This is a genomic window from Azoarcus sp. TTM-91, assembly GCF_012911025.1.
In the GTDB taxonomy this organism is placed as follows: Bacteria; Pseudomonadota; Gammaproteobacteria; order Burkholderiales; family Rhodocyclaceae; genus Azoarcus.
In genome coordinates this window covers 1-49,876 of sequence record NZ_WUEI01000029.1, presented here as the reverse complement: position 1 = coordinate 49,876, position 49,876 = coordinate 1, and the positions used below count along the sequence as shown (strand labels likewise).

The window sequence follows — 49,876 nt, the reverse complement described above, 5'->3', positions numbered from 1 at the left end:
CCCTTGGCCCTGTGGTACGCCAGCGCTACCTTCAGCGCCGTATCAACCGCCTCTGACCCCGAGTTGGTGAAGAAGACCCGGTCCAGATCGCCCGGAGCCAGAACGCTCAATTGCTCCGCCAGGGCAACCGCCTTGTCGTTGGTAGCTTGGAAACCCAGCGCATAATCCAGCGTAGCCACCTGAGATTGAACCGCAGCAACGATGCGCGGATGACAGTGCCCCAGACCAGAAGTCCACAGCCCAGAGAAACCATCCAGCAATTCATCACCCGCACTGGTTTGGTAGTAGTGACCGCTAGCTGCTCGAATAACCCTGGGCGACTTCCAGAACGCCCTGTTGGCGGTATAGGGAAGCCAGAAAGCATGCGCCGGATTCATAGCCGCAGTCTCAGTTCCAGAAATAGATGACTGGATGCTAGCTGCGGAAATGAAGGCGCGAAACCACACAGAGGGAAACGGTCCGAAGCATCCGGCTTCGGCATCTGTCCAAAGGGAGAGCAGCTGACTCGATCTACCGCAATCGGCAGAATATGCTTGAGGGCCCCAAGAAGGAAACCCAACAGACAGATAGCAAAAAGCCAGCCCCGCTGAAAACGAGACTGGCTTTTTTAAACTTCACAGCCATAGTAAAGCGTGAAGTTTTATTTGGGGCGACATACCGGAATCGAACCGGTGACACCTGGAGCCACAATCCAGTGCTCTACCAACTGAGCTAATGCCGCCACTACTCATTTGATTCGACTTTTTGAGTCGAACCCGAAACCTATCTGGCCTGCCCGGCAGGACTCGAACCTGCAACCCCCGGCTTAGAAGGCCGGTGCTCTATCCGGTTGAGCTACGGGCAGATTCCCGCGGGCAATCGGAGTGAGCTGGTCGGGGTGGAGGGATTCGAACCCCCGACATCTTGCTCCCAAAGCAAGCGCGCTACCGGACTGCGCTACACCCCGAGAGACGCGGACTATACAGAGTCTCCACAGGCGCGTCAAATCTTGTTCGTACTATTTTCACTATTTTCATCGTCGTACACCCACACTGCCATCGGCATACTGCTTGCGACGTTGAAGCGTTTTCTGCTATTAAATTGCATCGCACAATGCACCCCACGGAAGGCTACGCCATGCCCGATGACGCCCTTCACAGGCAATTCCCCGTCTATATCCCTTCCCCGGGCGAGGAATACATGAGTGCAAAGCAGATCTCGCATTTCCGCGATGCACTCACTAACCTCAAGAACGAGTTGTCTGCCGACATAGAGCGGACGGTACAAACTCTGCAAGCCGAACCAGCCACCTTTGCCGACCCCAACGACAGAGCCACCCAGGAATCGGAGTTGGCACTCGAATTGCGCAATCGGGACCGGGAACGTCGCCTCATCAAGAAGATAGACGAGGCTCTCGCCCGCATCGAGGCGGGAGAGTACGGTTACTGTGACAGCTGCGGCGTGGAAATCGGCCTGAAGCGGCTGGAAGCCCGCCCTACCGCCACGCTCTGTATCGACTGCAAGACCTTGGAAGAGATGCGGGAGCGCCAGCTCGGAAAATAGGCAGGAGCCAAGATCAGGGAATCTGGAGCAATAAAAAAGGACGCCCTTGAGCGTCCCTTTTCTGTACAGCTAAGGCAATCAGCCAGCGTTCTCACTCAGCAGCGCCTTCATGCTCAGACGAATCTTGCCGCGCTCGTCCGTCTCCAGCACCTTCACACGCACGCTCTGGCCTTCCTTCACGTAGTCAGAGACGTTATTGACGCGTTCATTGGCGATCTGGGAAACATGCAGCAGGCCATCGCGACCAGGCAGGATGTTGACGATGGCGCCGAAGTCCAGCAGGCGCACAACCGTCCCTTCATATACCTTGCCAACTTCGACCTCCGCCGTGATCTGCTCGATACGTTCCTTGGCCTTCTGGGCACCTTCGGCGGACACCGACGAGATCGTGATGTTACCGTCGTCCTCAATCTCGATGATGGTGCCAGTCTCTTCCTGAAGACCGCGGATCACGGCGCCGCCCTTGCCGATCACGTCACGGATCTTCTCCGGATTGATCTTCATGTTGAGCATGCGGGGCGCGTACTCGGAAACCTCGACGCGGGCACCACCTTGCGCCTGCTTCATCAAACCGAGGATGTGCATGCGGCCCTCCTGAGCCTGGCTCAGCGCAACCTGCATGATCTCCTTGGTGATGCCCTGGATCTTGATGTCCATCTGCAGCGCGGTGACGCCGTTTTCGGTGCCCGCCACCTTGAAGTCCATATCGCCGAGATGGTCCTCGTCACCAAGAATGTCGGTCAGAACCGCGAACCGGTTGCCGTCCTTGATCAAGCCCATCGCAATGCCCGCAACGTGGTTCTTCATCGGCACGCCGGCATCCATGAGCGCCAGCGAACCGCCGCAGACGGACGCCATGGAGCTGGATCCATTGGACTCGGTAATCTCCGACACCACGCGGATGGTGTAGCCGAAGTCCTCGTCCTTAGGCAGCATCGCGACCAGAGCGCGCTTCGCGAGGCGGCCGTGACCGATCTCGCGGCGCTTGGTTACACCGAAACGCCCCGTCTCACCGGTGGAGTACGGCGGAAAGTTGTAGTGCAACATGAAGCGCTCTTTGTACTCGCCAGCGATAGCATCGATGATCTGCTCGTCGCGGCCAGTCCCCAGGGTCGCTACCACCAGGGCCTGGGTCTCCCCACGGGTAAACAGCGCTGAGCCATGGGTACGCGGCAGCACGCCGACGCGGATCTCGATCGGCCGTACGGTGCGGGTGTCACGGCCGTCGATACGCGGTTCGCCGTTCAGGATGCGGCTGCGGACGATTTCGGACTCGAGGTTGAAGAAGATGTCCTTCACTTCGTTATCGGACGGCGGCACATCCAGCCCTTGCGCCAGCGCAGCCGTCAGTTCCTTGCGGATCTCGCCCAGACGTTCGGTACGGGCTTGCTTGCTGGTAATGCGGAAAGCTTCCTCAACTTTGGCTCGCGCCAGTTCGGAAACACGGCTGATCAGCGCCTCGTTGCGCGGCGCGGGCTGCCAGTTCCATTCGGGCTTGCCGGCCACTTCCACCAGTTCGTTGATGGCCTGGATCGCGGCCTGCATCTGCTCATGGCCGAAAACCACGGCGCCTAGCATGACTTGCTCGGGCAACTCATCCGCTTCGGACTCAACCATCAGCACCGCCGCCTCAGTACCCGCGACGACCAGGTTCAACTGGCTGGCCTTGGTCTGACTGGTCGTCGGGTTAAGCAGGTACTGGCCGTCGGCGTAACCAACACGGGCTGCACCGATCGGACCGTCGAACGGAATACCGGAAATCGCCAGTGCAGCCGACGCCGCCAGCATTGCCGGAATGTCACCATCCACTTCTGGATTCAGCGACAGGACGGTGACGATGACCTGGACTTCGTTATAAAAACCTTCGGGAAACAGCGGACGGATCGGCCGGTCGATCAGTCGCGAGGTCAGGGTTTCCTTCTCGGTGGGCCGGCCTTCACGCTTGAAGAAGCCGCCCGGGATACGGCCCGCGGCATAGAACTTCTCGACGTAATCGACCGTCAGGGGGAAAAAGTCCTGACCCGGCTTGGCATCCTTGGCGGCAACGACCGTGGCCAGAACCACGGTCTCGTCCATGTTGACGATGACAGCACCACCTGCCTGACGGGCAACCTCACCCGTCTCCAGGGTGACCGTATGAGCGCCGTAGGTAAAAGTTTTCTTGATCGCGGTAGGCAAGGGGATTTCCTTTTATTCAGTGAGAGCAGCGAACAACAACTGCGAACATGTGCGCAACCAGACGCCAGAAACGACAAAGCCGGCGCGGCCCTTGTTGGGCTCGCCCGGCTTTGCTGGCTTAAGCCGCCGTTTCAGGCGCTGACGGTCGCGTCACGGCCGGCTTTGCTTACTTGCGCAGCCCCAGGCGCTCGATCAGGGCGCGATAGGAGTCGGCGTTGGTGCGCTTCAGGTAGTCCAGCAGCTTGCGGCGCTGGCTGACCATCTTCAGCAGACCACGACGGGAGTGGTGGTCCTTGCCATGCTCCTTGAAGTGGCCGGTCAGACCATTGATGCGGGTGGTCAGCAGGGCAACCTGAACTTCCGGCGAGCCGGTGTCGCCAGGGGCGCGCTGGTAATCGGAAACGACTTGCGCCTTGGTAGCGGTATCGAGAGCCATGTGCGTATTTACTCTTTTCGTTCTGCCAATCAGAAGCGGCGGATTATACCTAACGCCGCGCGGGAAACTCAATCAATATCACGTACTTTGAGTAGATGTCGCTGTGGCAATGAGGCGTTTAGGCCACAATTTTCCATCCACTTTCCATTCAGCTAGCCCGAGGAAGTCCGAGGGGCCATAGAGTCGGCAACAAGTCCCCACCTCCCCGGCCAGCGCGAGCGGCCTTCCCTGCAAGACGGCGGCCGCCTGCTCAGCAGTCAGGAACATCGCCGGGAAGTGCTGCACCAGCTTGTCCGCCGCCTGAAGATGAAGGTCGCGCATCTCCGGCGCATCACCCTGCTCCAGACAATGCAGCGTAACGGCATCCTCGACCGAGAATGCGCCGATGCGGCTCCTGCGCAGTGCGGACAAATGCGCCCCACATCCCAGCACGACCCCGATGTCCATCGCCAGGCTGCGGATGTATGTACCCTTGCTGCAGTCGACCTCGATCGTGAATTCGGCAGCCGAAAACGACTTCAGCTCAAGCCTGTGGATATGCACCACCCTGGCTTCGCGCTCCAGTTCGACTCCGGCACGAGCGTACTCGTAGAGCGGCTTGCCATCACGCTTCAAGGCAGAATACATGGGCGGGATCTGCCGGATCTCGCCCCTGAACCCCGCCAGCGCCTGCAGCAGGCGAGCCTCTGAAACATCCACCGGATGGGTACGCACAACCTTACCGTCTGCGTCACCAGTATCAGTCTCCACACCAAGGACTACCGTTGCCAGATACGTCTTATCCGCATCCAGCAGCATCTGCGAGAACTTGGTCGCTTCACCGAAGGTCAGCGGCAACAAGCCCGTCGCCATTGGATCCAGGGTTCCGGTATGACCGGCCTTGGCTGCGTTGAGCAGCCGCCGCGCGGTCTGCAGCGCGGCATTGGAGGTCAGGCCCTTGGGCTTGTCGAGCAGGAGCACACCGTCAACGGCGCGCCTTACGATCTTGCGCTGCACAGCCATTTCCATCGAACGCCCGACCAGTTCAGGCGTCGTCCTCATCGCGGTGACGCGCTTCGTCATCCTTCACCGTCTCGTCGATGAGACGGGAGAGGCGGGTCCCCTCCTCCACCGAACGGTCGTAGTGAAAGTGCAGCTCGGGGATGGTGTGAATGCGGATCCTCCGCCCCAGCTCCCGCCGCAGGAAGCCGCTGGCACGCCGCAGCCCCTGCAGGATTTCGGGCACGCTTTCCTCACCCGTCATCGAGGTGAAAAACACCTTCGCGTGAGCGTAATCCGGTGTGATTTCGACATCGGTGAGGGTGATGAACCCGACACGCGGGTCCTTCACCTCCAGCCGGATCAGCTCGGCCAGCTCGCGGCGGATCTGCTCCACCACGCGCTGGCTGCGGGAGTATTCCTTAGGCATCGATCAGAGCGTCCGTGCGACTTCCTTGATCTCGAAGACCTCAAGCTGGTCGCCTTCCTGGATGTCGTTGTAGTTCTTGAGCTGGAGACCGCATTCGTAACCGAACTTGACCTCCTTGACGTCATCCTTGAAGCGCTTGAGCGAATCCAGCTCGCCACTCCACACCACCACGTTGTTGCGCAACAGGCGGGCAGAAGAGTTGCGCTTGACCACGCCTTCAAGCACATAGCAACCCGCCACCGAACCCACCTTGGAGATGGTGAAGACCTGGCGGATCTCGACCAGACCGATGACCTCTTCGCGCTTCTCTGGCGCCAGCATGCCGGACAACGCCGCCTTTACCTCATCCACCGCGTCGTAGATGATGTTGTAGTAGCGGATATCCACGCCGAAGGTCTCGGCCAGCTTGCGGGCACCGGCATCGGCGCGGGTGTTGAAGCCGACGATGACCGCTCCGGACGCTTGCGCGAGGTTCACATCCGACTCGGAAATTGCCCCCACCGCACCGTGGATGACGTTGACTCGCACCTCGTCGGTGGAGAGCTTGTTGAGCGCGTGGACCAGCGCCTCCTGCGAGCCCTGCACGTCCGCCTTGACGATGAGCGCCAGGCTCTTGACCTCGCCCTCCGCCATCTGCTCGAACATGCTTTCGAGCTTCGCCGCCTGCTGGCGGGCCAGCTTGACGTCGCGGAACTTGCCCTGGCGGAACAGCGCGATTTCGCGAGCCTTCTTCTCGTCGGCCAGCGCAATCGCCTCATCACCCGCAGCCGGCACATCCGACAGGCCAAGGATCTCGACCGGAATGGACGGCCCCGCCTCGTCGATCGGCTTGCCATTTTCGTCCAGCATCGCGCGGATGCGGCCGAAAGTCGCACCGACCAGCAGCACGTCCCCCTTGCGCAGGGTGCCGGATTGCACCAGCAACGAGGCCACCGGGCCGCGGCCCTTGTCCAGACGGGCCTCCACGATCAAGCCCTTGGCTGGGGTATCGACCGGAGCGGTCAACTCCAGCACTTCAGCCTGCAACAACACGCTTTCCAGCAGCTGGTCGATACCGGCGCCGGTCTTGGCAGACACCGGGATGAACATCACGTCGCCACCGTACTCTTCCGGCACCACGCTTTCCGCCACCAGTTCCTGCTTCACGCGGTCGGGACTGGCGTCGGGCTTGTCGATCTTGTTGATCGCCACCACCAGGGGCACGCCGGCCGCCTTGGCGTGGTGAATGGCCTCGCGCGTCTGCGGCATCACGCCGTCGTCGGCAGCCACGACCAGGATCACGATGTCGGTCGCCTTCGCACCACGGGCACGCATGGCGGTGAACGCCTCGTGGCCCGGCGTATCCAGGAAGGTGATCACGCCACGCGGCGTTTCCACGTGGTAGGCACCGATGTGCTGGGTAATGCCGCCAGCCTCGCCCGCCGCCACCTTGGCGCGACGGATGTAATCCAGAAGCGAGGTCTTGCCGTGGTCGACGTGGCCCATCACGGTAACCACCGGCGCGCGCGGCAACACCTCCGCGTTCTTGTGCTCGTCGTGCTCCTCCAGGAAGGCATCCGGATCATCCAGCTTGGCAGCCAGCGCCTTGTGGCCCAGTTCCTCGACGACGATCATCGCGGTTTCCTGGTCCAGCACCTGGTTGATGGTGACCATGGAGCCCATCTTCATCAGCACCTTGATGAGTTCGGTCGCCTTCACCGCCATCTTGTGGGCCAAGTCGGCCACGGTGATGGTCTCGGGCACATGGACTTCACGCACGATAGGTTCGCTGGGCGCCTGGAAGCTCTGGCGATCATCCTGGCCGCGACCATGGCGGCCCCCGCCCTTGGCGCCACGCCAGGCATTGCCGGCGCTCGCGCCGCCCACTTCGCCACGGGTCTTCAGGCCGCGGCGCTTGGCGCTTTCATTCTCCCGCGTGCCGCGCTTGACGTCCTTCGCGCCCTTGTCATCGGCCTTGGCCGGGCGATGCAAGGTACCCGTCGTCGGCTTGGCTGCAGTTGCAGCCGGCTTCGCAGCCTCTTCCTTGCGCTGGGCTTCGGCACGCACGCGAGCCTCTTCCTCCGCACGGCGCGCTTCGGCGGCAGCCTTGGCGGCAGCGTCGCGTTGCTGGCGGGCCCGCAGGTCTGCTGCCTGGCGCTCCTGCAACTGACGATGGCGATTGGCCTCGCGCTCGCGTGCAGCGATTTCCTCTTCGCTCAGCAACTCGGTAATGGAAACCGGCTTGCGAGATGCAACCGGCTCGGCAGTGGTGGCAGCTTCCTTCATCTCTTCCTCAGCCGGCTGCTCGATCTTCTCGACCTCGACCGCCTCAACTACGGGAGCAGGCTCCGGCTCGGCGGGCGCGGCTTCCACCACCGGCTCGGGCTCAGGTTCCGGCTGCGCCTCTACCACCGGCACCTCCTCGATCACGGCCACCGGCTCCGGCAACTGCTCCTCCGCGACCACAGGCTCAAGGTTGCCGAGTTCCTCTTCGAGCACCGGAACGGCCTCGCCGCCCCCTGCATCGGCAAGCAGCTCATCGCGCTTGACGAAGGTGCGCTTCTTGCGGACCTCGACCTGCACCGTGCGCGCGCGCCCGGTCGAATCGGTGGCCCGGATCTCACTGGTCTGTTTGCGGGTCAGGGTAATCTTGCCCTTGGACTCGGTATCCCCATGCGCACGCCGGAGATATTCCAGCAGCCGAGCCTTGTCCTGTTCGGTCAGCAGGTCATTCGCACCCGCTTTCTCGACGCCGGCACGCTTCAACTGCTCGAGCAGCACCGCCGCCGGCATCTTCAGCTCGCCGGCAAACTGCGTCACGCTCATCTGTTCCATCAATGCCCTCCCGTCATTCCTCGAACCAGTGAGCGCGTGCTACGGAAATCAGCGCCTTGGCTCGTTCTTCGTCCATACCGGACATCTCGATCAGTTCATCGACCGCAAGGTCGGCGAGATCGTCGCGGGTTCGGATCCCCTTCTGCGCAAGCGCAGCTGCCAGCGACTTGTCCATCCCTTCGAGGCCGAGCAGATCGTCGGCAACGTTTTCCAGCTGTTCCTCGGTCACGATCGCTTCGGTCAGCAGCACATTGCGTGCGCGGTTGCGCAGTTCGTTGACCGTATCCTCGTCGAAGGCTTCGATCTCCAGCATTTCGGCCAGCGGCACATAGGCCACTTCCTCCAGCGAGGAGAAACCTTCATCGATCAGGATGTCGGCCAGTTCTTCGTCCACATCCAGCTTGGCAATGAAGAGGCTACGCAGCGCGGAACGTTCGTGCTCCGACTTCTCCGCCGACTCCTGCTCGCTCATCAGGTTGATCGTCCAGCCGGTGAGTTCGGACGCCAGCTTGACGTTCTGCCCGTTGCGGCCGATGGCGATGGCGAGGTTGTTCTCGTCCACCACCACATCCATCGCATGGGCCTCCTCATCCACCACGATCGAGACCACCTCGGCGGGCTGCAGCGCCGCGATCACGAACTGCGCCGGGTCCTGCGCCCAGACGATGATGTCGATCTGCTCGCCGCCGATCTCGTTGCGCACCGCCGTAACGCGCGAGCCACGCAGGCCGACGCAGGTGCCGATCGGGTCGATGCGCTGGTCGTTCGACTTGACGCCGATCTTGGCGCGCAGACCGGGATCACGGGCGCAAGCCTTGATCTCCAGCAGCCCATCTTCAATCTCGGGCACTTCGAGTTCGAACAGCTTCATGAGGAATTCGGGCGCGGTACGCGACAGGATCAGCTGCGGGCCACGGGCACCGCGGTCGATCTTCAGCAGATAGGCCTTGACCCGGTCGCCCACCCGCAGGTTCTCGCGCGGGATCTGCTGATCGCGCGGCAGCACTGCTTCCATGCGCCCCACTTCGATGATCGCGCTGCCACGCTCCATCCGCTTGATGGAGCCGGAGACGAGGAATTCCTTACGCTCCAGGAAGTCGTTCAGCACCTGCTCGCGCTCGGCATCGCGGATGCGCTGCAGGATCACCTGCTTGGCAGCCTGGGCGCCGATGCGGCCGAAATCGATCGGCTCTAGCGGCTCCTCGATGTAGTCGCCCAACTGGATGTCGGCACGGATTTCCCGGGCATCGATGATGCCCATCTCCGCCTCGTCGTTGGTGACTTCCTCGTCGGGCATCACCACCCAGCGGCGGAAGGATTCGTAGTCGCCGCTGTCGCGGTCGATGGTGACGCGGACGTCCGCGTCGTCATGAATACGTTTCTTGGTCGCGGAGGCGAGCGCCGACTCCAGGGCGGCGAACACGATGTCTTTGGCAACGTTCTTCTCGCGTGCCAGCGCATCCACAAGCAGCAAAATCTCGCGGCTCATTTCAGGAAAACCTCCACATCCACGGTCTCAAAATTTGGGAACAAGGCGTGCTTTCTCGATTTCGTCGAAGGGAATGAGGACCTCGCCCTTGTCGGTGGTGAGCACAACTGCGCCATCGCGCAGCCCGTTCAGCACGCCGGCAAAATTCCTCTGGTTGTTGATCGGCAGGGAGGCGCGCAACTGGATTTCCTGGCCGGCGAAACGCTCGAAATCAGCCTTCTTCTTCAGCGGCCGATCCAACCCAGGAGAAGAAACCTCCAGGCGGTCGTAGTCGACATTCTCGACCTCGAACACGCGGGTCAGTTGATTGCTCACCGTGGCACAGTCATCAACCGTGATGCCACGCTCTATGTCGATGAACACCCGCAGCAGCCGGCCTTTCGGAGAAAGCTCGAAATCCACCAGCTCGAACCCGAGTCCGCTGACAACTTGTTCGATGAGACTGACGATATCTACCCGCATGTCCAATCCACGCCACAAATAAAAAATGGGCGAAACGCCCATTCCTGTCGTTACAACCGGAGTGACGGAAAGCGCCAGAAAGCCAGCTTTCCAAACTGCTCCCGTCAAAGCCTTTGGATTATAGCGCTGAATCCAGCTCTCCAGCAAACCTGGCCAATGCGCACGGCGTGCGGCCCGGCAGAACGCTCGCTGGAATCAGCGGGGCTTCTGCACGGTTCGATGCAGCTTCGGCGGTTTCTTGTCCCGCTTCTGCTGCTGATTCTGGGCAGGAGGCGGCAGCCCCGCCAAGGCACAGGCATCCGCCTCGGCCATCTCCATCCACATGCCGCGCTTCAGGCGCGCCGGCAGTTCGACCGGACCGTAGCGCACCCGCATCAGCCGGCTCACAGTCAGGCCGACCGCTTCGAACATGCGCCGCACCTCGCGATTGCGACCTTCGGAGATCGTCACCCGGTACCAATGGTTCGCGCCCTCGCCGCCCGCATCCTGCAGCGAATTGAAGCGTGCCGGGCCATCGTCGAGCTGGACGCCGTCGATCAGGCCCTGGGCCTGTTCCTCATCCAATTGGCCAAGCAGACGGACCGCGTACTCGCGATCCAGCTCGTATCGCGGATGCATCAGCTTGTTCGCCAGATCGCCATCATTGGTGAATAGCAACAGGCCCGACGTGTTGAAGTCCAGCCGCCCCACCGCCAGCCAGCGCCCTTTGCGCAACAAGGGCAGCCGCTCGAACACCGTGGGCCGGCCTTCCGGGTCGTCGCGGGAAACGATTTCGCCTTCAGGCTTGTGATAGATAAGCACCCGCGGCGTGCGTTGGGTAAAGCGCAAGGGAATCAGCTTGCCGTTGAGCTTCACCCGGTCGCCCGGGCCGATCTTCTGGCCAAGGGCCGCCGGCAGGCCATTCACCGAGATCCGGCCGGCCATCACCAGTTCCTCGATTTCGCGACGAGAGGCTACACCCGCCTGGGCCAGCACCTTCTGCAGGCGCTCCGGTTCAGAGAAGGTCGGCGCCACCGTCGGCCCGCCCTGACGACGCGGCTGGGGCCTTCTGGGCGATGCGCCATCCGGGCGCCCCAGCGCGGACTGGTGGGCATCCGGGCGCAGCCTGCTGGTGTCATCCTCCCCCACTTCCTCGCGGCGCGAAGCCGGGGCAGCCTGGGGCTTATTCTTCTGGGGTGGCCGCAGCGGCCGCTTCGATTTGCGTGGTGTCGACAAGATCCATGATCCTTTCGATTTCGGTCAGGGCCGGCAACTCGGTCAAGCTGCGCAGCCCCATGTCGTCCAGGAAACGGCGGGTGGTGGCGAAGAGCTCGGGACGCCCGGGGGTGTCCCGGTGTCCGACCACATCGATCCAGCCACGCGATTCCAGGGTTTTCAATATGTTCGATGAAACGGCGACACCGCGGGTGTCCTCGATGTCGCCCCGCGTCACCGGCTGCCGGTAGGCGATGATCGCCAGTGTTTCCATCACCGCCCGGGAATAGCGCGGCGGTTTTTCTTCTTTCAGCCTGTCCAGGTAGACCTGGTACTCAGGGCGGGTCTGGAAGCGCCAGCCGCCAGCCAGTTGCACCAGTTCAACGCCGCGCTCCGCAGCAGCCCACTCGGCGCGCAATTCATCCAGCAGCCTGCGCACCAGGTCTGCCCCCGGATCCTCGCTGAACAGGCGACGCAGTTCGCCCACCGGCAGCGGCGCCGGCGCGGCGAGCAAGGCGGCTTCAATCACCCGCTTGTACTGCTCAGGCGTCGTCTCGAGATCCATCGGCCAGCTTTACGTAGATAGGTGCAAACGCCTCGTTCTGCGTCACATGCACGAGCTTTTCCTTCACCAGCTCCAGCACCGCCAGGAAACTGACGACCAGGCCGGCGGGCCCCAGCGCATGATCGAACAGGGTGTCGAACACCACGAAGGCGCCGTCCCCCAGTTTTCTCAGGATCGCAGTCATGTGCTCACGCACCGAAAGCTGCTCGCGGCCCACACGGTGATGCTGGGTCAGGCGGGCCTTCTTCATGATGCGCAGCCAGGCCACCTGCAGATCGTGCAGGCTGACCTCGGGCAGACGCTCCACCACTTTCTCGGCAACGAAAACGCTGATCCACTCGAAATCGCGTTCCGCCCGCGGCAGGGTATCCAGCCGCGCCGCTGCCATCTTCATCTGCTCGTATTCCAGCAGGCGCCGTACCAGTTCCGCGCGCGGATCAAGCTCTTCTTCGGCTTCCCGTGCGGGCCGCGGCAGCAGCATGCGCGATTTGATCTCCAGCAACATCGCCGCCATCAGCAGGTATTCGGCGGCCAGCTCCAGATTGGTCGCCCGCATCACCTCCACATACTCCAGGTACTGGCCGGTCAGCGGCGCCATCTGGATGTCGAGGATGTTCAGGTTGGCCTTGCGGATCAGGTAGAGCAACAGATCCAGCGGCCCCTCGAAGGCTTCGAGGAACACCTCCAGCGCATCCGGCGGAATATACAGATCTTTGGGCAGTTCGAGCAGGGGCTCGCCGTACAGGCGCGCGACCGCCTCCTTCTCCTCCGGGCTCTCGACCGGCGCCAGCTCCAGCGGAAGGTTCATCCGTGGCCTGCCCTCAGATGCCGAGCACGCTGGCGAGGAACATCCGGCTCAGCGCGACGATGGGCCACAGAATGGTCCACAGCACGCCGGTGAACAGCAGCACCAGCAGTATCGGAAAGCCATAAGGTTCCACCCGCGCGTAACGCCAGGCCAGCTTGTTCGGCAGCAGGCTGACGGCGATCCGCCCGCCGTCCAGCGGCGGGAGCGGCAGCAGGTTCAGCGCCATCAGCACCAGGTTGATCTGCATGCCCGCATCCGCCATCTTCATCATGGGAACGGTATAGCTGCTCTGCGGGAGGCTCACCGCAAACTTGAACAGCAAGCCCCAGCCGACGGCCATCAGCAGATTCACGAAGGGCCCGGCGGCGGCCACCCACAGCATGTCGGCCTTGGGTTTGCGCAGGCGACCGAAATTCACCGGCACCGGCTTCGCCCAGCCGAACAGCATGCCGCCACCGCCGAACAGCGTGGTCACCGCCAGGATGGCGACCGGCACCACCACGGTCCCTAGGGGGTCGATGTGCTGCAGGGGGTTGAGGGTGATGCGCCCGGCGAGCTCCGCGGTGGGGTCTCCGAAATAGCGTGCCACGTAACCGTGAGCCGCCTCGTGCAGCGTGATCGCGAGCACCACGGGCAACGCCCAGATGGCCAGCATGGAGATCAGCTCATTCATGGCATGCCTGGCGGGAAAGGGCGCGGATTCTAGCAGAGCGCCCCATCAATCCGCCTCCAGGCCAAAGGGCGCCAGGTCCCCCTGGCCCGCGCGGACCAGTTCGGGGACGCCCGAGGTGAGATCGATCACCGACGTCGCCCCCGGGCCACAGGGGCCAGCCTCTATGACCAGATCCACCTGCTTCTCCAATCGCTCGCGGATTTCCTCCGGATCGGTGAGCGGCAGGGTTTCACCCGGCAGCAGCAGCGTGGAGGTCAGCAGCGGCTCGTCCAGTTCTTCCAGCAAGGCGGCTACCACCACATGCTCCGGCACCCGCAGGCCCAGAGTCTTGCGTTTGGGATGCAAGACCCGCCGCGGCAGCTCCTTTGTGCCTTCGAGGATGAAGGTATACGGACCAGGCGTGACAGCCTTCAGCAGGCGGTACTGGCTGTTGTCCACCCTTGCGTACTTCGCGATCTCAGACAGATCGCGGCACATCAGGGTGAATTGATGGCGTTCGTCGACGCCACGGATGCGCCGGATGCGTTCCAGCAGCGCCGCGTCTCCGGTATGGCCGCCGAGTGCGTAGGCGGAATCGGTAGGGAAAGCCACCAGGCCGCCGCTGCGCATGATCTCCGCCGCCTGGCGAATGAGCCTGGGCTGAGGTTGTTCCGGGTGCAGGGTGAAGAACTGAGCCATTGTTGTCCTGAATTTGTAGCGGTCAGAGCAGCCGGGACCATACCGGGAGAAGGTCCGGGGGCAAGGGGTTGCAGCGCCCGACATCCACCGGGCTTTCCTTCTCGCCGTGGAAATCGGAGGCACGGGAGGCAAGCAGATTGCGTCGGCGCGCAAGGCTGGCGAAGCGCAGCATCTCCTCCTCCGTGTGCGCGCCTGACACCACTTCCACCGCCTCCCCGCCCGCGGCGGCGAAACTGTCGAACAAGGCGTCCATGTCGGCGCCGGACAACCGGTAGCGCGCCGGATGGGCTACAACGGCAATGCCGCCCGCCTGGCAGATCCAGCCCACGGCCTCCTGCAGGCTTGCCCATTCGTGCTCAACGAAACCCGGCTTGCCGCGCACCAGGTAGTGATCGAACACCGTCTTCACGTCCGGCATCACGCCACTGGCCACCAGGAAGCGGGCGAAATGCGCCCGGCTGACGAGATCCGGGTTGCGCGCAAACCGCCTGGCGCCTGCGAGGGCATCACTGATGCCCGCCGCGGCGAGTGCCTCGCCCATGCTGCGGGCCCGCTGATCGCGCCCCGACCGGACCTGGCGGAGACCATTGCGCAAGGCCGGCGCCTCCGGATCGATGCCCAGGCCGACGATATGTATGGTCTCCGCCTTAAAGCTCACAGAGATCTCGACACCGGGCACGAAGCGGATGCCGGCTTCCCGCGCGGCCTCGGCCGCCTCGGCGAGGCCGCCAAGTTCGTCGTGGTCGGTCAGCGCCAGCAGCTCGACGCCATTGGCCGCGGCCCGGCGCACTACCGCAGCCGGCTCCAGCCAGCCATCCGAACGGGTCGAATGGCAATGCAGATCAGCATTCATTGTTTTCACAGGATCCGTTTTGCAGCTAAATGCCATTACGACAGCAAAAAGGCTTCGGCGATCCTTGCGACAGTCTCGGCCTGGTGATGATGCAGGTTGTGGCCAGCATCCGGGATGCGCTCCAGCCGCAGGTCGCGAAAGCACCTCAGGGCAGCCAGGTGCTGCTCGTCATCCACGCCGATGCGGCGCCGCAACTCGGGCTCCAGCGGCTCCACCATCAGCACCGGCGCACTACATCGCCGCCAGCAAGCTTCAGCCTCGGCACGGCGATATAGCACCGGATTCACCCGGCGATGCACCGGATCCCCCGCCATGCGGAATCCGCCTTCGCCATCCTCCACCCCGACATGCTCCGCCAGCCAGGCGGCGCGCTGTGGAGACAAACGGGAATCGTTGTACAACAGGCGTTCCGCCAGCGCGCCCCGGTCCGGGTAGGAGCGGAAGGAAACCGGCGCCCCCAACTCGGCCAGCCATTTCTCGTAGCGGCCGGGCGCTTCCTCGGCCGGCCTGTCGACCAAACCGAAGGCATCCAGTGCCACTATCCGCTCGACCCGCCCGGGGCGGATGCCCGCATACATCAGCGCCACGTTGCCGCCCATGCTGTGACCAAGCAGGCGTACCCGGCCGTCGGGCTGGAAGTGGTGCAGAAGCACGTCCAGGTCGGCGAAATAGTCGGGGAACCAGTAAACATCGCCACCGCCCCAGCCGCTGGCGCCGAAGCCCCGCCAGTCGGGGGCAATCACGTGCCAGTCCGAGACCAGGGCATCCACGATGAACTGGAAGGACGCGGAGGCGTCCATCCAGCCATGCAACATGAAGAGCTTGGGCGCGCCCTCCTCGCCCCACTCGCGGACGTGATAGCGCAGGCCGCGCACAGCAAGGAATTGACTGCGTGAAGGTTTCATCCGTGGAATGATAACAAAGCCTGGCAAGAGGCCCGGCGGCGCCCCAAACGCATGGTTGCCGCCCTTGGCGGAGCAATGCTATCGTCCGCCCGTCGCGCGGGAGAGAGCCCTTTCCCGAGAGCCGCCGAAGGCGTAACCCCCCGGGAACCGCTCAGGCAAAAGGACCGCGCGGGCAGCACAACTCTGGAGAGCGGTGCGGGCATTGAAGCATGCCGGCGCACCCACCGAAGGGGCACCCGCGGGGTAGCGGCGAACGCCGGCCGGCTGCGGAATCTCTCAGGTACAAGGACAGATGGGGGCGAAACCGGCGACCAGCCGGGCCGCCCCCTTTTTTCGTTTACATCGTGCCTGTCGGAGACTCGTCCATGAATGCCCCTGCCAGACTCACGCCCCTGCACGATCAACACCTCGCCGCCGGTGCCCGCATGGTGAATTTCGCTGGCTGGGACATGCCGGTGAACTACGGCTCCCAGATCGCCGAGCACCATGCGGTGCGCCGCAGGGCCGGCATGTTCGACGTCTCCCACATGCTGGCGCTGGACCTCACCGGCACCGACGCCACTCCCTTCCTGCGCCAGCTGCTCGCCAACGACGTGGCACGCCTGCGGCAACCGGGCAAGGCCCTCTACAGCTGCATGCTGAACAAGAACGGGGGCGTCATCGACGACCTCATCGTCTATCGCCTGGCCGATGACGACTACCGCCTGGTCGTCAACGCCGGCACCGCCGACAAAGACCTCGCGTGGATGCGCAGCCGCATCGCCGCGGCCGGCGCCAACGTCACCCTCCAGGGCCGGCGGGACCTGGCGATGATCGCGGTCCAGGGGCCGCAGGCCCGCGAACTGTTCGGCACCGCCCTGCCCCAGCTCCGCGAGGCCACCATGGTCCTCGCCCCTTTCGTCGGCACCCGGGTTGGCGAGGCCTTCATCGGCCGCACCGGCTACACCGGCGAAGACGGCCTGGAACTCGCCCTGCCTGCCGCCGAGGCAGCCACCGCCTGGCAGGCACTGGCCGCCGCCGGCATCGCCCCCTGCGGCCTGGGTGCCCGCGACACCCTGCGTCTCGAAGCCGGCATGAACCTCTACGGCCAGGACATGGACGAGAGCGTCAGCCCGCTGGATGCCGGCCTGGCCTGGACGGTGGACCTGCGCGACGAGAGCCGCGACTTCGTCGGCCGCGAGGCCCTCGCGCGCAATCCCGCAACCAAACGCCTGCTTGGCCTGGTACTCGAAGCACCCGGCGTGCTGCGTGCCCACATGCCGGTTCATACCGACGCCGGAGCCGGTGAAACCAGCAGCGGCAGCTTTTCGCCCACGCTGGAGAAGGCCATTGCCTTCGCCCGCCTGCCGCTGGATGTCGAGCCCGGCGACCGGGTCAGCGTGGATGTGCGCGGCAAGCTGCTGCCGGCCCGGGTGGTGAAACTGCCCTTCGTACGCAATGGCGAGGCGCTTATCTGAGCGACGCGCGATCGAAGCATCCCGTATCAACCCTTGCCTCTATTGGAGTTCCCATGAGCAACCTGCCCGATAACCTGAAGTATGCCGCCAGCCACGAATGGGTCCGCAGCGAAACGGACGGCACCCTCACCGTCGGCATCACCGACCATGCCCAGGAAGCGCTTGGCGACGTCGTCTTCCTGGAACTGCCGGAAGTCGGCCGCAAGGTCGCAGCCGGCGAAAGCTGCGCGGTCATCGAATCGGTGAAGGCGGCGTCCGACATCTACGCGCCGGTAAGCGGCGAGGTCGTCGCCAACAACAGCGCCGCGGTCGATGCGCCGGAGAGCGTGAACGCCGACGCCTACGCCACCTGGCTGTTCAAGCTCCGGCCGGACGCCCCCGCCCAGCTCGACGCCCTGCTGGACGCCGCAGGCTACAGCGCCTCCATCGCCGAGTAAGCCCTCCCCACGCCGGCCCGGCCGTGGCAGCGCGGCGGACCGGACGCCGCCGCGCAGTCAAACGTATATCGGATACGTCCCCATGGCCCACCCGCTCGCCGCCCAGTTCGACACCCCCCTAGCCCACTTGGGGCAGGAAGACGTCTTCGCCCGTCGCCACATCGGCCCGGACGCTGCCGAAATCGCCCGCATGTGCGCCGAGCTCGGCGTCGCCGACTTGGACGAGCTGATCGCCCAGACGGTGCCCGCCGACATCCGCCTGCAAGCGCCGCTGGATCTGCCCGCGGCGCTCACCGAACACCAGGCGCTGGAACGCCTGCGCGAGATCGCCAGCCGCAACCGGCCGAAGAAACCGCTGATCGGCCTGGGCTACTACGGCACGCTGACGCCGCCTGTCATCCAGCGCAACGTCTTCGAGAACCCCGGCTGGTACACCGCCTACACCCCTTACCAGGCGGAAATTGCCCAGGGACGGCTGGAGGCGCTGCTGAATTTCCAGCAGATGGTGAGTGATCTCACCGGCCTGGACCTCGCCAACGCCTCGCTGCTGGACGAGGCCACCGCCGCTGCCGAGGCGATGGCGATGGCCAGGCGCCTGTCCAAGGCCGACTCCTGCGCCTTCTTCGTAGACGAAAACTGCTTTCCGCAGACCGTGGACGTACTGCGCACCCGCGCCCAGGGTTTCGGCTTCGAGCTGATCGTCGGGCCGGCAAGCGAAGCCGCCCGCCATGCGGTATTCGGCGCCCTGTTCCAATACCCGGGCGTGGACGGCGGCATCCCTGAGCTGAGCCCCAGCCTCTCCGCACTGAAGGCAAACGGCGCCATCACTGCGGTCGCCAGCGACCTGATGGCGCTGGTGCTGCTGCAGCCGCCAGGCGCACTCGGCGCAGACATCGCCCTCGGATCGGCGCAGCGCTTCGGCGTGCCCATGGGCTACGGTGGACCGCATGCCGCCTTCTTCGCCACCCGTCAGGCCTACGTGCGCGCCATGCCGGGACGCATCATCGGCGTCTCCCGCGACAGCCGTGGCAAGCAGGCGCTGCGGATGACGCTGCAGACCCGGGAGCAGCACATCCGCCGGGAGAAGGCCAACTCCAACATCTGCACCTCGCAGGTGCTGCTGGCCAATATGGCTGCCTTCTACGCCATCTATCACGGCCCGGCCGGGCTGCAAGCCATTGCCGGCCGCATCCACCGCCTTGCCGGAATACTCGCCCTCGGCCTGCAGCAAGCAGGCTTCGAGTTGGGCTCGACCCACTTCTTCGACACCCTGGTGATCCGCAGTGGGACCCGCAGCAACGCGCTGCTCACCGCCTGCGAACAGGCCGGCTACACCCTGCGCCGGGTGTCGGACGAGGCCCTTGCCATCGCAGTCGATGAAACCGTCACCCTGGCCGACGTCGCTGCGCTGCTGAAGGTCTTCGGCGCTACTGCCGATGTCGCCACGCTGGACGCGCAGCGCAACGAAGACCGTTTCCTCCCCGCCGCCCTGTTGCGCACCGACGCCCCGCTTTCCCACCCGGTGTTCAACAGCCACCACGCCGAACACCAAATGCTGCGCTACCTCAAGCGCCTGCAAAACCGCGATCTGGCGCTGGACCACTCGATGATTCCGCTGGGCTCCTGCACCATGAAGCTGAACGCCGCCAGCGAGATGATGCCGGTGAGCTGGCCGGCCTTCGCCGCGCTCCATCCCTTCGCCCCGGCCGAACAGGCTGCCGGCTACCGTGACCTGATCGCCAGCCTGTCCGCCGCCCTGCGCGCGATCACCGGCTTCGACGCCATCAGCATGCAGCCCAACTCCGGCGCACAGGGCGAGTACGCTGGCCTCGTCGCCATCCGACGCTACCAGGCCAGCCGCGGCGAGACCCGGCGCGACGTCTGCCTGATCCCGCGCTCCGCTCACGGCACCAACCCGGCCACCGCGCAGATGTGCGGTATGCAAGTGGTGGTGGTCGATTGCGACCCGCAGGGCAACGTGGACCTGGCCGATCTGCGCGCCAAGCTCGCTCAGCACGCGGAGCGGCTCTCGGCGCTGATGATCACCTACCCCTCCACCCACGGCGTGTTCGAGGAGTCCATCCGCGAAATCTGCGAGTTGGTGCATGCCCACGGCGGCCAGGTCTACATGGACGGAGCCAACCTGAACGCCCAGGTGGGCCTGAGCGCCCCGGCGGCCATCGGCGCCGACGTCTCCCACATGAACCTGCACAAGACCTTCTGCATCCCCCACGGCGGCGGCGGGCCGGGCATGGGTCCCATCGGTGTCAAGGCTCACCTCGCGCCCTTCCTGCCCGACCATGTGCTGGCCGCCACCGGCGATGCCGCGCGTGCCAATCGCGGCCAGGGAGCCGTATCGGCTGCGCCTTTCGGCTCCGCCAGCATCCTGCCCATCTCCTGGATGTACATCGCCATGATGGGTGCAGACGGCCTGCGCCAGGCGAGCGCGGTCGCCATCCTCAACGCCAATTACATCGCCCATCGGCTGGCGCCGCACTACCCGGTGCTCTACACCGGCAGCCAGGGCCGCGTTGCCCACGAGTGCATTCTGGACATCCGGCCGCTGAAGGCGGCTTCCGGCATCAGCGAGGTGGACATCGCCAAGCGGCTGATGGACTACGGCTTCCATGCGCCGACCATGTCCTTCCCGGTTCCTGGCACCATCATGGTCGAGCCGACCGAGTCGGAGAGTCTGGGCGAGCTGGAACGCTTCATCGAGGCCATGATCTCCATCCGCCATGAGATCCGCGAAATCGAGAGCGGCGCCTGGCCAGCGGACGACAACCCTCTGCGCAACGCCCCGCACACCCAGGCAGACCTCGCCGACGACAGCTGGGCTCATCCCTACAGTCGCCGCGTTGCCGCTTTCCCCCTGCCCTGGATAGCCGACAACAAGTTCTGGCCGACTGTGAACCGGATCGACGACGTTTATGGCGATCGCAACCTGCAATGCAGTTGCCCGTCGCCGTCAGCCTACGGGGGCTGAGGCCGACTGCCTCCCGCCGCTGAAAACCGCATCGCTGCTCACTCCGGTTAGAATGCGCCGTCCTGCAATCAAGCCACGCCGAGGGCGTGGCTTTTTCATGCGCAGGGACGACGCAATTCCCCCAAGAGCCTACGCACAACACCCATGACTCAAGCACGTCCGTCCAACCGCAAGCTCTGGTACGCGCTCCTTTCCATTCATCTGCTCGTCCTCGCCGGACTGCTCGCCTGGGTCTTCCTGCAGACCCGCCCTGTCGCCATGCACGACCTGCATCTGGCCGAGGGGGAAAAGCTCAAGTGCGTTTCCTACGCGCCCTACCACCGGCCCGGGCAGACGCCCTTCGACCTAAAACTGGTCATCCCCAGGGAGCAGATCGCCGCCGACCTCGCCGCGCTGGCCAAGGTCACCGATTGCGTGCGGCTCTATGCCATCAACCAGGGGCTGGACGCGGTACCGGAGATTGCGCGGGAAGTCGGGCTGAAGGTATTGCTGGGCACCTGGATCGGCTTCGAGAAGGAAAAGAACGCGGTCGAACTCGACAGGGCGATCGAACTGGCCAACGCCAATGCCGACGTCGTCCGCGCGCTGATCGTAGGCAACGAGGTGCTGCTGCGACGGGAACGCACCGAGGACGAGATGCGGGCACTGATCGCCCACGCCAAGGCGCACGCCAAGGTGCCGGTCACCTATGCGGACGTCTGGGAGTTCTGGGTGCGGCACGACAGCTTGGCCAAGGAAGTGGACTTCGTCACGGTGCACATCCTGCCGTTCTGGGAGGACGAGCCCGTCGATATCGAACACGCCCTGGCCCACGTCGCCGATATCCGCCAACAGGTAGGTAAGCACTTCGCCGGCAAGCCCATCCTGATCGGCGAAACCGGCTGGCCCAGCGCCGGCCGGCAGCGCGAGGAATCGCTACCGTCGGCGGTCAATCAGGCGCGCTACATCCGCGAGTTCGTCCACCAGGCCCACGACCAGGGGTGGGACTACAACCTCATCGAAGCCATAGACCAGCCCTGGAAGCGGGCGCTCGAAGGCACTGTGGGTGGGTACTGGGGCATGCTGGATGCGACCCATCTACAGCCAAAATTCCCGCTTGCCGGACCGGTGCAGGAGCGCAGCAGCCTGCTGCCGCCGTTGGCGGGCGCGCTCATCGGTGCGACGCTCTGCCTGTTACTCGCCCTGCGCCATCGGGATGAGGACGCCGGGGTCCGGCTGGCGGCGCTCGCCGCCATCGGCGCGGTCGCTGGGCTTGTCGCGGTGCTTCATGCGGAGCACGCACTGCTCGCTTATCGCAATCCGCTCGAATGGGGCTTGCTCGGCGGTATCGCCGCGCTGGGCAGCCTGAGCGTGCTGCTGCTCACCCAATGGCGCGGGCAGCCCCTGCCCTCCGCCGCCCAGGCCTGGCGTATGCAGCGGGAGACCCCGCGGGCGATGGACTGCGCGGCCCGGTTGGGGTTGCTGCGCGGCGTATTGCTGTTTGCCGCCGCCATCGCCGCAACGCTGCTGTTCGCCGATCCGCGCTACCGCGACTTCCCGAGCCTGCTCTACCTCGTGCCCGCCTTGATGTTCGGCGCACTCAGCCTGCGTCAGGCTCAAGCCGCGAGGGCAGAACGCATATGCGCCGCCCTCGTCGCCGTCTGCGTGGTGCTGCGCTGGTCAAGCGAGCCTGCCAACCTCCAGGCGATCTGCTGGCTGATCACCGGCCTTGTCTTCGCCTTGCCGGTGCTGTTCAACGCCGCGGGCAAGGACCAGAAGGGATAACAAGGCACCGACTGCCGCATAGTCATAGCTGTAGAGCACCAGCCCTGCCAGGCCGATCAGCCAGCCTCCCCACGCCGCACGCCGGCATGAGAAGACAAAAGCCATTACGCCCAGAGCCAGACTCGTCCACCCCATGCGCTGTTGCAGAAAGGACTGCACCAGTGCCCACTTGAAGCCGCAGGCACTCCAGATGCTCTCGCCGTACGTGGCGCCACACTCATGCGGCAGCACGCCATTCTCGAGCAGGCCATACCGTGTTCCAAGCGCAGCGGCGAGAACCAGCAGCCCCAGCATCAGTACCGAACCCGGCACATATTTCAACAAACAATTACGGAGCACGTATCTTTTCCCTTACAAATCAGTTGCTCTAGACCGGCCACATGTCCTGTTGCAAATCGCGTTGCAACATTTTCCATAACAGCTTGAAATAACGAATAAAATGCGCCGCACATGGCTCATATGGCGAGCGTGAATTCTGTCACACCGGCAACGGTGAGTGGATTTCCGCGAGCGGGTGCGCATTCTGTCGCCAGCACGCTGCAATCGATGAACCATACTTGCAATCTCGGGCCAACGGCCCATTGATCGGACTAGAAGCGCCACATGAAAAACGCCGCCTCGCTTACCTATCGCCTGGCCATTGCGTTCGCCCTCGCCACCCTGGTCGCTTTCGCCCAGTACTGGATCTGGGAGCATTTCAACCGGGGTTCCGAGTTCATCGGCACCAACCAGAGCATCAAGGGTTATGCCTACAACGGTTTCCAGCGCGACCAGAGCCCGCTGCGTGGAACCTACCCCACCGCCGAACAGTTGGGTTCCGACCTGGACCTGCTGGGCAAATCCTCCTACGGCCTGCGGACCTACGGCATGCTCGACACGCCGGAACTGCTGGACCTCGCCGGCGACCGCGACCTGCTGGTCACCGCCGGCGCCTGGCTGGACCGGGACAAGGAGAAAAACGAGCGCGAGATCGCCGCGCTGATCGAGGCGGCGAAGAAGATGCGCCACGTCGAGCGCGTCATGGTCGGCAACGAGTCGGTGTTGCGAGGCGACGTCAGCATCCCCGAACTCATCGGCTATCTGGATCGCGTGCGCAAGGCGCTGCGCAAGCCGGTTTCCTCGGCCGAACCCTGGCACGTCTGGCTGCGTAATCCAGAACTGGTCAAGCATGTCGACTACATCACCGTGCATCTGCTGCCTTACCACGAGGGCGTACCGGTGGAAGCAGCCGTGGAATATGCCTTCCAGCGCTACGACGAACTGGTGAAGGCCTTCCCGAAGAAGAAGATCGTCATCGGTGAAATCGGCTGGCCCAGCCGTGGCCCGGTCATCGGCGCCGCAGTCCCCTCACTGGACAACGAAGCGCGTTTCATCCGCGAATTCCTGGCCGACCCGCGTACTCCGCGGCTGGACTACTTCATCATGGAAGCCATCGACCAGCCGTGGAAGGTGGATGTGGAAGGCTGGGCGGGCGCTTACTGGGGCATGTTCAATGCCGACCGGGAGCCCAAGTTCGCCCTCGAAGGCCTGGTGGAGCGCGATCCGCACTGGGCGAAGAAAGCAAGCAACGCCGGCGTGTTGGCCTTCTTGCCGATGTTCCTGGTCATTTTCTTTCTCAGCGACTGGAGCGTCTTCGGCCGGGTATTCCTCGCCGCACTGATCCAGGCCTGCGTTTCCACCCTCATCGTCGGCCTCAACGTTCCCGTCGATTACTACCTGACACAGCGCGATCTCGTCGGCCTGGCCTTGCTGATAGGCGCGACCGGCATGACGGCAGCGGTACTCCTGTCCCACGGCTTCGAGTTCGGCGAGATGCTGTTCAAGCAGAAATGGCAGCGCCGGTTCATGCCGCTGCCACCGCATGCATCCGACCAGCAGCCTTTCGTCTCCATCCACCTGGCCTGCTACAACGAACCGCCGGAGATGGTGATCGCCACCATCGATAGCCTGGCCAAGCTGGACTACAACAATTTTGAAGTCCTGATCCTGGACAACAACACCACCGACGAGGCGCTGTGGCGCCCGCTGGAGAAGCGTTGTGCCGAACTCGGCCCGCGCTTCCGCTTCTTCCACCTGGAGAACTGGCCGGGCTTCAAGGCTGGCGCGCTGAATTACGGCCTGAAGATGACCGATCCGCGAGCCGAGGTCGTGGGCGTGGTAGATGCCGACTACGTGGTCGATCCGGAGTGGCTGGCCGCGCTGATTCCGCACTTCGACAAGGCGGACGTCGCCGTCGTCCAAGCGCCGCAAGCCCACCGCGACTGGGAGAACCAACCCTTCCGCCGCATGTGCAACTGGGAGTTCGACGGCTTCTTCCGCATCGGCATGCACCATCGCAACGAGCGCAACGCCCTGATCCAGCACGGCACCATGACCTTGGTTCGCCGGCTGGCACTGGAAGAGGTAGGTGGCTGGTCCGAATGGTGCATCTGCGAGGACACTGAACTGGGCCTGCGCCTGATCGAGAAGGGCTACGACACCCGCTATGTGGACCACATCATGGGCCGGGGGCTGACGCCGTCCGACTTCGCCGCGATCAAGAGCCAGCGCTTCCGCTGGGCTTTCGGCGCGATGCAGATCCTGAAGGCTCACCTGCCGCAAATGCTGGGCCGCAGCAACCTCAACCTGGCGCAGCGCTACCACTTTCTCACCGGCTGGTTCGCCTGGTTCGGCGACGCGCTGCAACTCGTCTTCGCCTTCGGCAGCCTGGCGTGGACGTTGGGCATCCTAGCCTTCCCCAAATCCTTCGGTCTGCCGGTTACGGCGCTGGCCATGCCTATCCTCGGCTTCATGGCCTTCAAGGCGGCGTTGGGGCCCATCCTCTACCGCCGCACCATGGACTGCCCGTGGAAGGACATCCTCGGCGCCTCGGTGCTGTCGGTGGGACTCGCCCATGCCATTGCCCGCGGCGTATTTACCGGCCTGGTGAAGAAGAAGGGCGTGTTTGTGCGCACGCCCAAGGGCTGGCGTGCCCAAGGAGCCCTCGCCTTCTTCGGCCCCATCCGGGAGGAGATCGGCATGCTGGTCGCCCTGCTACTGGCCGCCTTCTCTCTGGTCGCCCTGCGCGGAGCCAACGACCTGGAAACCCAGTTGTGGGTGGGCATCCTCTGCCTGCAGTGCATTCCCTACGTCGCCGCCATCGCGTGCCAGATCGCGGCCTACATGCCCGAAAAGCCAATGCCTGCCCAAGCCCCGGGCGGCATCGTCGGCAAGCTGGAAACCGGCAAGAGCTGAGGTGCCCCTGTGCTGAAAGGGAAAGGGCCATGCCCTCGCGGGCATGGCCCTTTTGCATGCGGGCTGATTCCCGGCATCAAGGCACGAAGGGTAGCCGGATCTCATGGCTGCGATGCGCTCCGGCAGTCATCGCCCTGCACTCCTCCAGAAAGGTACGTATAGCCGCGGTGTGGTACTTGCCCTTGTGCCAGGCGAACTGGAAACAACGTTCGAGGTCCAGCTCCGGGGTCTCCAGCGGCACCAAGCTGCCGCGGCGGAACGCGTCCCGCAGCGCGAGCCGAGAGATGCAACCTATGCCCAACCCGCTTTCCACTGCTCTTTTAACCGCCTCGGTATGCTCCAGTTCCAGCCTGACAGTCATGCCATGTTTGGCGCGACGTAGTGCCTGCTCGAGGGTTTCCCGGGTGCCCGACCCGCGCTCGCGCAGAATCCAGTGCTCGTCCGCCAGTTCGGCCAGGCTCGCGGTCTTGTGCTTGGCAAGCGGATGGGACGGCGCGCAGAAGACCACGAGTTCGTCCTCCACCCACGGCGCGACTTCAACCTCCGGATCGCTGACTGCGCCTTCGACCAGTCCGATGTCGATCTCGTAACGGGCGACCAGGCCGACAATGGTAGCCGTGTTATGCACCTGAAGCTGAACGCGGCTTTCAGGGTGACGCTGCAGGAAATTGGCCGCGATCAGGGGAACAAGGTAGTTGCCAACCGTCAGCGTCGCCCCCACCTTCAGACTGCCTAGGCCGCGCTCGCCGCTCAAAAGTGCTTCGATCTCCTGCGCGCGGTCCAGCAACTCCACCGCCCGCGGCAGCAGCAGCCGGCCCTGTTCGTTCAGCTTCAGGCGGCGGCCATGGCGGTCAAAAAGCCGCTGATCGAACTGATTCTCCAGTTCCGCCAAGGCATTGCTAGTCGCCGACTGGGAAAGGCTGAGGGCCTCCGCAGCGCGGGAAACGTTCTCGTTGCGGGCAATGGCCACGAAGGCCTCGAGTTGGCGCAGGGTGTATCGCATATTCACCGAACTTATTAGCTTTATAGAAATTATCCAACTAATCGCTAAAGCTTCGCATTTAAAATCCCTACTAACCGAATTCCGTCCGCTACTTCATAGGTCCATCATGAGCAACCTGCTCCAGGAACGTGTTCTCAGCGTCCATCACTGGAACGACTCCCTTTTCAGCTTCCGCACCACCCGCGATCCCGGCCTGCGCTTCGAAAACGGTCAGTTCGTGATGATCGGCCTGGAAGTCGACGGCCGCCCGCTCACCCGCGCCTACAGTATCGCCAGCCCCAACTACGAAGAGCACCTGGAGTTTTTCAGCATCAAGGTGCCCAACGGTCCGCTGACCTCCCGCCTCCAGCACTTGCGCGAAGGCGATGCCATCGTCGTGAGCAAGAAGCCTACCGGCACGCTGGTGCTGCACGATCTGAACCCGGGCAAGAACCTGTACCTGCTTTCCACCGGCACCGGCTTGGCGCCCTTCATGAGCGTGATCCAGGATCCGGAAACCTACGAACGCTTCGAGAAAGTGGTGCTGATCCACGGCGTGCGCTATGTCTCCGAACTGGCCTACGCCGACTTCATCACCAAGACCCTGCCGGAGAACGAATTCTTCGGCGAGGCGGTGAAGGAAAAGCTGATCTACTACCCCACGGTAACGCGGGAGCCCTTCCGCAACACCGGTCGCCTGACCCAGTTGCTGGATTCCGGCAAGCTGACCGATGAGATCGGTCTGCCGCGACTGAACCCGGAAACCGACCGCGCCATGATCTGCGGCAGCCCGGCGATGCTGAAGGACTGCTGCGACCTGCTGGATGGCCGCGGCTTCAAGGTCTCCAAGCGCATTGGCGAGCCGGGCGACTATGTGATCGAACGCGCCTTCGTCGAGAAGTAATCCCAAGGGCCTGTTCTTGGCTCAGGCAGAAGGCCACGCTGGCATAGCCGCGTGGCCTTCTGCGTCGACTTCGCCGCCTTCCTCGGCCTGAAACACCTGACTTCGGAAGGACAGCCACGCGCTCCCGAAACACTAGGCTTTCTCACTGTCAGCGCCATAGACGACGACACGATCGCGTCCGGCGGACTTGGCCTGGTACATCGCTTCATCAGCGTGCCGCAGCAAGGTATCCGCATCACCACCATGCTCCGGGTAGAACACCACACCTATGCTGGACGAAATGTTGAGCCTGCGGCCCTCCACCTCGAAAGGCCGTGCAAGTTCAACCCGTATTTTTTCAGCCACCCTCTCCGCATCCTGCAGCGATTTCGTTTCCGGCAGCAGCACCACGAACTCGTCGCCGCCTTGCCTTGCCGGCGTATCGCTGGCGCGCAGGCAAATTTTCATCCGCTTCACCGCCTCGACCAGCAGCGCATCGCCCACCAGGTGACCGTGGCTGTCATTTACCTCCTTGAAGTGATCGAGGTCGACGAAGAGAAGTGCGAAGCTGTGCCGGTAGCGGGCGGCACGAACGATGGCCTCGCCCAGCAATTCCTCGAAGCGGGCCCGGTTCGCGATGTCGGTCAGGCCATCATGCGTGGCGAGATGGTTGATCCGGCGCTCCGACGCCTTGCGTTCGGTGATATCCACCACCATCAGCGTCGCGCCGTTCAGCCGGCCATCGGCGTCCACCAAGGGGGCGTCCGAGACCAGCACGGTGAGCTGGCTGCCATCTTCCCTCTCGAGTTCCATCTCCAGGCTGCGGCCGTTGCCCTGACGCAGCCGCTCTGCCCTCTCGCTGACGGGTTCATTGCACAAGTCCGGGCAATAACGGCAGAACGAGCCTCCGCGCAGCTTGTCCGCCGGCTGCCGCAACATTTCGGCGAGGCGCGGATTCACATAGGTGAGTCGCCCGTCCTGATCCACCGTGGCGATCCCCTCATGGGAAAGATTGACGATGGCCCGGTACTGCGCCTCCCGCTGTCGCAGCGAGCCGGAAACGATCGCCAGCGCCCGCGCCCGGGCCCGGGTAACCGCCAGCGACCAGGTCACCACCAGCAGCAAGCCCCCGATCAGCACGATGACGCCTAGTTCGACCAGCGGACGCTCTCCCGCGGAGAAATCCGGCCGGGCGGAAAACTCGAGCAGCCACTCCCGCCCGCCGAGCACCAGGCGGCGCTCATAGCGCAGAGCGCCGGCCTCGTCGCTGGCGTCCGGTTCACTGTCGAACAGCAAGGCGGGCTGGGAGCCGGGGGAAAGGTCCCGCACACGCACGCGCATGTCGCTGGTGAAGCGGCCCAGGGCCCCTTCCATCAGGTCATCCATCCGGAACGGGCTGTAGACCCAGCCCTGCAGTTCCTGCCAACGGCTTATGGTGTCGTTTGCCTTGACGCCGCCACGAAACACCGCGAGATAGAGCAGCACGCCACGCTGCTGGGCGACGCCGTCCTCCTGGACCAGGACGACCGGCCCGCTCAATGCGCCTTCACTCACTTCAACCGCCCGCGTCATCGCCTCGCGCCGCGTGGGGTCTGAAAACATGTCGAAGCCGAGTGCCCGCCTGTTGCGCCGATCCTGGGGCTCCAATGCAACAATGGCGGAATAGTGCTCCCGCTCCCCAGCCGGCCACACCCTGTAGCCGGTGAGGCCATCCGCTTGCATGCGGGCTTCCAGCTCAAGCCGCGCCGCCGGGGTCAGCCAGCGGCTGAAGCCTACACCCTGGATGCCGCGGTAATCCTCGCTCAACGTCAGTCCGGCGACATACTCCGCCCATTCGCGGCCTTCCACCGAATCGGACGCCATATAGAGAGCGCGCGCGCCGCGCAGAACCTGGCGGTATCCGCGAAAACGCTCCTCGACTTTGAGCGCGATCCCGTTGGCCTCTGCCTGCAGGCGCTGCTGCAGCGCAGCTTCCTTGCGCTGCTCAAGCGCCCCCCAGGCCAGCCAGGCAGCGAGGAGCACGAAAGCCAGCATCGCCGATGTCACGCCCAGCGCGCCGGCCGGCTTGTGTCCTGCAGCGCCACCCGAAGCATCCATCGTGACAGGCATAGGAAGAAGACCTCCGTGCAGGGACACCTCCATGCCTCACGCCACCCGCAGGCGCAAGACCGCGTGGCAGCGATCATCCGCTCCGGCGGGCGAGAGCGTCAATTCCCATCCGGCGGCCGAATGACAGGGACTTCCCCATTCCTTGACCATGCTCAATGCCGCCCCGCACCGCCGCTATACCATGCCGGCCGTGAAACGCAGCTTCTCCTCCCTGCTCCCGCCGCTCACCGTGGCGGGCTTGATCGCTTTGTCGGCGGGATTGCTGCTGTCGCTCACTTGGCGCGGCGCCCCCGAGGAAAACAGTCGCAAGGCCACCACCGCCCTTACCGAGGGCATGCGCCGCACCGAACCGCTCTCTCCGCTGCCTCGCAGCGTCGAAGTGGATACCAGCAAGGCCGCCCTCGGCGAAAGGCTGTTCCACGACCCGATACTCTCCCGCGATCACACCATTTCCTGCGCCAGCTGCCATCCGCTGAACCAAGGCGGCACCGACCGCCGGGCGCGCTCCATCGGCGTCGCTGGCGCGGTGGGCACGATCAACACGCCGACGGTGCTGAACAGTGCATTCAACGTCGTCCAGTTCTGGGATGGCCGGGCGGCGACGCTGGAAGAGCAGGTCAGCGGTCCGCTGACCAATCCGCTGGAAATGGCCTCCAACTGGATGGACGTCATTGCCCGCCTCACCGCCGACCGCGATTACCACGAACGCTTCAACCTGCTCTACCCCGCGGGCATCACGCCGGCCACGGTGGCAGACGCACTGGCCCAGTTCGAACGCACCCTGATCACCCCCGACGCCCCGTTCGACCGCTACCTGCGCGGCGAGCATGACGCCATCGGCGAGGACGCGCGCGAGGGCTACCAGCGCTTCAAGGACTACGGTTGTGCAAGTTGCCACCAAGGCATCAACATTGGCGGCAACATGTTCCAGCGCTTCGGCGTCATGGGCGACTACTTCGCCGCGCGCCAGCGGGCGGTGGAAGACGCCGACCTGGGCCGCTTCACCGTCACCGGCCGGGAGGAAGACCGGCACGTCTTCAAGGTCCCCAGCCTGCGCAACATCGCCCTGACCGCGCCCTACTTCCACGACGGCTCCGCCGCCACGCTGGACGAAGCGGTGGTGGTGATGGCCTGGTACCAGCTCGGCCGCGAACTCAGCGTCGAGGACCGCAGGGTGCTCATCGCCTTCCTCAACAGCCTCACCGGCCAGTTGCGCGGCGAGGCCATACGATGAGCCTTCGCGGTCAGCTGCAAGCGGCCGGCGACACCCCGCCGCCGCGTGACAAGGCCGACTACCTGCGCCTGCTGCGCAGCCTGCTGCTCGCCCTGCTCGCGGCGGCGGTGCTGGGCTGGCTCTTCGCCGGGGCAGACTCGGTTTCGGTGGAAGAGCACCAGCACTACACCCGCGCGCTGGACAAGCTGCGCCAGGGCGACGTGCAGCTCAACGCCGCCACCCTGGCCAACCGCCTGGCCCTGCATCGGGATTTCGACACCCTCTCCCGCACCCTCACCACCCAGCAGGCCACGCTGCAGGCCATAGGCGCACCGCCGGCCTACCTTACCGCGATCGACGGCGCCCGCCTGCTGGACACGCTGGCCGAATACCGCCGGTTGGCAGCGCTCAAGGCGGAAGCGATAGACCGCTATCAGCGCGAAGTCGCCATCCTGCGCAACTCGCAGGCCTACTTCCCCGCCGCCATCCAGAACTTCATCAGCGAAGGCGCCGCCCCGCCGGCTCTTTCGCGGGAGATCGGCATCTTCGCCCGCGGCGTCACCACCTACGCCCTCAATGGCGACGCCGACCTCGCTCAGCAACTGGTACTCAGCCTGGGGCACCTGCAACAGATGGCCGCCGACCCGGAGTACCCCCAGGCCCCCCGCCTGCGCAACCTGCTCGCCCATGCCAACGTTATCCTCGAGCGCAAGCCCATCGTCGACTCCGCGGTACGCGACATCCTGGAGTTGCCCACGGCGGAAGCCGGCGAACGCATGGTCGGGCTCTACAACGAGGGCTACAGCCATGGCGCCCTTCGTGCGCATGTACACCGGGTGCTACTCTTCGTCGCCGCGCTGGTACTGGCCGCCTACCTCGCCATCGTGATTGCCCGCCTGGGCCGCGCCAGCCGCGCCCTGGTGCGGGCGAATCAGAACCTGCAGGACCGCATCGCCACGCTGCGCCAAACCCAGGAGGAACTTCACCTCTACGCCACCGTATTCACCAACGCCACCGAAGGCATGACCATCACCGATGCCGAATCCCGCATCGTCGCGGTGAATCCGGCCTTCTCCCGCATCACCGGTTTCGCCCCCGCCCAGGTCATCGGCCAGACGCCCAAGCTGCTGAGCTCGGGCCGCCAGGATGCCGGCTTCTACCGCGACATGTGGGCCACGCTGGCGCGGCGCGGCCAATGGCAGGGCGAAATCTGGAACCGGCGGCAGAGCGGCGACGTGTATCCGGAATGGCTGTCCATCACCGCGGTGCGGGATGCGGAGGGCACGCCGACGCACTACATCGGCATTTTTTCCGACATCACCGAGCGCAAACAGACCGAGGCGCGCATCCGCCACCTGGCCAATCATGACGCCCTCACCGGCCTGCCCAACCGCCTGCTGCTGCAGGACAGGTTGAACCAGGCCATCCTGCAGTCGCGCCGCGACAAGCGCCGCGCCGCAGTGCTCTTCCTCGACCTCGACCGCTTCAAGACCATCAACGACACCCTCGGTCACGAGGTAGGCGACGCGCTGCTGATCCAGGTCACCCAGCGCTGCCTGGGCGCAGTGCGGGACACCGACACCGTGGCGCGCCAGGGCGGCGACGAGTTCGTCATCGTGCTACCCGAGCTGGAGCACGCGCAGGACGCGGCGATGATCGCGCGCAAGCTGCTCTCCGCCCTGGCCTCGCCCTTCCAGCTCGGCCCGCACGCGTTGACGGTGACCGGCAGCGTCGGCATCGCTCTCTACCCGGAAGATGGCCAGAACGAGTCGGTGCTGCTGCGCAATGCCGATACCGCCATGTACCGTGCCAAGGACGACGGCCGCAATGGCTTCCAGTTCTACTCCGCCGACATGAACACCGCCTCGCTGGGCGAACTGCTGCTGGAGAACCAGCTGCGCGGCGCACTGGAGCGCGGCGAACTGCGGCTGCACTACCAACCCAAGGTCTGCGCCCGCGGCCATGCGGTGGTCGCCGCCGAAGCGCTGCTGCGCTGGCAGCATCCAGAACTGGGCCTGCTCTCGCCCGGCCGCTTCGTTCCGGTGGCGGAAGAATCCGGCCTCATCGTACCCATCGGCGAATGGGTGATCCGCGAGACCTGCCGCCAACTGCGCGCCTGGCAGGAGGAGGGCCGGATGCTGGTGCCGGTGGCGGTAAACCTCTCCGCCCAGCAATTCGTGCATCAGGACATCGTCGCCCTCGTCCGTGAAGCGCTCAACGCCAACGATCTGCCCGCCCACCTGCTGGAACTCGAGCTCACCGAAACAATGCTGATGCGCGACGCCGACCGCACGGTGCACATCCTCGCCCAGCTGCGCGCCATGGGCGTCAGCCTGGCGATAGACGACTTCGGCTCAGGCTATTCCTCGCTCGCCTACCTCAAGCGCTTCCAGGTGCAGACGCTGAAGATAGACCGCAGCTTCGTCCACGACATCCGCGAGGGCGGCGAGGATGGCGAGATCGCCGCGGCGGTCATCGCCCTTGCCCACAACCTTGGCCAGCAGGTTGTTGCCGAAGGGGTGGAAACCGAGTACCAGCGGGACTTCCTGACCCGCCAGGGCTGCGACTTGCTGCAGGGTTTCCTGTTCGGCCGGCCGCAGGCGGCGGAGGATTTCGCCGCCTCGCTGGCGAGCCTGCAGACGCCGCCCGCTGCCCAGGGAGCGGGCGAGTCCATCGCCGCCTAGAAGCGCCTCCGCCGGCCGCCGGACCGCGTAAACAGGCCCTTTCCGCGAAAGCCGTACAATGGCGCGTCCTTTCCGGAGCGCCGCGATGCCCCCCGAGAACACCTCGACCAAGCTGTTTTCCGAGTTGCTTTGCCCCTACCGCCTGCGCGTCGTTTTCGCCGGCTGCGGCCTGGTCGTCGCCGCGCTGACCATGCTGGCGGTGGGCCAGGGCCTGCGCACGGTGATAGACCAGGGTTTCTCCACCGGCGATCCCGGCTGGCTGGATCGCAGCCTGGCGGTGATGTTCGGCCTCATCGCCCTGCTCGCCATCGCCACCTGGGTACGCTTCTACAACGTTTCCTGGCTGGGCGAGCGCGTCACCGCCGACTTGCGCCAGCGCGTGTTCAACCACCTGCTCAGCCTGCCACCCTCCTGGTTCGAGGCCGGCCGCACCGGCGAGGTGATCTCCCGCATCACCTCCGACACTACCCAGATCGAAAACGTGATCGGCTCGGCGCTGTCGATCGCGCTGCGCAACTCCCTGCTGCTGGTCGGCGGGCTGGTGATGTTGTTCACCACCAGCCTCAAGCTCACGCTGATGACGCTGGCCGGCGTGCCGCTGGTGGTGGCGCCCATCATCGTCTTCGGCCGCAAGGTGCGGCAGCTTTCGCGCGAGAGCCAGGACCGCATCGCCGATCTCGGCAACCGCATCGACGAAACGGTGCACGAGATCCGCGTGGTGCAGGCCTACGGCCATGAGGACGCCGACCGCCGCGAGTTCGCCGGGCTGGTGGAGCGCGGCTTCGCCACCGCCCGCCGCCGCATCCGCCAGCGCGCCGCGCTGGTGGTGGTGGTCATGGTGCTGGTGTTCGGTGCCGTCGCCGTCATCCTGTGGATAGGCGGCCATGACGTGCTGGAGGGCCGCATCACCGCCGGCCAGCTCTCCGCCTTCGTCTTCTATGCGGCGCTGGTCGCCGGCAGCGTCGGCGCGCTGTCGGAAGTGTGGGGCGACCTGCAGCGCGCCGCCGGCGCCACCGAACGACTGCGCGACATCCTGGACGCGCAGCCGGACATCGCCGCCCCGCCTCAGCCGCGTCGCCTGCCCGAGCCGGCCAGCGGGCTGATCGAGTTCGACGCGGTGAACTTCCGCTACCCATCCCGGCCGGACGCCGCCGCCCTGAGCGACTTCAGCCTCACCGTGCAACGGGGCGAAAGCGTCGCCCTGGTCGGCCCCTCCGGCGCCGGCAAGAGCACCGTATTCCAGCTGCTGCTGCGCTTCTATGACCCGGATAGCGGCAGCGTGCGGCTGGACGGCGTCAGCCTGCCCGAGGCCGACCCGGCGGCGGTGCGCGGCCGCATCGCGCTGGTGCCGCAGGAGCCGGTGATCTTCGCCGCCAGCGTGCTGGACAACGTCCGCTACGCCGCGCCGCAGGCCAGCGAGGCCGAGGTCGAAGCCGCCTGCGCGGCTGCCCATGCCGACGAATTCATCCTCCGCCTGCCCGACGGCTACCACAGCCAGCTCGGCGAACGCGGCGTACGCCTGTCCGGCGGCCAGCGCCAGCGCCTCGCCATCGCCCGCGCCATTCTCGCCAACCGCCCGGTGCTGCTGCTGGATGAAGCCACCTCGGCGCTGGACGCCGAGAGCGAGCGGATGGTCCAGGACGCCCTCGCCAGCCTGATGCGCGGGCGCAGCACCCTGGTGATCGCCCACCGCCTGGCCACCGTGCAGCGCGCCGACCGCATCGTGGTCATGGAGCACGGCCGCATCGTCGAGACCGGCACCCACGCCGAACTGGTCGCCCGCGACGGCCTCTACGCCCACCTCGCCCGGCTGCAATTCACCGCCTAAGGCCGCCGCCCACGCCTCCGGCCCGCGGCGGCGGCCGTGACCAAGGGCGCCGGCCTCGGGTAGACTCGCGCCTTCATGTCATTCCTCGACGACGAGATCCCATGGCCCAGTATGTAATGTCGATGCTTCGCGTATCCAAGATCGTTCCGCCCAAGCGGCAGATCATCAAGGATATTTCCCTGTCCTTCTTCCCCGGCGCCAAGATCGGCCTGCTCGGCCTCAACGGCTCGGGCAAGACCACCGTGCTGCGCATCATGGCCGGTGCGGACAAGGAGTTCGACGGCGAGGTTCAGCACCTGGCCGGCCAGCGCATCGGCTACCTGCCGCAGGAGCCGGAGCTCGATCCGGCCAAGACGGTGAAGGAAGAGGTGGAGTCCGGCCTGGGCGAGATCGTCGAAGCCCGCCAGAAGCTGGAAGAGATCTACGCCGCCTACGCCGAGCCGGACGCAGACTTCGACAAGCTGGCCGAAGAGCAGGCCAGGTACGAGAACATCCTTTCGGCCGCCGGCAGCGACGTCGAAACCCAGATGGAGATCGCCGCCGACGCCCTGCGCCTGCCCCCCTGGGACGCACAGATCGGCAATCTCTCCGGTGGCGAGAAGCGCCGCGTCGCCCTGTGCAAGCTGCTGCTCTCGCGGCCGGACATGCTGCTGCTGGACGAACCCACCAACCACCTGGACGCCGAGTCGGTGGACTGGCTGGAGCAGTTCCTCACCCGCTTCCCCGGCACCGTGGTGGCCGTCACCCACGACCGCTACTTCCTCGACAACGCCGCCGAATGGATCCTGGAACTGGACCGCGGCCACGGCATTCCCTGGAAGGGCAACTACTCCTCCTGGCTGGAGCAGAAGGGCGAGCGCCTGGCGCAGGAAGCCAAGCAGGAAGCCGCACACCAGAAGGCGATGAAAACCGAGCTGGAATGGGCGCGCTCCAACCCCAAGGCCCGCCAGGCCAAGTCCAAGGCCCGTTTGGCGCGCTACGAGGAAATGACCACCGTCGAATATCAGAAGCGCAACGAAACGCAGGAAATCTTCATTCCGCCGGGCGAGCGCCTGGGCGACAAGGTCATCGAGTTCCACGACGTCAGCAAAGCTTTCGGCGACAAGCTGCTGATGGACAAGGTGAGCTTCTCGGTGCCGCCGGGGGCCATCGTCGGCGTCATCGGCCCCAACGGCGCCGGTAAATCCACCCTGTTCAAGATGATCCAGGGCCTGGACAAGCCGGACAGCGGCGAGGTGGTGATCGGTTCCACGGTGAAGATCGCCGCGGTGGACCAGTCGCGTGAAGGCCTGGCCAACGACAAGACGGTGTTCGAAGCGATTTCCGAGGGCGCCGACATCCTCACCGTCGGCCGCTTCGAGATGCCCAGCCGCGCCTACATCGGCCGTTTCAACTTCAAGGGCGGCGACCAGCAGAAGATCGTCGGCAACCTCTCCGGCGGCGAACGCGGCCGCCTGCACCTGGCGAAGACGCTGATCGCCGGCGGCAACGTGCTGCTGCTGGACGAACCCTCCAACGACCTCGACGTGGAAACCCTGCGCGCGCTGGAAGACGCCCTGCTGGAGTTCGCCGGCTGCGCCATGATCATCTCCCACGACCGCTGGTTCCTGGACCGCATCTGCACCCACATCCTGGCAGCGGAAGGCGATTCGCAATGGACCTTCTTCGCCGGCAACTACCAGGAATACGAGGAAGACAAGAGGAAGCGCCTGGGCGAGGAAGGCGCCAAGCCCAAGCGCATCCGCTACAAGCCGATCAGCCGCTGACCGCGAAAGGGGCCGCCGCTGCACCGCGGCATTCCGGCTGCCGACGGCGCCCCAACTCGGTTACAGTCCGACCCCATGAGAGCATCGTCATCGGCGGATAGCAGCGCCGGGCACGCCGAGCTTGCGACCAACCAAGGCCGCGAGCAGCTGAGGCTGTCCGGCGACTGGACCTTGCCGCACTACGCCGCGCTGAGCGGCGAAGTCGCGGCGCTGCAGGCTCGGCTGCCATCCGGTGTGGCGGTGGACGCAGCGCAACTCGGCGCGCTCGACACCGCCGGTGCCGCCCTGCTGCTGCGCCTGCTCGGCCAGGAAGGTCTGGGCGGCCTGCTGGGCGAAAGCTCCGCCCTGCCGGCCGAGCGCCGCGCCCTGCTGCAGGCGGTATCGCAGGCGGTGGGCGCCCCGCCGGAGCCGCCGGTCGATCCCCGCCATTCCGCCCTTGGCGACGTATTGGAGCATGTCGGCATCACCGTCGGCGTGTTCCGCCGCCATCTCACCGATCTGCTCGGCTTCATCGGCCTCACGCTGGAAGCCCTGTTCCTGACGCTGCTGCGGCCCTGGCGCTGGCGCACCACCTCGCTGGTCGCCAACCTGGAAAAGACCGCGCTGGACGCGGTGCCCATCGTCGCCCTGCTCACCTTCCTGGTCGGCGCGGTGGTCGCCTTCCTCGGCGCCACTGTGCTGGCGGATTTCGGCGCCAGCATCTTCACCGTCGATCTGGTCGCCTTCTCCTTCCTGCGCGAATTCGGCGTGCTGCTCACCGCCATCCTCGTCGCCGGCCGCACCGCCAGCGCCTTCACCGCGCAGATCGGCTCGATGAAGGCCAACGAGGAGATAGACGCCATCCGCGTACTCGGCCTCAACCCAATAGAGCTGCTGGTGCTGCCGCGGGTGTTCGCGCTGCTGCTGGCGCTGCCCATGCTCACCTTCATCGCCATGCTCTCCGGCATCGTCGGCGGCATGCTGGTGTGTGCGCTGACGCTGGACATCTCGCCCGTAATGTTCCTCTCCATCTTCGAAAACGACGTCGGCCTGCGCCACTTCCTCGTCGGCCTCGCCAAGGCACCGGTCTTCGCCTTCCTCATCGCCGTCATCGGTTGCATGGAGGGCTTCAAGGTCAGCGGCAGCGCTCAATCCGTGGGCGAGCACACCACCTCGGCGGTGGTGCAGTCCATCTTCGTCGTCATCCTGCTGGATGCGGTAGCGGCGCTGTTCTGCATGGAGATGGGCTGGTGAGCCAGGAAACCATCATCGAAGTGCGCGGCCTCACCAACCGCTTCGGCAGCCAGGTGGTGCACGAGAAGCTGGATCTGGACGTGCATCGCGGCGAAATCCTCACCGTGGTCGGTGGCTCCGGCACCGGCAAGTCGGTGCTGCTGCGCACCATCGTCGGCCTGAACAAGCCGGCCGAGGGCAGCGTGAAGGTATTCGGCGAGGATCTGCTGGTGCTGCCCGCCAGCCGCCGCGCCGAACTGGAGCGCCGCTTCGGCGTGCTGTTCCAGAAGGGCGCGCTGTTTTCCTCGCTGACGGTGTGCGAGAACGTTGCCCTGCCGCTGGTGGAGCACGCCGGCCTGTCCGCCGCCGATGCGGCCGACCTCGCCCGGGTGAAGATCGCCCTTGCCGGCCTGCCGCCGGAGGCCGGCGCCAAATACCCTTCCGACCTCTCCGGCGGCATGGTGAAGCGGGCCGCGCTGGCCCGCGCGCTGGCGCTGGACCCGGACATCCTGTTCCTGGACGAGCCCACCGCCGGCCTGGACCCGATAGGCGCCGCCGCCTTCGACCAGCTGATCCTGACCCTGCGCGATGCGCTCGGCCTCACCGTCTTCCTCGTCACCCACGACCTGGACACCATCTACACCATCACCGACCGGGTCGCCGTGCTGTCGCGCAAGCGGGTGCTGGTGAACGACACGCTGGAGGCGGTCGCCGCCACCGACGATGCCTGGATCAGAGACTATTTCCACGGCCCGCGCGGACGCGCGGCCGAAGAGGCCGCAGCGCGGCAATAGGGAGCAAGCGCCATGGAAACCCGTGCCCATCACATCCTGATCGGCCTGTTCACGGTGATCGTGATCGGCGCCGCGCTGCTGTTCGGCCTGTGGCTGGGCAAAGCCGGCAGCGACAAGCAGTTCAGCTTCTACGACATCGTCTTCAACGAGGCGGTGAGCGGCCTCTCCCAGGGCAGCGCGGTGCAGTTCAACGGCATCCGCATCGGCGAGGTCACCAGCCTCAAGATCGACCCGCGCGACCCGCGCCGGGTGCTTGCCCGCATACGGGTGGACAGCCAGGCGCCCATCCGCGCCGACACCGAGGCGCGGCTGGCGCTGGCGGGCATCACCGGCATCTCCATCATCCGTCTCAACGGCATCAACCCGGACAGCCCGCCGTTGCAGGCCGAGGACGGCAAGGTAGCGGTGATCGTGGCCTCGCCCTCGCCCTTCAGCAAGCTGATGAGCGGCGGCGAGGACATCATGCTCAACGTCAATGAACTGATCAGCCAGGCGCGCGAACTGTTCTCCACCGCCAACGTCGCCCACATCGAGCGCACGCTGGCCAACCTGGAGCAAAGCACCAGCTCGCTGGCCGACCAGCGCGAGGAAATCGCCCACGCCCTCAAGGCCATCACCAATGCCAGCGAACAAGCCAACGCCGCGCTGCTGGAAGCCACCCAGGCGATGAAGACCACCAACGGCCTGCTCGACAAGGAGGGCCGCCAGACCCTGGACAGCGCCCGCGAGGCCATGGCTGCCTTCGAGCGCACCATGGTCACGGTGGATTCCCTGGTGGCGGACAACCGCGGCCAGCTCGACAGCGGTGTTCGCGGCCTGAGCGAGATCGGCCCCGCCATCGGCGAGTTGCGTAGCACCCTGCAATCGCTGCGCGGCATCACCCGCCGCCTGGAAGAGAATCCCACCGGCTACCTGCTGGGCGCCGACAAGAGCAAGGAGTTCCAGCCGTGATACCCCGCCCCCGTTTCGACGCTGCGCCCACCATGCCCTCCTCGCCCCTGCGCGGCGCCCTGCTCTCGGCTGCCGCCGTTGCCGCGCTGCTGCTGGGAGGCTGCTCGGTGCTGCCCAGCCAGGAACCGATAGACGTCTATCGCCTGCCGGCGGCAAGTCGGCCTGCCGCCGACACGGCGCCGCTGTCCTGGTCCTTGCGGGTGGCCACGCCGCGTGCCGGCGGCGCCACCGGTAGCCGCCGCATCGTCGTGCTGCCGGAAGGCGACCGCCTCAGCGTGTACCAGGGCGCGAGCTGGAGCGATCCCGGCCCGGTGCTGCTGCGCGACCGCCTAATCGAAGCCTTCCGCAGCGATGGCCGCATTCCCGCCGTCACCAGCGACGACAACGCGCTGCAGGCCGATTTCCTGCTGGACAGCGACCTCGGCGCCTTCCGCAGCGAGTACCGCGACGGCAAGCCGGAAGTGCTGATCCGCCTGGATGCCCGCCTGGTGGCGCCGGACAGCCAGCGCGTACTCGTCGCCCGTCGCTTCGAAGTCCGCCAGCCGGTGGACGGCAAGGAAGTGCCGGCGGTAGTGCGCGCCTTCGGTGCCGCGGCGGACACGCTGAGCACAGAGCTACTGGCCTGGACACTGCAGGAAGCCGCCTCGCGCCGCCGCTGACACGCCCCCGGCCGCGGCATCGCCCTGTGGCCGGCAGACAGGCAAAATACCGCCTGCGCGCACTGGCTGTCGTCTGCGGACAGCGCCGCCCGCGCCGGCCCATCATTCCCCGCATCCTCGTATCAAGGAAAGTCCCATGCCCCGTATCGGCACGCCCCTGTCGCCCTCCGCCACCCGCGTCCTGCTCTGCGGCTCCGGCGAGCTGGGCAAGGAAGTGGTCATCGAGCTTCAACGCCTCGGCTGCGAAACCATCGCGGTGGACCGCTACCCCAACGCCCCGGCGATGCAGGTCGCCCACCGCAGCCACGTCATCAGCATGCTGGACGGCGATGCGCTGCGCGCGGTCATCGAACAGGAAAAGCCGCACTACATCGTGCCGGAGATCGAAGCCATCGCCACCGCCACCTTGGTCGAGCTGGAAGCCGAGGGCTATACCGTGGTGCCCACCGCCCGCGCCGCCCAGCTCACCATGAACCGCGAAGGCATACGCCGGCTGGCAGCCGAGGAGCTGGGCCTGCCGACCTCGCCCTACCGCTTCGCCGACAGCTACGAGGATTACGCTGCCGCGGTTGCCGCGCTGGGCTTCCCCTGCGTGGTCAAGCCCATCATGAGCTCCTCCGGCAAGGGCCAGAGCCTGCTGCGCGGCGAGGCCGACGTGAAGAAGGCCTGGGACTACGCCCAGGAAGGCGGCCGCGCCGGCAAGGGCCGCGTCATCGTCGAGGGCTTCATCGACTTCGAATACGAGATCACCCTGCTCACCGTGCGCCACGCCGCCGGCAGCGATATCGCCACCACCTTCTGCGCGCCTGTGGGCCACCGCCAGGAGAAGGGCGACTACCAGGAATCCTGGCAGCCGCAGGCGATGAGCCCCAAGGCGCTGGCCGAGTCCGAACGCATCGCCCGGCTGGTGACCGGCGCGCTGGGCGGCCGCGGCCTGTTCGGCGTGGAGCTGTTCGTCAAGGGCGACCAAGTGTGGTTCAGCGAAGTCTCGCCGCGCCCGCACGACACCGGGCTGGTGACGCTGATCTCGCAGGATCTGTCGGAGTTCGCGCTGCACGCCCGCGCCATCCTCGGCCTGCCCATCCCGGCCATCCGCCAGTTCGGGCCGTCCGCCTCGGCGGTGGTGCTGGTGGAAGGCGACTCCACCCAGCCGGCCTTCGCCAACCTGGGCGCTGCGCTGGCCGAGCCGGATACCGCGCTGCGCCTGTTCGGCAAGCCGGAGATCAAGGGCCAGCGCCGCATGGGCGTCGCCCTGGCGCGCGACGAGTCCATCGAAGCCGCCCGCGCCAAGGCGCTGCGCGCGGCGGGCGCGGTCAAGGTCGAACTCTGAGGCTGCGCCAGAGGCCGGGAGCACCCGCTCCCGGCTTTTTTGCCGCCTGCAGCGGTCAGCGCAAGCGCAACATCGTTTCCAGGTAAAGCGCTTCCACCTGCTCCCGTGCCCACGGCGTGCGGCGCAGGAATTTCAGGCTGGAGGCGATGCTGGGTTCGTGGCTGAAACAGCGCACTTTCACCCGCCGCGCCAGCCCCTCCCAACCGTGGATCTCCACCAGCTTCTCCAGCAGCGCCGCCAGCGTCACGCCGTGCAGCGGATCACCCGCGCCGCCGCTGCTCACTGCGGCGCCCGCACCAGCGCCTGCCGGCGCGTCTCGAACTCCTGGCGCAACTGCCGGCGCAGCAGCGCGGCGCCGTGGCGGCGCTGTTCATCCGCGGTTTCCGGCACCAGCGGCGGCACCTTGGTGGGCTTGCCGTCGTCGCCCAGTGCCACCATGGTGAAGAAGCAGCTGTTGGCATGCCGCACCGTCTTGGCGCGGATGTTCTCCGCCATCACCTTGATGCCGATTTCCATCGAGGTATTGCCGGTGAAATTGACCGAGGCCAGGAAGGTGACCAGTTCGCCGACGTGGATGGGTTCGCGGAACATCACCTGATCCACCGACAGCGTAACCACGTAATGCCCGGCGTAGCGGCTCGCACAGGCGTAGGCGACTTCGTCCAGCAGCTTGAGGATGGTGCCGCCGTGGACGTTGCCCGAGAAATTGGACATGTCTGGCGTCATCAGCACCGTCATGCTGAGCTGGTGATTGGGTAGTTGCATGGGGACTCCGGCTCGCCCGCGCCCTGTGGGCCGCCCGCATGCAGGCTTGTGAGGGGGCTGCGGGCGCGCACAGGGTAAGGCAGCGCCGGCCGGCGCTCAAATCGCGAAACTACCAAGTCGCAAAGTTTCCGCCTTCCGCCTGCCCCGGCGCGCCGCAACCGTGCCGGCTTGTCAGGCCTCCAGCCGGAAACCCACCTTCAGCGTTACCTGGAAATGCCCCACCGTTCCGTCCACCACATGGCCCCGGGTAGAAAGCACCTCGAACCACTCGACATGGCGCAGCGTCTTCGAGGCGGTCTCAATCGCGTTGCGGATGGCGTCGTCCAGGCTCTGCGAGGAAGAACCGACGAGTTCGACGAGTTTGTACACATGATCGGCCATGGCTTGCTCTCCTTCGGTGGGTGTGAGGTCCGGCTGTCGTGTTTCAGTCCAGTATAGGCAGGCAAAACCGGGGCCTGGCGGAGTGCCGCCTTTCGCCGGCCGGCCCCTCCCGTGCCGTGCCGGTTTTTCCATTCGTCCATCCCATCCTCCCTTCTCCGGCCTGGCGCCCCGAGAGCCGCGCCGCGATTTCGCAACGGCGCTATCATCTCGATCGTTGGCGCAATGACGCAACGCAACATAGCTTGCCGGTTCCCCGCGGACTCAACGCCCACCCATGTCACCGTTCGCCCGCCCCCTCCGCCCCTGGTTCTTGCTGCTGCTCGGCGCCGCCCTGCTCGGCGGCTGCGTGGGCAAACCACGCCAGGGCCTGCCGCTGGGGCAGGACAGCTTCTCCCGCTACCGCGCGGAAAGCCGCGAGTGGCTGGGTGTGCAACGCCAGGACGCCCTGCAGGACAGCGACGCGCTGGAGCTCAACCTGCCCAGTGAATGGCGGCCCGCCATGCCGGGCCGGCGCGGCATCCTGCTGATCCACGGCCTGGGCGACTCGCCCTATTCCTTCAGCGACATCGGCCCGGCCCTCGCCGCCCGCGGCTACCTGGTACGCACCGTGCTGCTGCCCGGCCACGGCAGCAAGCCGGCGGACCTGATGACGGTGGAAGTGGAAGACTGGCAGCAAGTGGTGGCGGAGCAGACCGAGCTGCTGAAGCGGGAAGTGGATACGATCTACCTCGGCGGCTTCTCCACCGGCGCCAACCTGGCGCTGGTACGCGCCAGCGAAGACCCGGATGTCGCCGGCCTGCTGCTCTTTTCCCCGGCCTTCAAATCCGACAGCGGCTACGACTGGCTCGCCCCCTACGCCGCCTGGTTCAAGCCCTGGCTGCGCGAACCCGAGGCGGAACGCCGGCAGCAAACGCGGGTGCGCTACCTCAACGTGCCCACCAACGGTTTCGGCCAGTTCTACCGCTCCAGCGCACTCGCGCGCCAAGTACTGGAACGCCGGCCCTGGAGCAAGCCGGCGCTGCTGGTGGTCGCCCAGCACGACTCGGTGCTGGACGTGGCCTACCTGCGCGACAGCTTCCCGCGCTTCTTCACCCACCCCGCCAGCCGGCTGATCTGGTACGGCGACGCCCCGGCAGAAGCGCGCCAGCTCGCCCGCAGCGACCGCCTTCCCGCCCAGCGCATCAGCCAGTTTTCCCACATGGCGGTGTTGTTCTCGCCGGCCAACCCGCTGTATGGACCGGACGGCAGCGAGAAGCTGTGCGAGAACGGCCCGGCGGCGGAAGACTTGCAGCGCTGCCTCGCCGGCGAACCGGTGTGGTACTCCGACTGGGGCTACCGCGAGCCGGGCAAAGTGCATGCGCGCCTCACCTTCAACCCTTACTTCGACTGGCAGATGAAGGTGGCCGGCGAGGTCCTGGAGGCCGCCGCCCTGCAATCCGCATCCGCCGAGGGAGCCCAGCAGGATGAGTGGCCCAACTGATGCCGGCATGAACGACGGCCCGAACGACCCGCATACGCTGCTCGGCCTTGCCCCGGGCGCGGACGTGGGCGAAATCAAGCTTGCCTTCCGCCGCCTGGCGATGCGCTGGCACCCGGACCGCAACCCCGACCCGGCCGCCGCCGATCACTTCCGCCGTCTGCGAGCGGCTTTCGAGAGCCTGCTGGACGGGCTGCCGCCGGCCGAGCCGGCAGCCGGGCCGCCGCCAGACACAGACACTGCCGCTCGCGGTGCCGACCTCCAGGAAACGCTGGAAATCAGCCTTGAAGAAGCCTGCCTCGGCGGCCTGCGCACCCTGGTCCGCGAAGAGAGCACATCCTGTGAAGACTGCCAGGGCAGCGGCGAACAGACCCTGAGCCACAGCCGGCTCTGCCCGCATTGCCACGGCTCGGGGCGAGTCCGTGGCACGGAGGGCCTTACCGCCTGCACTCATTGCCATGGCCGCGGCTACCGGCTGATCGCACCCTGCGACAGTTGCGGCGGCAGCGGCAGGCAGATACGCCCGCGCAACCTGGAAGTCCGCCTGCCGCCCGGCCTGCAGGCCGGCGACGAGTTGCGCCTGCGCGGCGAGGGTGGCCCGGCGGTGGAAGCCGGCGGCGAGGCCGGCGACCTGCGCCTGCGCATCGAGGTTGCCCCGCATCCGCTCTACCGCCTGGCCGGCCGCGATCTCTTGCTGGAACGCCCGCTGAGCGTGTTCCGCCTGCTCGCCGGCGGCGAAATCGCCTTGCCGCACCCGGCCGGCCTCCGCCATCATCCCTTGCCGCCGGGTGACGGCCGCGCCACCGAGCTGAGGCTGAGCGGCGCCGGCCTGCCTCGCCACGGCAAACGTGCCGCCGGCGACATGCTGGTCACCCTGCGCCCCGTCCTGCCCACCGGCATCAGCGCCGAACTGCTGCCGCTGCTGGACAGGCTGGATCGCTCACTGGCCGCCGAACTGACCGAAATCGCAGAGTGGGAAAGCCGCTGGCTTCCCGCCTGAACCGGAACGAAAGACACCGCACCATGACCTACGAACAGTTTCTGGATGAAGTCACCACCCTGATCTACGAGCGCTACGGCCTCAACGAGAAGGCCGCCATCGCCGCGGTCATGAAGGCCCAGGCGGACGATTTCTTCACCCTCCACGACGACGACGCCAGCCTGCGCACCCAGGAGCGTGCGGAACAAGACGCCCGCGCGGTGTTCAAGAAGTACGGAGCGCGCCGCTGACCCCATTCCGGCGGCACTCCGGCATGGCAGGGCCTGTCCAAGCAGCGTACCTGCCCGCAGCCCTGCCCAAACCCGACCGGGAGACCGCAATGACACCGCAATCCATCGAATCCCTGATGGCGGACATCGAGGCCGAAGATCCGCTGGACATCGGCGATCTCGCCCTGGACGAGGCCGAAGCCCGCCGGCTGATGGCCAACCACTTCTGCGAAATCGACCAGCGGCTGGTGGAGCATGGGCTGGACGCTGAAGCCCGCCTGGAGGTGATGGCGGCCATCGCCGCGCACACCATGGCGGAGAACCTGGTGCTGCACATCGACCGCCTGCGCCGCGACAACGACAGGGACGCCTTCCAGGCCTGGATGCGGCGGCATCGCATCGGCGGCTGAGATCGCGAATCGCAGGCGGCTGCGCTTCCGCGGCGGCCTTCACGGGCCGCCCCGGCTGCAATTCACTCTTCGTCGTAGTAGAGGCTGCCTGACGCCGGCACACCCGCCTCCCCCATTTCCGCCGCTTCGCCCGGCAGCATCTGCCCCAGCCGGCCGCCGCCATCGTTCGCCCCTCCGGCAATCCACAAGCCCACCGCCGCGACCGCGCCGATGAGAGTCCACAAGGTATTGGGGCCCGGCGGGTCACCGTAATCGTTGGCGCCCATGTCGCCCGGCCAGAACAGCAGCAACAGCGAACCGATGATGAAGAAGGCCACGCTGACGATCATGCCCAGCGGCGCGCCGCTGAGCCCGGACGCCACCGGCAGCAGGATGGCGAGCAGCACCCACTTGCCGCTGCGATTGAGATCGTGCAGCCGCAACACGCTGACCCGCAGCGCCATCCACACGGTGAGCAACGAACCGATGATCAGCGCCGCCACCATCGACGTGCCCTGCCCCAGCACCGCCCCCAACAGCGCGCCGACGAACAGCGGCACATAGGCCGGGAAGGAATAGGCCAGGTAGCGCAGGCGGCCGACCCGCCCTTCCAGCGACAGCGAGAAGGCCGCTGGCGTCGAGTAGCCGTCCGCGCTGCCTTCCTGCTCTACCCGCGACAACGGCCCCAGCGGCGCAGCCGCCGCGCCGCGGGCCGGCGTCGCCGCCGTTTCCGCCCGCGCGGCCTGCGTCTGCGCGGCCATCATGCGCGGCATGTCCACGCCGCACTCGCGGCAGAGGTTGCGTTTGGGCTGGGCAGCGCCGCAGGACGGGCAGTTCATCATCTCCACTCCCGGCGCCTCACCCACCAAGGCCAGCACCGTCGCTGGAGCGCCACCGGCGGCGACGGCATCGCTTCGCAAAGGCGGCCGAGCCGCCTCGTCACCCCCCGCTGGCGCGCTCGCCCCCGAGGCAGCCGGCGCGAGTTCCGGGCGCCCGACTTCGGCCGCCGACGGCACGCTGGCCGGAGCAGCGCTGGCCTCCACCCTCGCCTCCGCTCCCGCCTGGCGCAGCGCATGCAGGTAGCGCGGCGCCTTGCCCGCCTCCAGGTTGCGCCGCACCACGGTCTCCCTGCCCGCCAGCAGCGGCGGAATCTTCTCCTCCGGCAGCCCCATCAAGCGGGAAAGCGCCTGCACCACGTCAGCAGCCGCATGGCCCGGCAGGATGCTGCCGGTAAGGATGAGATTGACGCCCGGATCCATCGACGATGCCCTTCGCATTGATCGCCGGGGATTCTAGCGGCAGCCAGTTACATCGTGTTGCGAGTCCGATGCAAAGCCGTCCGCGGCCCGCGATGGGCCGCTCGACGGCGCTCGCGTTACCATCCGCCCCCTGAGCCCGAAAACCAAGGAACAAGGGATGAAGACCTTCGACTATCTCGTCATCGGCGGCGGCAGCGGCGGCGTGGCCACCGCGCGCCGGGCGGCCGAGTACGGCGCCCGGGTAGCCCTGATCGAGGCTGGCCGCCTGGGCGGCACCTGCGTGAACGTGGGCTGCGTGCCGAAGAAGGTGATGTGGTACGCCGCCACCCTCGCCCATGCGCTGGAGGATGCCGCCGGCTATGGCTTCACCCTCGCCGGCCACGACTTCGACTGGCCGACCCTGAAGCAGCGCCGCGACGCCTATGTGCAGCGCCTGAACGGCATCTACGACGGCATGCTGGAGAAGGCCGGCGTCGAGGTGATACGCGGCTTCGGTCGCTTCGTGGACAAGAACACGGTGGAGGTGGATGGCGAGCGCTACAGCGCACCGCACATCGTCATCGCCACCGGCGGCCGGCCGGTGGTGCCGGAAACGCCGGGCGCCGAGCTGGGCATCACCTCCGACGGCTTCTTCGACCTCGAACAGCTGCCCCGGCGGGTGGCGGTGGTCGGCAGCGGCTACATCGCGGTGGAACTGGCCGGCGTGCTACGCGCGCTGGGCAGCGAGGTCGACCTGCTGGTGCGCGGCGAGGTGCTGCTGCGGCCCTTCGACGCCCTGCTGCGCGAAGAGCTCGCCACCCACATGCAGGATGCCGGCATCCAGCTCTGCTTCCGCCACCAGGTGCGTGGCCTGACGCGACAGCAGGATGGCAGCATCCGCATCGACTGCGAGGATGGCGACGGCAAAGCGGTGCAGCGCGTGGCCGACACGGTGATCTGGGCAATAGGCCGCGAAGCCGCCACCGACGGCATCAACCTCGCCGCCGCCGGACTCACCGCCGGCAAGCATGGCGTGCTGGAAACCGATGAGTACCAGAACACCACGGTGCCCGGCATCTATGCCATCGGCGACATCGTCGGCAAGGTGGAGCTGACGCCGGTGGCCATAGGCGCCGGCCGCAAGCTGGCCGCCCGCCTGTTTCGCGACCAGCCGGACAGCAAGCAGAACTACGACCTGATCCCCACCGTCGTCTTCACCCACCCGCCCATCGGCACCGTCGGTCTCAGCGAGGACGCCGCGCGGGAGCGTCACGGCGAGGCGGTCAAGGTCTACAGCGCCCGCTTCACCGGCATGTACAACGCGCTGACCGAGCACAAGCCGCGCACCGCGATGAAGCTGGTCTGCGTGGGCGAGGAGGAGAAGGTGGTCGGCTGCCACATCATCGGCACCGGCGCGGACGAGATGCTGCAGGGCTTTGCCGTCGCCATCGGCATGGGCGCGACCAAGGCGGATTTCGACGCCACCGTCGCCATCCATCCGACCGCGGCGGAGGAACTGGTCACGCTGCGTTGAGGCACTCGCCGGCGGGCGGCGGGCATCGACTCACTCCCGCAGCTTGCCCCGCCCGGCCTTGAGCTCGCTGCGCTGGCGCTTGCCCTCCAGGCGCCGGCGCTGCGAACCCAGCGTCGGCTTGGTCGCCCGCCGGTGCTTGGGCACATGCGCCGCCAGCGCCACCAGTTCCGCCAAGCGCCGTAGCGCCTCCTGGCGATTGGCCTCGCGGCTGCGGCTGTCGCCGGCCTTGATCACCACCACGCCGGCGCTGCTGATGCGCTGGTCGCCCATCGCCAGCAGCCGCGCCTTCACCGCCTCCGGCAAAGACGAGGCCCCGATGTCAAAACGCAGGTGGATGGCGCTGGAGACCTTGTTCACGTTCTGGCCGCCCGGCCCTTGCGCCCGGATCGCGTCCATCACGATCTCCGCCAGCGGAATCGTCAGCCCTGGTTTCACCACCAGCCTGTCATCGCTCTCCATCCGCATCCCTTTCTTGCTCGCCTCGCCAAGGCCGGCATGATGCCCCGCCCGGCCCGCCAGGGCGACCGCCGCGCGAGGCTGGTAAAGTTGCGCCGATGCCGCGCCGCTGTTTTTGCCCGCGCCCCCAGCC

Annotated in this window: 44 protein-coding genes, 3 tRNA genes and 1 riboswitch; of the genes, 21 read left to right on the top strand and 26 right to left on the bottom strand. The window is 65.9% G+C overall.

Translation table 11 applies throughout. The features are described 5' to 3' along the window. The 4 genes from GRF61_RS10695 to GRF61_RS10680 form a co-directional block, all read right to left on the bottom strand. Nucleotides 1–377 (bottom strand): aminotransferase class III-fold pyridoxal phosphate-dependent enzyme (locus GRF61_RS10695; protein WP_169150637.1); only part of this gene is annotated, 377 nt, incomplete at its 3' end. A gap of 268 nt (nt 378–645) precedes the next feature. Then, a tRNA-His gene (locus tag GRF61_RS10690) sits at nt 646–721 on the bottom strand. Between the two features lie 46 nt (nt 722–767). Continuing rightward, nucleotides 768–844, bottom strand: a tRNA-Arg gene (locus tag GRF61_RS10685). A gap of 25 nt (nt 845–869) precedes the next feature. Further along, nucleotides 870–946, bottom strand: a tRNA-Pro gene (locus GRF61_RS10680). A gap of 170 nt (nt 947–1,116) precedes the next feature. On the opposite strand from GRF61_RS10680, the gene dksA reads away from it, so the two are divergent. Further along, complete coding sequence (gene dksA / locus GRF61_RS10675; protein ID WP_169150636.1) at nt 1,117–1,542, top strand: RNA polymerase-binding protein DksA; 426 nt, start codon at nt 1,117–1,119, stop codon at nt 1,540–1,542. Nucleotides 1,543–1,620: 78 nt separating this feature from the next. Here the strand turns inward: dksA and pnp are convergent, their stop codons facing one another. The 14 genes from pnp to GRF61_RS10605 form a co-directional block, all read right to left on the bottom strand. After that, complete coding sequence (gene pnp / locus GRF61_RS10670) at nt 1,621–3,720, bottom strand: polyribonucleotide nucleotidyltransferase (protein WP_169150635.1); 2,100 nt, start codon at nt 3,718–3,720, stop codon at nt 1,621–1,623. 166 nt (nt 3,721–3,886) lie between these two features. After that, the gene (rpsO, locus tag GRF61_RS10665; protein WP_133587120.1) at nt 3,887–4,156 is read right to left on the bottom strand and encodes a 30S ribosomal protein S15; all 270 of its coding nucleotides are present in this window, start codon (nt 4,154–4,156) and stop codon (nt 3,887–3,889) included. A 78-nt stretch (nt 4,157–4,234) separates the two neighbouring features. Then, complete coding sequence (gene truB, locus GRF61_RS10660; protein WP_211165887.1) at nt 4,235–5,164, bottom strand: tRNA pseudouridine(55) synthase TruB; 930 nt, start codon at nt 5,162–5,164, stop codon at nt 4,235–4,237. 16 nt (nt 5,165–5,180) lie between these two features. After that, nucleotides 5,181–5,564, bottom strand: coding sequence for a 30S ribosome-binding factor RbfA (gene rbfA, locus GRF61_RS10655; RefSeq protein ID WP_133587124.1), 384 nt, complete (start codon nt 5,562–5,564; stop codon nt 5,181–5,183). Between the two features lie 3 nt (nt 5,565–5,567). Further along, nucleotides 5,568–8,378 carry a translation initiation factor IF-2 gene (gene infB / locus GRF61_RS10650; RefSeq protein WP_169150633.1) on the bottom strand — a complete coding sequence of 937 codons (2,811 nt, stop codon included), beginning with the start codon at nt 8,376–8,378 and terminating at the stop codon, nt 5,568–5,570. Nucleotides 8,379–8,391: 13 nt separating this feature from the next. Further along, a complete protein-coding gene (gene nusA / locus GRF61_RS10645; RefSeq protein ID WP_169150632.1) occupies nt 8,392–9,867 on the bottom strand; it encodes a transcription termination factor NusA in 1,476 nt (491 codons plus the stop codon). Between the two features lie 27 nt (nt 9,868–9,894). Next, entirely contained in the window at nt 9,895–10,329 is a 435-nt protein-coding gene (gene rimP, locus GRF61_RS10640; protein WP_169150642.1) for a ribosome maturation factor RimP, read from the bottom strand. Nucleotides 10,330–10,524: 195 nt separating this feature from the next. Beyond that, nucleotides 10,525–11,544: a 23S rRNA pseudouridine(2605) synthase RluB gene (gene rluB, locus GRF61_RS10635; protein ID WP_169150631.1), complete on the bottom strand. Its 1,020-nt coding sequence runs from the start codon at nt 11,542–11,544 to the stop codon at nt 10,525–10,527. Beyond that, a complete protein-coding gene (gene scpB / locus GRF61_RS10630; protein ID WP_169150630.1) occupies nt 11,492–12,088 on the bottom strand; it encodes an SMC-Scp complex subunit ScpB in 597 nt (198 codons plus the stop codon). Before scpB ends, rluB begins: the two co-directional genes overlap by 53 nt. Then, a complete protein-coding gene (locus GRF61_RS10625; protein ID WP_169150629.1) occupies nt 12,066–12,896 on the bottom strand; it encodes a ScpA family protein in 831 nt (276 codons plus the stop codon). Before GRF61_RS10625 ends, scpB begins: the two co-directional genes overlap by 23 nt. Nucleotides 12,897–12,909: 13 nt before the next feature. Beyond that, nucleotides 12,910–13,569: a site-2 protease family protein gene (locus GRF61_RS10620; protein WP_169150628.1), complete on the bottom strand. Its 660-nt coding sequence runs from the start codon at nt 13,567–13,569 to the stop codon at nt 12,910–12,912. Nucleotides 13,570–13,614: 45 nt separating this feature from the next. Next, nucleotides 13,615–14,247, bottom strand: a complete 633-nt coding sequence (locus tag GRF61_RS10615) for an L-threonylcarbamoyladenylate synthase (protein ID WP_169150627.1) — start codon at nt 14,245–14,247, stop codon at nt 13,615–13,617. A gap of 22 nt (nt 14,248–14,269) precedes the next feature. Then, a complete protein-coding gene (locus tag GRF61_RS10610) occupies nt 14,270–15,100 on the bottom strand; it encodes a 3',5'-nucleoside bisphosphate phosphatase (protein ID WP_211165885.1) in 831 nt (276 codons plus the stop codon). A 35-nt stretch (nt 15,101–15,135) separates the two neighbouring features. Beyond that, entirely contained in the window at nt 15,136–16,005 is an 870-nt protein-coding gene (locus tag GRF61_RS10605; protein WP_169150625.1) for an alpha/beta hydrolase, read from the bottom strand. Nucleotides 16,006–16,092: 87 nt separating this feature from the next. Further along, nucleotides 16,093–16,182, top strand: a riboswitch (glycine riboswitch). 188 nt (nt 16,183–16,370) lie between these two features. On the opposite strand from GRF61_RS10605, the gene gcvT reads away from it, so the two are divergent. The 4 genes from gcvT (at nt 16,371) to GRF61_RS10585 (ending at nt 22,649) form a co-directional block, all read left to right on the top strand. Then, nucleotides 16,371–17,462 (top strand): glycine cleavage system aminomethyltransferase GcvT, encoded by a 1,092-nt coding sequence (gcvT, locus tag GRF61_RS10600; RefSeq protein ID WP_169150624.1) that lies wholly within the window; start codon nt 16,371–16,373, stop codon nt 17,460–17,462. 53 nt (nt 17,463–17,515) lie between these two features. After that, entirely contained in the window at nt 17,516–17,899 is a 384-nt protein-coding gene (gene gcvH / locus GRF61_RS10595) for a glycine cleavage system protein GcvH (protein WP_169150623.1), read from the top strand. 82 nt (nt 17,900–17,981) lie between these two features. Next, nucleotides 17,982–20,885: an aminomethyl-transferring glycine dehydrogenase gene (gene gcvP, locus GRF61_RS10590; RefSeq protein WP_169150622.1), complete on the top strand. Its 2,904-nt coding sequence runs from the start codon at nt 17,982–17,984 to the stop codon at nt 20,883–20,885. Nucleotides 20,886–21,029: 144 nt separating this feature from the next. After that, the gene (locus GRF61_RS10585; RefSeq protein WP_169150621.1) at nt 21,030–22,649 is read left to right on the top strand and encodes a beta-1,6-glucan synthase; all 1,620 of its coding nucleotides are present in this window, start codon (nt 21,030–21,032) and stop codon (nt 22,647–22,649) included. Here GRF61_RS10585 and GRF61_RS10580 read toward each other — a convergent pair. Further along, nucleotides 22,545–22,988 (bottom strand): hypothetical protein, encoded by a 444-nt coding sequence (locus tag GRF61_RS10580; protein WP_348982381.1) that lies wholly within the window; start codon nt 22,986–22,988, stop codon nt 22,545–22,547. The genes GRF61_RS10585 and GRF61_RS10580 overlap by 105 nt on opposite strands. Nucleotides 22,989–23,252: 264 nt before the next feature. Here GRF61_RS10580 and GRF61_RS10575 point away from each other — a divergent pair, with 264 nt between their 5' ends. Continuing rightward, complete coding sequence (locus GRF61_RS10575; protein ID WP_169150620.1) at nt 23,253–25,883, top strand: glycosyltransferase; 2,631 nt, start codon at nt 23,253–23,255, stop codon at nt 25,881–25,883. Between the two features lie 76 nt (nt 25,884–25,959). Here GRF61_RS10575 and GRF61_RS10570 read toward each other — a convergent pair whose 3' ends face one another. Then, nucleotides 25,960–26,886: a LysR family transcriptional regulator gene (locus tag GRF61_RS10570; protein WP_169150619.1), complete on the bottom strand. Its 927-nt coding sequence runs from the start codon at nt 26,884–26,886 to the stop codon at nt 25,960–25,962. Nucleotides 26,887–26,992: 106 nt separating this feature from the next. Here GRF61_RS10570 and GRF61_RS10565 point away from each other — a divergent pair, with 106 nt between their 5' ends. Beyond that, nucleotides 26,993–27,769: a ferredoxin--NADP reductase gene (locus tag GRF61_RS10565; protein WP_169150618.1), complete on the top strand. Its 777-nt coding sequence runs from the start codon at nt 26,993–26,995 to the stop codon at nt 27,767–27,769. 132 nt (nt 27,770–27,901) lie between these two features. Here the strand turns inward: GRF61_RS10565 and GRF61_RS10560 are convergent, their stop codons facing one another. Next, nucleotides 27,902–29,857 (bottom strand): CHASE domain-containing protein, encoded by a 1,956-nt coding sequence (locus tag GRF61_RS10560; protein WP_169150617.1) that lies wholly within the window; start codon nt 29,855–29,857, stop codon nt 27,902–27,904. Between the two features lie 181 nt (nt 29,858–30,038). Between GRF61_RS10560 and GRF61_RS10555 the strand changes: the two genes are divergently transcribed. From GRF61_RS10555 to purT, 9 genes are all read left to right on the top strand, one after another. Next, nucleotides 30,039–31,091 (top strand): cytochrome-c peroxidase, encoded by a 1,053-nt coding sequence (locus tag GRF61_RS10555; protein ID WP_169150616.1) that lies wholly within the window; start codon nt 30,039–30,041, stop codon nt 31,089–31,091. After that, nucleotides 31,088–33,754 carry an EAL domain-containing protein gene (locus GRF61_RS10550; RefSeq protein WP_169150615.1) on the top strand — a complete coding sequence of 889 codons (2,667 nt, stop codon included), beginning with the start codon at nt 31,088–31,090 and terminating at the stop codon, nt 33,752–33,754. The genes GRF61_RS10555 and GRF61_RS10550 overlap by 4 nt, the downstream gene beginning before the upstream one ends. An 85-nt stretch (nt 33,755–33,839) precedes the next feature. Continuing rightward, nucleotides 33,840–35,582, top strand: coding sequence for an ABC transporter transmembrane domain-containing protein (locus GRF61_RS10545; RefSeq protein ID WP_169150614.1), 1,743 nt, complete (start codon nt 33,840–33,842; stop codon nt 35,580–35,582). Between the two features lie 101 nt (nt 35,583–35,683). After that, entirely contained in the window at nt 35,684–37,348 is a 1,665-nt protein-coding gene (gene ettA / locus GRF61_RS10540) for an energy-dependent translational throttle protein EttA (RefSeq protein ID WP_169150613.1), read from the top strand. Between the two features lie 75 nt (nt 37,349–37,423). Then, the gene (locus tag GRF61_RS10535; RefSeq protein ID WP_169150612.1) at nt 37,424–38,581 is read left to right on the top strand and encodes an ABC transporter permease; all 1,158 of its coding nucleotides are present in this window, start codon (nt 37,424–37,426) and stop codon (nt 38,579–38,581) included. After that, a complete protein-coding gene (locus tag GRF61_RS10530; protein WP_348982380.1) occupies nt 38,578–39,354 on the top strand; it encodes an ATP-binding cassette domain-containing protein in 777 nt (258 codons plus the stop codon). Before GRF61_RS10535 ends, GRF61_RS10530 begins: the two co-directional genes overlap by 4 nt. A gap of 12 nt (nt 39,355–39,366) precedes the next feature. Next, nucleotides 39,367–40,305: an MlaD family protein gene (locus GRF61_RS10525; protein ID WP_169150611.1), complete on the top strand. Its 939-nt coding sequence runs from the start codon at nt 39,367–39,369 to the stop codon at nt 40,303–40,305. Beyond that, nucleotides 40,302–40,964 carry an ABC-type transport auxiliary lipoprotein family protein gene (locus GRF61_RS10520; protein WP_348982379.1) on the top strand — a complete coding sequence of 221 codons (663 nt, stop codon included), beginning with the start codon at nt 40,302–40,304 and terminating at the stop codon, nt 40,962–40,964. The genes GRF61_RS10525 and GRF61_RS10520 overlap by 4 nt, the downstream gene beginning before the upstream one ends. Nucleotides 40,965–41,100: 136 nt before the next feature. After that, entirely contained in the window at nt 41,101–42,294 is a 1,194-nt protein-coding gene (purT, locus tag GRF61_RS10515; protein WP_169150610.1) for a formate-dependent phosphoribosylglycinamide formyltransferase, read from the top strand. Nucleotides 42,295–42,349: 55 nt separating this feature from the next. On the opposite strand, the gene GRF61_RS10510 is transcribed toward purT, so the two are convergent. The 3 genes from GRF61_RS10510 to GRF61_RS10500 all read right to left on the bottom strand — a co-directional run bounded on the left by GRF61_RS10510 (nt 42,350) and on the right by GRF61_RS10500 (nt 43,440). After that, nucleotides 42,350–42,577, bottom strand: a complete 228-nt coding sequence (locus GRF61_RS10510; protein ID WP_169150609.1) for a VF530 family protein — start codon at nt 42,575–42,577, stop codon at nt 42,350–42,352. Then, entirely contained in the window at nt 42,574–43,059 is a 486-nt protein-coding gene (locus tag GRF61_RS10505) for an acyl-CoA thioesterase (protein WP_169150608.1), read from the bottom strand. The genes GRF61_RS10510 and GRF61_RS10505 overlap by 4 nt, the downstream gene beginning before the upstream one ends. Before the next feature lie 171 nt (nt 43,060–43,230). Then, nucleotides 43,231–43,440, bottom strand: coding sequence for a dodecin (locus GRF61_RS10500; RefSeq protein ID WP_169150607.1), 210 nt, complete (start codon nt 43,438–43,440; stop codon nt 43,231–43,233). Between the two features lie 274 nt (nt 43,441–43,714). Here GRF61_RS10500 and GRF61_RS10495 point away from each other — a divergent pair, with 274 nt between their 5' ends. The 4 genes from GRF61_RS10495 to GRF61_RS10480 all read left to right on the top strand — a co-directional run bounded on the left by GRF61_RS10495 (nt 43,715) and on the right by GRF61_RS10480 (nt 46,536). Beyond that, entirely contained in the window at nt 43,715–44,920 is a 1,206-nt protein-coding gene (locus tag GRF61_RS10495; RefSeq protein ID WP_169150606.1) for an alpha/beta fold hydrolase, read from the top strand. Next, nucleotides 44,904–45,917: a DnaJ C-terminal domain-containing protein gene (locus tag GRF61_RS10490; protein ID WP_248281193.1), complete on the top strand. Its 1,014-nt coding sequence runs from the start codon at nt 44,904–44,906 to the stop codon at nt 45,915–45,917. The genes GRF61_RS10495 and GRF61_RS10490 overlap by 17 nt, the downstream gene beginning before the upstream one ends. A gap of 23 nt (nt 45,918–45,940) precedes the next feature. After that, nucleotides 45,941–46,147 carry a hypothetical protein gene (locus tag GRF61_RS10485; RefSeq protein ID WP_169150605.1) on the top strand — a complete coding sequence of 69 codons (207 nt, stop codon included), beginning with the start codon at nt 45,941–45,943 and terminating at the stop codon, nt 46,145–46,147. Nucleotides 46,148–46,236: 89 nt separating this feature from the next. Then, nucleotides 46,237–46,536: a hypothetical protein gene (locus GRF61_RS10480; protein ID WP_169150604.1), complete on the top strand. Its 300-nt coding sequence runs from the start codon at nt 46,237–46,239 to the stop codon at nt 46,534–46,536. A gap of 62 nt (nt 46,537–46,598) precedes the next feature. On the opposite strand, the gene GRF61_RS10475 is transcribed toward GRF61_RS10480, so the two are convergent. After that, nucleotides 46,599–47,774 carry a DUF805 domain-containing protein gene (locus GRF61_RS10475; RefSeq protein WP_169150603.1) on the bottom strand — a complete coding sequence of 392 codons (1,176 nt, stop codon included), beginning with the start codon at nt 47,772–47,774 and terminating at the stop codon, nt 46,599–46,601. Nucleotides 47,775–47,931: 157 nt separating this feature from the next. On the opposite strand from GRF61_RS10475, the gene gorA reads away from it, so the two are divergent. Next, nucleotides 47,932–49,287 carry a glutathione-disulfide reductase gene (gene gorA, locus GRF61_RS10470; protein ID WP_169150602.1) on the top strand — a complete coding sequence of 452 codons (1,356 nt, stop codon included), beginning with the start codon at nt 47,932–47,934 and terminating at the stop codon, nt 49,285–49,287. A gap of 30 nt (nt 49,288–49,317) precedes the next feature. Here gorA and arfB read toward each other — a convergent pair whose 3' ends face one another. Next, the gene (gene arfB / locus GRF61_RS10465) at nt 49,318–49,746 is read right to left on the bottom strand and encodes an alternative ribosome rescue aminoacyl-tRNA hydrolase ArfB (RefSeq protein ID WP_169150601.1); all 429 of its coding nucleotides are present in this window, start codon (nt 49,744–49,746) and stop codon (nt 49,318–49,320) included. Nucleotides 49,747–49,876 lie beyond the last annotated feature (130 nt).

Coding starts and splice junctions, on each gene's coding strand:
- scpB (WP_169150630.1), bottom strand. CDS start 12,088: ATGGATCTCGAGACGACGCCTGAGCAGTACAAGCGGGTGATTGAAGCC.
- GRF61_RS10525 (WP_169150611.1), top strand. CDS start 39,367: ATGGAAACCCGTGCCCATCACATCCTGATCGGCCTGTTCACGGTGATC.
- GRF61_RS10555 (WP_169150616.1), top strand. CDS start 30,039: ATGCCGGCCGTGAAACGCAGCTTCTCCTCCCTGCTCCCGCCGCTCACC.
- rimP (WP_169150642.1), bottom strand. CDS start 10,329: ATGCGGGTAGATATCGTCAGTCTCATCGAACAAGTTGTCAGCGGACTC.
- purT (WP_169150610.1), top strand. CDS start 41,101: ATGCCCCGTATCGGCACGCCCCTGTCGCCCTCCGCCACCCGCGTCCTG.
- rbfA (WP_133587124.1), bottom strand. CDS start 5,564: ATGCCTAAGGAATACTCCCGCAGCCAGCGCGTGGTGGAGCAGATCCGC.
- GRF61_RS10535 (WP_169150612.1), top strand. CDS start 37,424: ATGAGAGCATCGTCATCGGCGGATAGCAGCGCCGGGCACGCCGAGCTT.
- nusA (WP_169150632.1), bottom strand. CDS start 9,867: ATGAGCCGCGAGATTTTGCTGCTTGTGGATGCGCTGGCACGCGAGAAG.
- GRF61_RS10625 (WP_169150629.1), bottom strand. CDS start 12,896: ATGAACCTTCCGCTGGAGCTGGCGCCGGTCGAGAGCCCGGAGGAGAAG.
- GRF61_RS10575 (WP_169150620.1), top strand. CDS start 23,253: ATGAAAAACGCCGCCTCGCTTACCTATCGCCTGGCCATTGCGTTCGCC.
- GRF61_RS10490 (WP_248281193.1), top strand. CDS start 44,904: ATGAGTGGCCCAACTGATGCCGGCATGAACGACGGCCCGAACGACCCG.
- GRF61_RS10605 (WP_169150625.1), bottom strand. CDS start 16,005: ATGAAACCTTCACGCAGTCAATTCCTTGCTGTGCGCGGCCTGCGCTAT.
- GRF61_RS10475 (WP_169150603.1), bottom strand. CDS start 47,774: ATGGATCCGGGCGTCAATCTCATCCTTACCGGCAGCATCCTGCCGGGC.
- GRF61_RS10480 (WP_169150604.1), top strand. CDS start 46,237: ATGACACCGCAATCCATCGAATCCCTGATGGCGGACATCGAGGCCGAA.
- gcvP (WP_169150622.1), top strand. CDS start 17,982: ATGGCCCACCCGCTCGCCGCCCAGTTCGACACCCCCCTAGCCCACTTG.
- GRF61_RS10620 (WP_169150628.1), bottom strand. CDS start 13,569: ATGAATGAGCTGATCTCCATGCTGGCCATCTGGGCGTTGCCCGTGGTG.
- GRF61_RS10585 (WP_169150621.1), top strand. CDS start 21,030: ATGACTCAAGCACGTCCGTCCAACCGCAAGCTCTGGTACGCGCTCCTT.
- GRF61_RS10615 (WP_169150627.1), bottom strand. CDS start 14,247: ATGGCTCAGTTCTTCACCCTGCACCCGGAACAACCTCAGCCCAGGCTC.
- truB (WP_211165887.1), bottom strand. CDS start 5,164: ATGGAAATGGCTGTGCAGCGCAAGATCGTAAGGCGCGCCGTTGACGGT.
- GRF61_RS10500 (WP_169150607.1), bottom strand. CDS start 43,440: ATGGCCGATCATGTGTACAAACTCGTCGAACTCGTCGGTTCTTCCTCG.
- GRF61_RS10560 (WP_169150617.1), bottom strand. CDS start 29,857: ATGCCTGTCACGATGGATGCTTCGGGTGGCGCTGCAGGACACAAGCCG.
- GRF61_RS10495 (WP_169150606.1), top strand. CDS start 43,715: ATGTCACCGTTCGCCCGCCCCCTCCGCCCCTGGTTCTTGCTGCTGCTC.
- arfB (WP_169150601.1), bottom strand. CDS start 49,746: ATGGAGAGCGATGACAGGCTGGTGGTGAAACCAGGGCTGACGATTCCG.
- GRF61_RS10570 (WP_169150619.1), bottom strand. CDS start 26,886: ATGCGATACACCCTGCGCCAACTCGAGGCCTTCGTGGCCATTGCCCGC.
- infB (WP_169150633.1), bottom strand. CDS start 8,378: ATGGAACAGATGAGCGTGACGCAGTTTGCCGGCGAGCTGAAGATGCCG.
- GRF61_RS10505 (WP_169150608.1), bottom strand. CDS start 43,059: ATGCAACTACCCAATCACCAGCTCAGCATGACGGTGCTGATGACGCCA.
- gcvH (WP_169150623.1), top strand. CDS start 17,516: ATGAGCAACCTGCCCGATAACCTGAAGTATGCCGCCAGCCACGAATGG.
- GRF61_RS10485 (WP_169150605.1), top strand. CDS start 45,941: ATGACCTACGAACAGTTTCTGGATGAAGTCACCACCCTGATCTACGAG.
- dksA (WP_169150636.1), top strand. CDS start 1,117: ATGCCCGATGACGCCCTTCACAGGCAATTCCCCGTCTATATCCCTTCC.
- GRF61_RS10610 (WP_211165885.1), bottom strand. CDS start 15,100: ATGAATGCTGATCTGCATTGCCATTCGACCCGTTCGGATGGCTGGCTG.
- GRF61_RS10550 (WP_169150615.1), top strand. CDS start 31,088: ATGAGCCTTCGCGGTCAGCTGCAAGCGGCCGGCGACACCCCGCCGCCG.
- gorA (WP_169150602.1), top strand. CDS start 47,932: ATGAAGACCTTCGACTATCTCGTCATCGGCGGCGGCAGCGGCGGCGTG.
- gcvT (WP_169150624.1), top strand. CDS start 16,371: ATGAATGCCCCTGCCAGACTCACGCCCCTGCACGATCAACACCTCGCC.
- rpsO (WP_133587120.1), bottom strand. CDS start 4,156: ATGGCTCTCGATACCGCTACCAAGGCGCAAGTCGTTTCCGATTACCAG.
- ettA (WP_169150613.1), top strand. CDS start 35,684: ATGGCCCAGTATGTAATGTCGATGCTTCGCGTATCCAAGATCGTTCCG.
- GRF61_RS10565 (WP_169150618.1), top strand. CDS start 26,993: ATGAGCAACCTGCTCCAGGAACGTGTTCTCAGCGTCCATCACTGGAAC.
- GRF61_RS10545 (WP_169150614.1), top strand. CDS start 33,840: ATGCCCCCCGAGAACACCTCGACCAAGCTGTTTTCCGAGTTGCTTTGC.